This is a genomic window from Ktedonobacter sp. SOSP1-85, from assembly GCF_016587415.1.
GTDB lineage: Bacteria > Chloroflexota > Ktedonobacteria > Ktedonobacterales > Ktedonobacteraceae > Ktedonobacter.
Window position 1 is genome coordinate 1,902,446 of record NZ_BNJI01000002.1, and the last position, 57,671, is coordinate 1,960,116.

A 57,671-nucleotide genomic window follows, 5' to 3' on the forward strand; every position below is an offset into this window, starting at 1 on the left:
AGCGTGGCTTTGCCAGCATCTCTGGGAACATTATGCCTTTTCGGGCGATCGCTCGTTTCTCTCCCAACGCGCCTATCCGATTATGAAGAAAGCCGCCCAGTTTCTGCTCGATTTCCTGGTGGAAGACGAGCACGGGCACTTGACAACCTGTCCTTCGACTTCCCCAGAAAATCTCTTTCTGACTGCCAGTGGAGAGCAGGCCGGTGTCAGTGCTGGTTCAACCATGGATCTCGCCATCATTCACGATCTTTTTACACATTGTATTACAGCAAGCCAGGTATTAGACATTGATCAGGGATTTGCGCATGAACTGGCGCAAGCACTTGCCCGTTTGCCGCAGCCAGCGATTGGCAGGTATGGGCAATTGCAAGAGTGGAACGAGGATTTTGCTGAAGTGGAGCCTGGTCATCGTCATCTTTCCCACCTGTATGGTCTCTATCCTGGTGAGCAAATTACCTTTGAAAAGACGCCAGAGCTCTTCCAAGCAGCACGCAAGTCCCTAGAGCGCAGACTCGAACACGGAGGAGGGGCCACTGGTTGGAGTCGAGCCTGGGTAGTCGCGTTCTGGGCGCGATTGGGTGAAGGTAATGTGGCCCATGAGCATGCAATCCAGTTGCTCAAAGATTCGCTTGCTCCAAATCTCTTTGACCTGCATCCCCCCGTGATCTTCCAGATTGACGGCAACTTCGGAGCGACCGCCGCAATTGCCGAGATGCTGGTGCAGAGCCATGCTGGCGAGCTTGCTATTTTGCCCGCCCTTCCGCATACGTGGAACGATGGATATGTACGCGGCTTGCGTGCTCGTGGCGGTCTTGAAGTCGATGTGGAGTGGAATAATGGGCATGCCATATCCGTTGTTCTGCGCGCAGAACAAGATGGACGCCTTCTGCTACGCCTTCCTCAAGATCAACAGCCAGTAGCCATAAAAGATCAGAGTGGTCAACATGTTTCATGGAGCAGTGAGCGTGGTCGCATCGTCCTTGTGGTGCAATATGGAAAGAGCTATACAGTGAGCTTTCGCTAAATGGTGAAATCACAACATCTGTAGGGTCCATGCTGGCATGGACTGCCGAGGCCCGCAGGCTGATATCCCGCCCTTGCGGAGGTCGCTTCGCTCGCAGTCCATGCCAGCATGGACCCTACATCGACCAACTACGTGAATCTACCGCTAAAGTGCATGCCCGAGCATATTGATGAGGTTGTGGTGACAATATGACAAATACAAAAATTCAGAGCTATCAGGTATTCCAACGTGATGGCGATAATAAAGCACGTGTAGATCAAGAAGATGGGCAGGTGATTGTATTACCCGTTGGGGGCCCGTACACCGTAGGAAATGCGCAGAATATCCTGGTAGGGGATCTGTGGGTGCTCGCGGGACAGAGTAATATGGAAGGGGTTGGGAATTTAATTGATGTTGAGAAACCTTCGCCATTTGTGCATTCGTTGCAATCACGTGAGGAATGGGCGGTGGCCGAAGAACCGCTCCACTGGCCGAACGAGTCGCCACGCATTATCCATCATAAGCTGATGGGCGCTGATGTTGTGCCTCATCCTTTGCCTTCGCATGATCCCATGCGCAAAACAGGAGCGGGCCTGGGCTTAGCCTTCGCGAAAGAGCGCTATATCCGGACAGGGGTGCCGATTGGACTGATCCCTGCCGCTCATGGTGGAACTACTCTGGAACAGTGGGACCCGGAGTTACGCGAGCAGGGGGACGCATCGCTCTATGGTGCATTGCTCAAGCGAATTGAGGATGCTGGTGGCAGCGTGGCTGGCGTGCTCTGGTACCAGGGCGAGAGCGAGACGTCCTCCTTAGAAAATATTGAGCGCTATCATCGTCGTATGCATGCTCTGTTGAAGGCTCTACGTCGTGATCTGCAACAGCCTGATCTGCCATTTTACTGCGTGCAGATCGGCTGTACTGTGTCATATGACGCGGATGCCAAAAATTGGAATGGCATCCGGGAAGCGCAGCGCACATGGCCTCTCCTCCTGTCCCACACCGCGATGGTTTCAGCGATTGATCTTGAGTTGGATGATTCGATTCATATAGGTACTCAAGGACTGAAACGGCTTGGACGCCGCTTAGCGGATGTGGCTGACGGCCTGCCATCACCTCAATTGATAGGAGCGACGTTTGAGGCTGAGCAATCTCGTATCCGGGTCTCATATCGCCATGTTCGTGGTGGCCTCCATGCGAGTGGTCGTCCATCAGGTTTTTCTTTGCGTGATCGTAACGAGAGAGAATTACCCCTCGTGCATAAGGTGTCCTTGGACGAGAATGCCGCTGTTTTACATCTTATCGACCACCCTCTCCCACCTGATACGTTTTTATGGTATGGTTGGGGCTTGAATCCCTACTGCAATCTCACCGATGCTGCGGATGCCGCTCTTCCAGCTTTTGGCCCACTCCCGTTGTGACACTCCGCAGATATTGTAGATGAATTGAGGCACAGAAAGGCGTTTCGTTCTTCCAATGATAACAAGTGTTCAACTAAAGCATCCCGATGAAATACAGCGACTAAGGGATGACTACCTTCATACCCTTGTTGCTCCAATGGATGGAATGTGGGAAAGCGCGATTATTACGCAGGCAACTTTTTGGGAAGTACAAGTCCAAGAGCAACGGGCGGGATATTTTTGCATCGACTCCAACAACGATTTGCTGCGCTTTCACCTCATGGAAAGCTACCAGGCCCAGGCGCAGGAGATCTTTTGTTGGGTTATCTCGACCTACGGCATCCAAGGTGCTATTGCGAGCACCATAGAACCCCTGTATTTCTCTTTATGCCTTGATATTCAGAGAAGCATTGCGCTTCACAGTTATCTTTTTCGAGATAGTAGACCAGGCGAGCAACCGTTCAATCTCAGCAAGGGTATTTTCAGAAAGGCTGAAAAGAGCGAGTTGGGTGATATTGTGCGCTTTTATCAAGTAAATACAGAGGGGCCAGGAGAGTGGATTGAGGCATTTCTGAGAGCTCGTCTCGATCGTGAAGAATTGTTTGTCTTGTTGGATCAGCAAACACTGATAGCAACGGGGGAATGTAGGCCCAGTCAGAAACAGCCACCTTATGCAGATTTGGGGATGGTGGTGGCTCAATCGCATCGTGGAAGAGGTCTGGGTAGCTCTATGCTCATTCAATTAAAGAAACACTGTTATGAAGCTGGCTGGAAGCCTATCTGTTCATGTGAGGCTGCCAATCATGCTTCAAAGAAAGCCATAGAGAAAGCTGGTTTTATCAGTGAGCACAGAATGGCGAAGATACTGTTCTAAAAGTACTAATGCCATGCTTCTTGATAGGAGATGACTCCTTCAATGCGATACAGACCCGTGGAGCCACTCCAATGGAGGCTATGAAGTCAGCAAAGAGAGGATTCCACCGAGGTCTCTTGTCCTCCATTTCCAACAGGACGCTCTTCATCCGGTCAGTCAATAACATGCCCCTGGCCTGGAGAGGACGCAAGGGATGGACAACGGCTTTGTTTTGGCACTTTTCTGATCATTAGTGCTGAGTTAACAAGTGCGGCTGTAGTGATACCAAATCTAACGAAGGATAAGCTGATGGCTTACTTCCTCACCATTTTTCCCCTACTTTCCCCCTAATGGATGTAGAGCCAATAATCCAAACATAAATACTCCTTTTATATTGTGAGATTTGAATAATTCAAAGCGTAATCTTATATGGTTACTTGTTTCTTCCTTGCTTTAACTATATTTTTGTTCATTTCCGCCATAGTAACGTGAATAAAAATATAGATAGGCTTCTCTCGAATCAAAGAACTGGCCCATCCTTTAAAGCTTTGGTTCATTGTAGGCGTTTTTATTTTTCAAGGAGAAAAAAAGCTTGGAACCTGGAAAGAAACCGGTCTTGTTCCTGATGACCTGTCTATGCCTGCTCACGATGTTGTTAGCGGCATGCGGTGGTGGTTCCTCTGGACCCTCCTCAACAAAGGCTTCGGATGATAAGCAAGCATTGCGTTATCCAGTTGTAGGTGATCCCGATATTAACACCTTTGACCCGGCCCTCGTTCAGGATACTGACTCCAACTTCCCTATCCAGGCCGTCTTTACGGGCCTGGTCACCCTGGACGCCAATCTACAGGTAAAACCTCAACTGGCCGAGAGCTACCAGCAGTCCGATGGAGGACTGACCTGGACCTTCAAACTCAAGCCCAATCTGACCTTTAGCAATGGAGATAAGCTCACTTCAGAGGACGTCGTGTATAGCATCAATCGCACGATCGATCCTGCCACGAAGTCGAGTGTCTCTGGTTACCTTCAGCTTGTCAAGGGGTATAAGGACTTAAGCGGCGGCAAGGTGAAGACCCTGATTGGCACGAGTTTGCTGGCCCCCGATCCTCAAACAGTAGTCATTAAGATTAGCCAGCCGGCAGCTTACTTCTTGCAGACCCTTTCCTATCCAACCTCCTATGTGGTCAACAAGAAACTGGTCGAGAAATATGGCGCACAGTGGACCGACCATGTTGAAGAAGGTGGCGGCGCTGGCCCCTGGAAGGTAGAAAAGTACACCCACAATAAGGGTCTCGAACTGGTACGTAATGACGCGTACTATGGGGCGAAACCTCAGATGAAGAGACTCTCAGTGGTCTTCTATAAGGACCAGGACTCAATGTACCGCGCCTTCCAGGCTCAGCAGCTCGACTTCACGCCTGTTCCGTCAACAAACCTGGAGCAGGAGCGTAGCACGCCTGGATTTAAAGAGACACCTATCCTGACCATTCGTTATATTGCGATGAATTACCTGGTGAAGCCCTTCGATAATATCAAAATTCGCCAGGCTTTCGCGCTTGCCATTAACAAAGACCTGATCGTGCAGAGCGCCATGAAGAACGCCTTTACGCCTTCAAACCATGTTATTCCCAAGGGCATGCCTGGGTATAACGAGAATCTTACTGGGCCGCTTGGCACGGGCACCCAGGGCGATGCGAATAAAGCAAAGCAAGTCCTGGCTGAGGGACTCAAAGAGGCGGGCTATGCCAGTGTCTCCGCGCTCCCCCCTATTACGCTCACGTTCTACCCACGCAACCAGAACTTTAAGGATGCTCTCACCGCGATTGCGCAAATGTGGCAAACGACATTGGGTATCAAGGTGAACATCAACGTTGTCACGCGCCCTAAACTGCTCGATCTGACGACCGCCACCAAGAACAACGGTTCCCTTCAGATGTGGCAGGCTGGTTGGAACGCTGACTATCCCGATCCTCAGGACTGGCTGACGCTCTTCTTCGACAAGGGGCAGGACTACAACCAGTCCAACTATGGTCAGAATAAGGTGCAAGATACCAGCGCTCAGTTAGAAGTACAGAAGAAGTTGGAGCAGGCCGACCAGGAACAGGATGCTACCAAGCGTATGCAACTGTACAACGAGGCCGAACAGCAGGCGATAAACGATGTTGGTTGGCTTCCTCTCTGGCAGGAGAAGGTCCAGTATCTGGTCAGGACAAATGTGCAGAATCTTTCGCTCAATTCGCAGCAATTGATTCCACCAGATGACTGGAGCAAAATCTACATCACCCAGTAACGTTTACCAGGTCCGGTACCATTCGCGTTTCTATGCGTTGGGACTTTCCATAGAAAGCTCTCTCACATAGGATGCGTCACCAGGCGGTTGCTGTTTGCAGAAACACATTCCTTCGGCTATCTGCGAATGGCAACCGCGACCTATGCGCTTTTTACGCGCACTACTACTCTGCCGTCCTCCACGCGCGCGCGCCGGGGAGTGCCCATGGCACAGCGTACGAACAGACCCTGAAGAAGTATGGGGAGTGTTGTATGATTCGCTTTCTGCTAAAACGGCTCATTGGCCTGCTATTTGTCGTTGTTGGGGTCACACTTATCACCTTCTTTATGGGGCATTTCGCGCCCGGAGACCCCATTCGCGTCCTGCTTGGCGACCACCCGAACGCGGTGCTGGAGGCCCAGCTCAAACATCAGTATGGCCTGGACCTTCCCTTATATCAGCAGTATCTCAACTATATGGGACACCTGATCAGGCTTGATTTTGGGCTTTCATTTCGGAGCATCAATCGCCCCGTTTGGGATATTCTCAAAGATGGCATACCAGTTTCTCTTGAGTTAGGCTTATGGGGTCTCTTTCTGCAATTATTGCTTGGTATTCCCCTCGGCGTGGCCTCCGCGCTGCGAGCAAACACCTGGATAGATACGTTCAATATGGGCCTGGCGCTGGTCCTGTATGCCATACCAGTGTTTATCTTTGGTGTGCTCTTCCAATTGCTCATTATCTGGATGGACAAGCAGACTGGTTTGCGCTGGCCCGTTACGCAGTGGGGAACGCCATGGCAATACACCTGGCAGGATATACAGTATAAGCTCGCCCCTATTCTGGTCTATACGGCGGCAGGTATGGCCTACTATGCGCGTCTCGCTCGTACCAGCATGCTTGAGGTGTTACGCCAGGACTACATCCGTACGGCTCGCGCCAAAGGACTGCTGGAAAATGCTATTGTCTATCGCCACGCCTTTCGCAATGCGTTAATACCACTGGTGACAGTGATTGGCGTCTCGATTGGGTTCCTGGTAACCGGTGCCTTCTTTACCGAAAAAATCTTTAACCTTCCTGGCATCGCGAATCTAACCCTGGAGGCGATTGATTCGCTGGATTACCCCGTTCTCCAGGCAACAACGGTTATGCTGGCGTGTAGTGTGGTCCTTGGCAATCTGATCTCAGACATCCTCTACACGGTCGTCGATCCACGTATCAGAGCGGAATAGAAGCGCGAGGGAAAGTTATGGACATGGATACCAGGGATAATATGGAAGCCAGCGAGGAGCGTGAAGAACAGGTTGCACAACACCTGGAAGAAACACCATCTGTTGAAGCTGTGACTCCGCCTCCTGTCGATCTGCTGGAGGTTGAAGGTGACGGTACGCCAGAGAAGACAACGTTACCACCGCTTCAGAAGCCCCCTACACCTCTACAGGATTCACTCAGGCACTTACGCCGCGATAGACGAGCCATGATCTGTCTGGGGATCATCGTCTTCTTCGTGCTGCTTGCCATCGTAGGGCCTTCTATCTATCAGCACGTTGGTGGCGACTACAACAGTCCTATTAACGGGAGAGTTCCTTCCACGGTCTATCATAGCTTCTCGCACCAGGAGCTTAATCGCCTCGATGAGGGACCATCGCCGCAGTACTGGCTGGGAACTGATCGTATTGGGCAGGATCTCTTTGCCCGGATCTTGCAAGGTTTGTTGATATCAATCCTTGTCGCCGTGCTGGTCGAGGTCGTCAATGTGCTACTGGGCCTCATTGTGGGCGTCCTTGCTGGTTACTATGGGGGCTGGACTGATTTTCTCCTGGCCCGCTTTGCCGACCTGATATTTGCCTTTCCCGGCCTCCTCTTCGTCATCCTGCTGACTGGCATTTTTGGGACGCAGGCTGACGTAGCGTTGTCTCGCGTCCCCATCCTGGGACCAAACGGTAACGCGCGTCTGATCCTGGTTTCGATGGCGCTAGCCCTTACCTCCTGGCCCCTCATGGCGCGCTATGTACGTGGGCAAACCATGCAGATCAAGCAACAGCAATTTATTGAGGCAGCCAAAACAGCGGGTTCGAGTGACTTTAGCATTATCGTGCGACATATCATTCCCAACCTGCTCAGCGTGGTTATTATCGTCTCGACCTTGAATATATCCAATACCATTATTAGCGAAGCTGGTATTAGTCTGCTGGGGTTAGGGGTTCAGCCTCCCGGTGCGAGCATCGGTCTGATGATCTCAGATGGCGCGACCCTGTTGAGTACGCACCCCTGGGAAGCCTTGCTTCCTTCGGGAGTACTGGCAGCTATTGTGCTGGCCTTCTCATTTCTGGGGGACGGACTGCGCGATGCTTTCGATCCGCGCACAAAAGATTAAACATACGTGAGTTCTGGATAAGCCAACCCAATTAAGCAGCCAGAAGGAAGCGTTGATCGAGATGAAGGCTGGGCTTTTTGGCTTGATGGCTGTACGCAAGAAGCCCAGCAATCAAAGGAAGCTGATGCCCGTACAAACTCCATAGCGGCTCTGTAAGTAGGCAAGCAGAGGCACGAGCATCGTAGGAATGAGCGCGACAAAGCGTGTATAACTCATCGGAGGTGGATCTCCTTATCCCGAACTCACGTTTCTTACAACGTTTCGTCCGGCGTACCGTATTCTTTCATCACCACCGTGCTGACAGGCTCATTGCCACCATAAAACCGTCCAAATAGGCGCGCTGTTATCGTACCAAAGAGAAGTACGCCTAATCCTGCAGCAATGATCTGGTCTGTAGCGCGCAGATTAAAATTCCCAACGCGACAGAGCAGAACATACGCAATAACCAGATTGAGAAAGCCCCAAAGCACATTGACAGTCGAGGACGACAGTCCTTCCCCTGGCGGTTTCGCAAATGGACTCTGAAAAGGCCGACCCATCAAGCCACTGATGAAATGCGGAAGTGCATTGGTGAGAAATACACCTCCAAAGAAATAGGCAACGTCATATAACCATTGCATGATGCTAAAATCCTCCTATGAGCCTCATTTTCCAGGTTTCAACCTGCAACACTTCCGCCTGCCGTGGAAAGACTTTCGTTAACAGGACGCGCTGGACTTCTTCATCGTTATCGAAGCAGCAATCGGCTAAGACCGTTAACTGATAATCCTTGTCAGCCGCTTCCCGCAAGGTTGATAAGACCACTCCACTGGTTGATATACCACAGAGCACCAGATGCGAAATGTTCTGTGCTCTCAACACCACTTCTAGATCACTGCCGCTAAACGCACTCACGCGACGTTTCGTGACCACAATATCCGTTGGTTGTGGAGCAAGAGCAGAAGCGATCTCCATTGCTCTCCCTGTCAATAAGGAAGATTGTTGTTCTTTATGTGCAGAGAAAGATTTATTGTTTGGACTAATTTCGGGATATCCTGGGCGAAAGGTCACAGCTACATAGATGATGGGAATTGACGCGCCACGAGCAGCGTCGATAGCTGTGTGTACAAGGGTGAGAACATCACTCTGTTGTGCAAGCCTGGCGACAATTCCTTCTTGCATATCCATGACTAAAAGAGCTGCATGCGCATGTGTATCAGACATTATTTTTCCTTTTCTCTTGCAAAACGATACGTGCTTGTTTTTCTGTCAACTACTCACTCCTCGTCGCTGTCGTTGACTCTTCAAGGCTTTTCTCTGCTGGTTGACGCAGAAGCCAGGCAGTAATAGTGACGATGAGGCAGAGAGCTCCTCCAAGCAAGAATGTCGTTGAGACGCCAATGCGTGTCGTTAAGGCACCTGCTAAGAAGTTCCCTAAGGGCAAGGCACCTGCATAGACCAGGAGATACACACCTATGATCCTGCCACGGAGATGATTGGGAGCGATTGTTTGAACTGCGGTGCTTGCTGTGGCTGTCACAACGACCTGTGCAAACCCTATACTGATGAGCAAAGGGAACGCGAGGATGTACACGGGAGAAAGTGCAAACGCAATCTCAAGTATGCCGAACGCGAACGCTGCGATCAGCAGAAAGCGAATACTCGGTTGACGATTTCCCCAGGCGACCCATAGTGCTGAGAATAGAGCCCCAAGCCCATATGCTGCTGCAATGAAGCCATACCCCGTCGCCCCAGCATGGAAGACCTCGGTGGCAAACAGCGGCAGCATCACGTTGAACGTGATACCGAACAACCCGATTCCACCAATGAGTCCTATAATGAGAAGAACGGCTGGCATGTGCCAGGAATAGGAGAGGCCCTCACGCAAGCTCTGGAGCATGCTGCGTTTCTTCTCATCCGTCCTTTTGCCGGGCAAGGCGTATAACGTTCGTGTGTCGATCATGAATAGGCCGATAATCACAGCAATAAAACTCAGCGTGTTGAGGAGAAAAAGTGGTGCAACACCGAGCCATGCAATCAGCACACCACCAAGCCCTGGTCCCAGTACACGAGCCATATTGGCGAGCGAAGAATTCAGGGCGATGGCGTTTGGTAGGTCTTCGCGGCCCACCATTTCATTAATAAACGCGTTTCGGGTAGGACTATCAAGTGCATTGGTGATGCCTAGTAGTGCGACCAGAAGCAGAACATGCCAGACTTGGACCACTCCCGTTATCACCAGAAGCCACATGACGGCTGACTGAACAAGTGAAATAGATTGTGTCACGAGCAGCAGCCTGCGTTTGGGGACGCGATCAGCGAGTACCCCACCGTAGAGTGAGAAAATCATCACTGGCAAATACTGGAGCAAGCTCACTACTCCAAGCAGCAACGCGCTATGTGTCAGTTGCAAGACCAACCATGCCTGTGCGGTTGTTTGCATCCAGGTCCCGACCTGCGAAATCATTTGACCAAAAAAGAACAGTCGATAGTTACGATGGTGCAGGGCAATAAACGTTCGCCCTAAGCCCCTGGTATGTGTCCTGACTGGCGCACTCCGCTGCTCCTCTTCGAGAAGAGTATGTTCCTGAGTGCTGGAATGAATGGGTCGCATAGATGTTTTCTCCAAGGAATACCAAGGTGAGCAGAGAGAGACACACGTGAAGGGGGCTCTCCCAGGAGGGATGCGCTTCTTGCGACAAAGCCGATCAGAGCTCTTCCTCACTCAGATGGCGTAGGGCAGGCAGCGCTCCTTGTAAATGAGTCAGTTCTTCTTGACTGAGATGGCTGAGAAGACGGTGTAAGTGCGTGCGCCAGAACTCCTCATAGAGTGATACCACACGCTGACCGCGTTCAGTCAGTGATACCTGCACCACCCTCCAGTCCTGTTCATCGCGAATACGTGTGACGAATCCCTGGGCCAGCAGACGTTTCACCATGGCAGTGATGGCTGGCGGTGCAACATCTAGTTGCTCAGCTAATTCTTGCATGGTGCACTGTTGGCGCGTCATCAGCACACGCAAAAAATTGAATTGTCCTTTGGTGGCCCGGAGTTCTAAAATGTCGCGCCATTCCGGGGCGATATCATCTGAGTTGTGGGGAAGCTCCGCACGAACACGCTCCAACAAGCGGGGAATAATATCAAACAACGCATTGGCGATGTCCAAGGTCCTCTCAGAAGAAGGCTCACTCATACCGATCCTTTCTTTATTTTTATTCACGCACTTAATACTTCACGCACTTATTATTTAAACACATTAACAATATTATACAGAGCCCCGTTTCTCTTGTCAAGATCGCACGCTGGTGAATGGGCGACAACTGGAGCCATCTTTTTAACGCTATCAAGGGAGTTCTGACTAGAATGTTGCGTTAGCACTTGACAAAGGGGAAGCTGATTCTTATGCTTAATATCAGTGAATATATTCCCATCGTGCAAAAAAGCACTCCGGATGCAGGCACTTTTATTTTTTTCTTTTATGCACACGTGTGCATAAAGATTTCTTGTGAGGATCTCTCGTAAAGGGGGCAAGCGTTGCGCCGACAAGAGGTTTCTATTGCCGATATCGCTCGCGTAGCTGGCGTTTCACACACGACCGTCTCGCGTGCGCTCCGCCAGAATCCGCTCATTAGCGCGGATACACGCAAGCGCATCCGGAAGCTGGCCGATGAAATGGGTTATACACCCAATGCTATCGCGCAAAGCCTGCAAACACAGCAATCCAGCACTATCGGTCTGGTCGTAACCTCGATTGCTGATCCCTTCTTTGGCGATGTTGTCAAAGGCGTTGAGGAAGTGGCGCGTGCCGCGCATTTTAGTGTTTTGCTCAGTGCCTCTTATAACGACCCTCAAAAGGCTACAGATATCATCGAAACCTATCAACGTCGGCGCGTCGATGGTATCCTGGTCGCATCATCACGTATTGCTACCAATTACAGCCACCGCATTCCCCATATCCGCATTCCCACTGTCTTAATCAATAGTCAGGGCGAGTTACAGGCCAGTCAGTTGCATTGGATTGCAGTAGATGATCACCAGGGCGCGCAGCTTGCCGTCAACCACCTGCTGCAACTCGGACATCGCGCTATAGGTTATCTGGGCAGTAGGAGTCGCCCAGGTTCAAACCAACAACGGCTTCAGGGATACATAGACGCGCTTGATCAGGCTGGTATACAGAGGCAAGCAGCATGGGTGATTCAGCCTCCATGTGATGAGGCCTCGCAGGATGAAGATATAAGTGTGGGGCAGAACGCCCTGCTCGATTTGCTCGGCGCAGGTGTTACTGCTGTTTTCTGTTATAACGATATGATCGCTATTGGTATGCTGACAGCATGTCACGAAAAAGGGATCGCGGTGCCACAAGACCTGAGTATCATCGGCTTTGATGATATCCAGATCGCCAGTTGCATGGCGCCGCCATTGACTACTATTCATCAGCCCAGAGTAGAACTAGGACGCCTTGCGACTCAGGTAATGTTAGACCTATTGAGTGGTCATCCAGGTAAAAATCATAGCCTGCCCCCATCTCTTGTGTTACGTGGCAGCACCGCGCCATTGCGAGAGCAGTATCGTTAGTACCGCGATCATGCGATTCTATCAGACCGGCCTGCCTGTAGACCTGTAATGTGTATAAGCAGACAAGTGCATATGAGAAAGGAATTGATATGCGGCAATATGATGCAAGCAACCTGATTGTTCATTCTGGTAATGTACATGATGCCAATGTTATCGTCGAGGTAACAGCGGAGATGGCGGGCTGGGATTACCTCCATTTTCAGGTGCAGCACCTGTCCGCGCGGGGCACATGGACGTTTGCCACAGGCGAGCGTGAACTGGCATTGGTAGTCCTGGGTGGTCGTATTCAGGTTGAATCGAATCGCGGTCAATGGTCCCACATCGGGGAACGCGAGAGTGTCTTTACTGGTCTACCACACGCGCTCTACCTGCCACGCCAGACGACGCTGAATGTTCGAGCCGAAACGGAGTGCGAATATGCCGTTATTTCTGCTCCTGCAGACCAGGATTTCGCACCACGCCTGATCACGCCACACGATATCGCTACCGAGATTCGAGGTGGTGATAATGCCACGCGGCAGATTAACAATATCATCCCGCCCGGCTTCTCCTGTCAGCGGCTCGTCGTGGTAGAGGTGTATACGCCCGGCGGTAACTGGTCGAGTTATCCTCCGCATAAGCACGATATCCATAAGACGGACATACACGGTCAAGTTGTGGAGGCTGACCTCGAAGAGGTGTATTTTTATAAGCTGAGCCGACCTGAAGGGTATGCCTATCAACGTATCTATACCGATCCTGAGTCACCCTTGCACCAGGCTGGCTTTCCCATTGATGCCCTCTTGATGGCGCGTGATAACGATGCAGTGCTGGTGCCAGAAGGGTACCACCCCGTTGCGAGCCCGCCCGGCTACACGACGTACTACCTCAATGCCCTGGCTGGTAGCGCCCAATCTCTGGCGAATAGCGAAGATCCGCGCTACGTGTGGGTCAAGGAACACTACAAAGGGCTTGACGAACGTATACCGCTCTACGAGATCAAGCATAGGCTATAGCACAGGAGAAAGGCATGAATACGGGCAAAAAATATGATGTCGTGACAATGGGGCGCTCGTCGATTGACCTCTACTCGAATGATATCGGTGCCCCGTTTGTGGAGATTACGGGTTTTGCCGCTTACGTTGGCGGCTGTCCAACGAATATCAGCGTGGGCACACGCCGCCTGGGATTGAACGTCGCATTGCTCACGGCGGTAGGAGAAGACCAGGTAGGCGACTTTATTCTGCATTTTCTCATGCGCGAAGGGGTCGAGACGCGTTTCATTCCGCGTAAACCAGAGAGACGCTCTAGCGCGGTGGTACTGGGCATTGAGCCGCCCGACCGCTTCCCGCTGACCTATTATCGCGAAAATTGCGCCGATATCGCCTTGACTATCGACGATGTGCTGGCAACACCCATCGCCGACAGCCGCGCGTTATTGATCAGTGGCACGGGCCTGAGCCAGGAACCGAGCAGAAGCGCGACCTTGTTCGCGGCTGAGGTCGCACATCAGGCGGGCGTAACCGTACTGTTGGATATCGACTTTCGCCCTGATCAGTGGCACGACCAGCGAGCCTTTGGCGTGACGCTGCGTTCGGCGCTACGCCTGGTGGATGTCGTTTTAGGCACTGAAGATGAAATCAACGCGGTCATGCTGACCGATGTGAGTCAGATACGGCTCACCCATTCTCAGATTTCGGATGCGCGGGTGAGTGGTGATAGCCAGGCTGCTATCCAGGCCATGCTGGGGCTGGGGCCACAATGGGTCATCCAGAAACGGGGAGCTGAAAGTTCTCTCGTTCACTCCACCTCCAGTGATCGCCTTGCCGGGCCACTATCGGTGCCAGGTTTTCCAGTGGAGGTACAGAATATCCTGGGCGCGGGCGATGCCTTTGCCTCTGGTGTGCTGTATGGTCTGGTCAATGGATGGGATTGGTATAAGACGGTGCGCCTGGCGAATGCCTGCGGAGCTATTCTGGTGACCCGGCATGGGTGCGCGAACTTTATGCCTACTTACGATGAGGTGATGGCTTTTATTCAGGATCACGGCGGATTCTAATGCTCGCGGGAAGGATGCTGTCAACAACCCCTGGATAACATCACAGGGGTTTTCCAGAAGCGGAGGTTCAGTAAGTTGACGACGATGACAATGGCCCAGGCACTGATCGCCTTTCTCAAGAATCAGTATATCGCGCGTGATGGCGTAGAAAGTCCCTTTTTTGCTGGATGCTTCGGCATTTTCGGCCATGGGAATGTCGGCGGTATCGGTCAGGCGTTGCAACAAATGCCTGATTTTCGCTACTACCAATCACGAAACGAACAGGCAATGGTACACGCCGCTGTGGCGTATGCCAAAACGAAGAATCGGCTGCAAGCGTTTGCCTGCACGTCATCGATTGGCCCGGGCGCCACTAATATGCTCACGGGAGCGGCCACAGCCACGATCAATCGCTTGCCAGTGCTGCTCTTGCCCGGTGATATCTTCGCGCGTCGCAATGTCGCACCCGTTCTCCAGCAACTTGAGTTTGAGCATTCGCAGGATATATCGGTCAACGATTGCTTTAAGCCAGTGAGCCGCTACTGGGATCGCATCAGTCGCCCCGAGCAACTCTTGACAACACTACCCGAGGCTCTGCGCGTACTAACCAGTCCCGTAGAGACCGGCACGGTAACGCTGGCCCTCCCGCAGGATGTGCAGACCGAGGCATATGCATATCCTTCGGAGTTCTTCGAGCGCCGCACATGGCATATAGCGCGCAATCGGCCAGATCGCCGCGCACTAGAGCAAGCCGCCGCCTGGATTCGCGCCAGTGAACGGCCTCTGATTATCGCTGGAGGAGGCGTGATTTACGCGGGGGCGACGGAACTGCTGTGCGATTTCGTCGAGCGTTCGGGGATTCCCGTCGGCGAAACGATGGCTGGCAAGGGTAGCCTGCGCTATGATCATCCGCTTAATCTTGGCGCAATAGGCGTTACCGGCACCTTCGCCGCCAACCGTCTTGCGCGTGAAGCTGATCTGGTAATTGGTATCGGCACGCGTTACAGTGACTTCACGACGGCCTCGAAGACGGCTTTCCAGCATCCCAATGTACGCTTTATCAATATCAATTGCGCTGAATTCGATGCCTTCAAGCATCGGGCCTGCCCCCTGGTTGGGGATGCGCAAGCGACGCTAGAAGAGCTTCAGATGCTTCTGGGAGACTATGCGGTTGCGGTTGACTACCGGGAGCAAGCCGAGCGACTTCATAGTGCCTGGGATCGTGAAGTTGAGCGGATTTATGAACTGCGTAATGAGCCGTTACCATCTCAGGGTGAACTTATCGGTGCTGTCAACGAACTGAGTTCACCTGACGCTATTATGGTCTGTGCCGCGGGTAGTCTACCCGGCGACCTGCATAAGCTTTGGCAGGCGCGTCATCCCAAGAATTACCATCTCGAATATGGGTATAGCTGTATGGGCTACGAGGTCGCAGGTGGCCTCGGCATTAAGATGGCCGCGCCCGAGCGCGATGTGTATGTGATGGTAGGGGATGGTTCATATCTCATGATGAACAGCGAGATTGTTACCTCCATTCAGGAAAACTATAAATTGATCATTGTGTTACTGGATAATCATGGTTTCAAGAGCATTGGTAGCCTCAGCCGGTCATTGGGCCAGGAAGGCTTTGGTACACGCTATGCCTATCCGGAGAATGGTGTCTTGCCCGGAGACGTGCAGGACACAGAGGTTCGCCCTCTGCCCGTTGATCTGGCAACGAATGCGCGTAGCCTTGGAGCACATGTCATTGAGTGCAAAAGTCACGCGGATTTTGTCGCCGCCCTTGAAGCTGCCAAAGCAGTTGAGCGTACAACAGTTATCTACGTGCAGAATGATCGCTATCAAGAAGTCCCAGGCTACGAAAGTTGGTGGGATGTACCAGTTGCGGAAGTCAGTACAAAGCCGCAAGTAGAAGTCGCCCGCGCCCAGTGGGAAGAAAAGCGCCAGCAGGAGCGCTACTTCCTCTAACATGCCGCTATGGCCTCAATGACGTGGACAAGCGGTTAACCCGTCCCTGGCTAGCGAGAACCAATCACTACATTAGTGCCTTTGTAATAGTCACTGTAGTTCTTCAAGGAGGAGAATAATGAAGCGGTTCTGCCGTGTAGTAGCCCTGGTCGCGACCCTACTGTTTATCCTTACTGGTTGCAGTGGAGGAGCGAATAGCTCCCAGAATGCAGCGCCCTCTGGGAACACTGATCGCTCCAACCTACGCTTTGTTGTCATCACGCATGGACAGGCATCGGACCCATTCTGGTCGGTCGTCAAAAAAGGTGTTGATCAGGGAGCCAAAGATATGGGAGTGAAGGTCGAATACCAGGCTCCTGGAACCTTTGATATGGTTGCCATGGCGCACCTGATCGATGCCGCCGTCGCCTCTAAACCTGATGGCCTGGTCGTCTCCATCCCTGACGCGAACGCCCTTAGCCCTTCAATCCAGAAGGCCATAGCGGCTGGTATCCCGGTTATTTCCATCAATTCAGGAAGTGACGTAGCGAAAAAACTTGGTATTCTAGTCCACGTTGGACAGACCGAGTATGAAGCTGGCCTGGGTGGTGGTGAGCGTATGGCGAGTTCGGGTGTCAAGCACGCGCTGTGTATCAATCAGGAAGTCGGCAACGCTGGACTGGACGCACGTTGTAAAGGCTTCACCGACGCGATGGCGAAAGCCGGAGCCAAAGTTGAAGTGCTTGCTGTGAACCTGGCGAACCCCACGGAATCGCAGCAACGCATTGAGGCAGCCCTTAGAGCCAAGCCTGACGTAGATGGCTTGATGGCTCTCGGACCAACCGGAGCTACACCGGCCCTGAAGGCTCTACAGGCTCTCAATAAAGGCGATAAAGTCAAGCTTGCGACCTTTGACCTCTCACCGGACGTATTGCAGGCCATCAAGGGTGGCACTATGCTCTTCGCCATTGATCAGCAGCAGTATCTCCAGGGCTATCTTCCCATTGTTCTCCTGACCCTGTACCGGACCAACCTCAACACTATTGCGAATGATGTCTTGATGACCGGGCCGGGCTTTGTCACAAAGGATAACGCGGATAAGGTCACTCAGCTAGCGCAGCAAGGGACGCGTTAGTGGGACATGGTTGGAGCCAGGCGCATTGGCTCCAACCATACCATTTGGGAGGAAGCATATGCGTGTATCTCGAGGGGTCGCGAACAAGCGCGAGGTCAATACTGATGAACGCGTCATGCGCGTGAGTGTATGGCGTAAGTTACTAGTTCGCCCTGAAATGGGAGCCATTGGAGGCTCAATTGCTGTCTGGATCTTCTTCGCTATTATCGCTGGCGATAGCGGGTTTCTCACTCTGGCAGGCACGGCAAACTACCTGACTGTATCTGCTGAATTAGGCATTCTGGCTGTTCCCGTTGCGCTCCTTATGATAGGCGGAGAGTTTGACCTTTCAATCGGTTCCATTATCGGTGTTTCTGGCATGGTCGTCACGATCTTATCGGTGCAGTTGGGGTGGAATATCTGGTCCGCCATTCTGGTCGCTATGTTGCTCGCCTTAGTGGTGGGATTCCTCAATGGGTACCTGGTGCTACGTACCGGCCTGCCCTCGTTCATCGTGACCCTGGCAACTCAGTTTATCCTACGCGGGACAACGATAGGCGTCACACGTGCGTTGACAGGACTTACCCAGGTAGGTGGCTTGAACCAGACCGCGGGCTATCAACTGGCCAGGGCTGTCTTCGACAGCAGCATTACGATTGGCGATGCTCAGTTCCCAGTATCTATTCTCTGGTGGCTGGCAATTACGGCGATAGCAACATGGGTGCTGCTGGGTACTCCATTCGGCAACTGGATCTTCGGCGTTGGAGGCGACGCCCAGGCAGCGCGTAACGTAGGGGTACCAGTCAGGCGTGTAAAGATCCTCCTCTTTATAGGGACGGCACTTGCTGCCTGCTTGCTGGCAGTTATTCAAGCAGTTCATTCGACCGGAGCTGACGTCCTGCGCGGACAGAATCAAGAATTCCTCACAATTATTGCCGTGGTCGTTGGTGGCACACTCTTGACCGGCGGTTATGGCTCGGCAATCGGCTCCGCTTTTGGGGCGTTGATCTACGGTATTGTGGGCCAGGGCATTTTCTTCGCGGGTGTGGATGCCGACTGGAATAGCGTAGTGCTTGGTTTACTGCTCTTGCTGGCAGTGTTGCTCAACCGCTATGTGCGCAAATATGCAATGGAGGTGCGTCGATGAAGGCAAACGATACTCCTTTGCTCGAAGTGCAAAACGTCTCAAAGTACTTTAGCAGTGTCATCGCGCTAAAAGGCGTCTCCATGAGTGTACGTGCTGGCGAGGTCATGTGTCTGCTTGGCGATAATGGTGCAGGGAAATCGACACTGATCAAAATCCTCTCAGGTGTGTATCAACCAAGCGATGGGCATTATCTGGTAGGGGGCAAAGAGGTTCATTTCAATTCACCGCGAGATGCCCTCAACGCCGGTATCGCGACTGTCTTCCAGGACCTGGCGATGATCCCGATGATGAGTATTTCGCGCAACTTTTTCCTTGGCTCGGAGCCGACGCGAGGCTGGGGACCCTTCAAGCGCTTTGATGCGGCTCGCGCCGATGACCTGACACGCGACGAATTGGCGAAGATGGGTATCCATATACGCGATACGAGCCAGCCTGTAGGTTCGCTCTCTGGTGGAGAGCGCCAATCCATCGCTATTGCGCGTGCTGTTTACTTTGGAGCCAGGGTTTTGATTCTGGATGAGCCTACGGCGGCACTGGGTGTCAAGGAAGCTGGCGTGGTATTACGCTACATTGCCCAGGCGCGTGCGCGTAGACTGGGAGTGATCTTTATCACGCATAACCCTCACCACGCCTATCCGATCGGTGACCGTTTTACGCTGCTCAACCGTGGGCGCAGCCAGGGAACGTTCACAAAAGCCGAAATCAGCCGGAATGAGGTCGTTTCTATGATGGCGGGTGGTGAAGAACTGGAGGAACTGAGTCACGAACTGGCTGAGTTCGCGCGCATCGACGCCAGCGCTGGCGAAAAACTAGCGGAGGCCGCGCAAGAATTTGAGGCGGAGCTTGAAACGCTACATCATCAACACCCTACTCGGGATGGAGGACAGGTATGACACAGCATCGTCAACTTATGAACTATATTGGCGGCCAGTGGACACACTCGCGAGCCGCTGAATATCTCCCAGTACGCAATCCTGCGACAGATGAGCTCCTGGCGCACGTGCCCCTTTCACCTGCTGTCGAGGTAGATACGGCCGTACAGGCTGCCCAGGCCGCCTTTGACGGTTGGCGACGTACACCCCCAACCGAGCGTATCCAATACCTCTTTAAGTTCAAGCAGCTTCTAGAAGAGCATTCAGAAGAGATTGCCCATCTGACCACGCAGGAGTGTGGTAAAACGCTGGCGGAAGCTCAGGGTGAACTCTTGCGCGGCATTGAGAATGTTGAGGTCGCGACAGGCATTCCCTCTTTGATGATGGGCTATAACCTTGAGGATATCGCCTCTGGCATTGATGAGCATATGTTTCGTCAGCCAGTCGGGGTGGTGGCCGCCATAACGCCTTTCAATTTTCCCGGCATGATCCCGCTCTGGTTCCTACCCTATGCTATCGCCTGCGGTAACTGCTTTATCCTCAAACCATCGGAGAAAGTGCCTCTGACGATGGCGCGCGTCTTCGAACTGATTGACCAGCTTGGCCTGCCAACAGGGGTCGTGAGCCTGGTCAATGGCGGCAAAGAGACCGTTGACGCGCTGCTCGATCATCCGTTGGTACGCGCTATTTCGTTTGTGGGTTCCTCGCCTGTGGCAAAGTATGTCTATAGCCGGGCGGCAGCCAATGGGAAACGCGCTCAATGCCAGGGAGGCGCGAAGAACACCGTTATTGTGCTTCCCGATGCCGATATGGAGATGACTACACGTATCGTCGCTGACTCATCGTTTGGCTGCGCCGGGCAACGCTGCCTGGCTACCTCGGTCGCGATTACGGTGGGCGAAGCCCGGACAGAGTTTCGCGAGCGCCTAACAGACGCGGCAGTGCAACGCAAAGTAGGATCTGGCCTGGATTCAGAGGTTGAGATGGGGCCAGTCATTACCCCTGAGAGCAAGCAACGTATCGAGTCGCTTATCGCGAAGGGCGCTGGGGAGGGCGCGGAACTGCTTGTCGATGGGCGCAATACACAGGTCAAAGGCTATGAGCGCGGGTATTTCGTGCGCCCGACACTACTTGATAATCTCGCGCCGCAAAGTGAGCTTGCGCGTACCGAGATATTTGGGCCTGTCCTCAGCCTGATACATGTTCAGGATATCGATGCCGCCATCGAGCTGATCAATGCCTCTCCGTTTGGAAACATGGCTTGCCTGTTTACAAATAGCGGCGCCGCGGCCCGTAAGTTCCGCTATGAGGCGCGTGTGGGCAATATCGGTATCAATGTAGGCGTAGCGGCCCCGATGGCTTTCTTCCCCTTCACGGGTTGGAAGGATAGCTTTTTCGGCGATATGCACGCTCAGGGGCGCGATGCCATTGAGTTCTATACCGAGAAGAAGGTCGTAGTTGAGCGTTGGCCTCGCGAGTGGTCACGCAAGTTCTAGAGTTCTAGAAACGTGAGAGGGACGAAGATGCGTATTGCTAACGCCCCCTGTTCGTGGGGAGCACTCGAATTTGACGATGTGAAGGGCGAAGGTATCACCTACGGGCGAATGCTTGATGAACTGCGTGATACAGGCTACGTTGGGACCGAGCTTGGCGATTGGGGCTTTATGCCCACTGTTCCCGCACAATTGCAATTTGAGTTGAAGCGACGCAACCTGCGTATGGTGGGTGCGTTTGTACCGGTGGCGCTGAAAGATGTGAGTTTGCATACCATCGGGGAAGCCGAGGCGCTCAAGGTTGCCCGCCTGCTGTCCGCCGTGGCCGAGGAGGAAGATCAGTCGCCCTTCCTTATTCTCGCTGATGCCAATGGAACAGAGCCGGAGCGTACTCGCAATGCGGGGCATGTCACAAACGAGATGGGGCTGAGCGCGGCACAATGGACCACCTTCGCCCGTGGAGCTGAACGCATTGCGCGCAGGGTACGTGAGGAGACTGGCATGCCAACAGTCTTCCATCATCATTGTGCTGGCTACGTCGAGACGCCACAGGAGATTGAACGCTTGCTGGATATGACTGATCCCGAACTCTTAGGGTTAGTCTTTGATACCGGGCATTACCTCTATGGTTCAGGGGACATCGATGGTCAAAGGGTATTGGAAGGGCTTGAGCGCTTTGGGAAGCGTATTCAGCACGTCCACTTTAAAGATTGTCATCCTCTGGTTGCCCGGCAAGCGCGCTCCGAAGGTTGGGATTATTTTACGGCAGTGCGCAATGGGGTATTTTGCGAACTGGGGCAGGGCAGCGTCCCGTTTGAGGTGGTACGCGACTGGCTACACGGACGCGGCTATGATGGCTGGATTGTCGTTGAGCAGGACGTTCTGCCTGGTATGGGGAGCCCTAAAGAGAGCGCTCAGCGCAATCGGGCCTATCTGAAGGCAATCGGGCTGTAATAGAAGAAGAGGAGCCTTATGTCAATAGACACCTTGCCGGTCGGTCTGATTGGTGCCGGGCGTATCGGTTTATTACACGCTCAACATTTGGCCAGACACATTCCGATGGCCAGCCTGCTCATGGTTGCCGACGCGAACGAGGAGGCCGCCAGGGAATGCGCCCGGCGCTTTGCGATACCCTATGCCACACAGAATTACCAGGCGATACTGGAAAATCCAGATATTCAAGCCGTAGTGATCTGCTCGCCAACGGATACACATGCTCGTATGATTCAAGAGGCGGCGCAGGCTGGCAAACATGTTTTTTGTGAGAAGCCTATTGCTCTTGACCTTCCCTCGATAGATCAGGCTGTCGCGGTAGTGGCGTCTGCCGGAGTGAAATTGCAGATTGGCTTTAATCGACGCTTTGACGCGAACTATCGTCGGGTGCGCCAGGCCCTGGAGCGTCAGGAAATTGGTCGCCCTCAGATCCTCAACATTACCAGCCGCGATCCAGGGCCGCCGCCGCTGGCCTATATTCGGGTCTCAGGTGGTCTCTTTCTTGACATGATGATCCACGATTTTGACATGGCTCGCTTCCTGATTGATAGCGAGGTTGAGGAAGTTTTCACCATGGCGGGTGTCATGCACGATCCTGCGCTTGGAGAGGTTGGCGATGTGGATACGGCGGTGGTCATGTTGCGTTTTGCCAATGGCGCTATTGCCACAATTAACAATAGCCGCTACGCTTCCTACGGCTATGACCAGCGTGTAGAGTTGCTGGGAAGTAGCGGTGCAATTAGTATTGATAATAATTATGCCAATACGGCCATTATCAGCGATGGACAGAGCATTCGGCGCGACCTTCCATTACATTTCTTCCTCGAACGCTATAACGAGAGTTTCTTGTTGGAGATGACGGCCTTTGTCGATTCTGTATTGCACGATAGGCCTGTGCCTGTCAACGAGCAAGATGGGCGCGCCCCGGTGGTCCTGGCTCTGGCGGCACGCCGCTCGCTGGATGAACGACGACCCATTTATCTTGATGAAATGAGATAGAGGACGCACAATGACATTGAGAATGAGCAAAGGCAAATTCGAGGGACTCAACACCTGCGCTAATGAGCACGGTTGTATTGCCGCGCTGGCAGTTGACCACCGCCAGAATCTCTTGCAAGCCATTGCGACAGCGCGCGGAGCGGAGGCAACGGCACATGATATGCAAGCCTTCAAAGCAGTGGTAGCAAAGGTTTTATCCCCATATGCCAGCGCTATACTCTTAGATCCAGAGTATAGCCTGATGCATGATCCTCAGAAGAAGCAAGGGAAAGACCCGCAAGCCCAGCAGCCGCTCGTTACCCCCAGCCAACATTCGCAGAAAGGGTATAACAGCGGAAAACAGAATGCACCAGGTGTTTTTGCACTGGGAATGAGCGCACACATTGCGCCTGATAAGGCTATCATGCTGGCCTATGAAAAGTCGAGCTACGATAACGGTACAGGAGATCGGCTGCCTGATCTCCTGCCGGAGTGGAGCGTGCGTCGTCTCGTCGAGGCTGGAGCCAGGGCTATCAAAATTCTCCTTTACTACAACCCCTTCGACAAAGAGCGGATCAATGTCATCAAGCAGGCCTATGTTGAGCGCATTGGTGCCGAATGCATCGCGCTAGATATGCCCTTTTTTCTTGAGCCGCTAGTATACGATAACGCCATAGGGGACGAGAAGGGGCTGGAGTTCGCGAAGAAGAAGCCCCTCTATGTTGCGCGTACCATGGAGGAGTTTTCACAGCCTCGCTATGGTGTGGACGTGCTCAAGGTCGAATTGCCAATTAACCCTCTCTTTGTGGCGCAAACGCGCGCCTTTGCTGGTGGTCAGGCAGCCTACACACGCCAGGAAGCGTTAATGCACTTACGGAAGACCGCCGATGCAACGAAACTGCCATTCATCTACTTGAGCGCGGGTATCAATAACGAGGTGTTCTGCGAAATGCTGGAATTGGCCGCCGAAGCAGGGGCGAAGTTTGCAGGTGTGCTGTGTGGGCGAGCAACCTGGCAGCAGGGCATTCAGGTGTATGCGCGAGAAGGTGTGAAAGCGTTGGAGTACTGGTTAGCGGAGCATGGCGCTCAAAATATCCAGGCGCTCAATAGGGTGCTGACCACCCATGCTAGCGCCTGGTGGGACACGTATGGTGGGAAAGGCAACATCGAGATCACATAGCTTGGTGTTACGTGGACGAAAAAACAGACCAACGCGGCAACACACTTCTCTTCTGGAGACACCCAGGTCAGCTTACACATCGGGTTTGATACACCAGTGACCCTCGACCCTTGCCCACCGATCTCGTTCCTATTGTAGCCTATTTTCATTCACTTCTCTGTCCCCAGAGGTCATCGTGCTTCCTTCTTTGCAACTATAAGGATGTGCATTGACCAATCATGTGCTGCTCATCCAACGCGATCACTGTCAACTTGGATGCTTTCATAGTTTAATCACCTATTTATGTTGGCTAAATATAAGTGGGGAGACCCCCTGGATTATGCGCCTCTCGCTGCGCAGCCCTCTGTATAGCCATTGACAGCAGCGTGACATGTATTTATACTGTTACTGAACAGATTAGATAAAAACTCATCTATTTGTTCTTCTAGAAGAAGAACTCATCTATTTAAAATTCCAGAGGATAAAGATGACAATTTGTATCACGGATATTCATATCCGCCACTTTTCACTTCCCCTGGAACCACCCTTTCGAGCCTCCTGGGATCCTCAAGTACGAACACGCTTCTCAGCGACACTGGTCGAGGTACATACCGACGCCGGCATTGTGGGTTATGGATCGGGTGACTCAATGTATGGCTTTGATCAGTTTAAGCACCTGTTTATTGGACAGGATGTTAGCCAGACCGAACGACATAGTGATGTTCTTGCCATGCTTGCGTTTCACTATGCTCGCTACTGGCCGCTGGAGATTGCCATCTGGGATGTCCTGGGCAAGGCCGCAAACCTTCCGTTGTTTCGCCTTTGGGGTGGGCATTCTAACCGTGTTCCCGCTTATTGCTCAACGGGCGAGTTGCACGATCCTGTCCAGCGAAAGGAAGAGGTGCTCAGGTTTCGGGAACAGGGGTTCCGTGCGGTAAAGATTCGTATGCGACACGAGGAGGTTCGGCGTGACCTGGCTGTTGTAGCAGCTGTTCGTGAGGAGGTGGGAGAGACAATGGAGATCATGGTTGATGCCAATCAGGGTTGGCGTATGCCCGGCGATACGCGCCGACCGTGGGATGTCAAGCGGGCGTTACAGGTGGCGCGCGAGTTGGAGCACTATGGGGTCTACTGGCTAGAGGAGCCACTTGAACACGCGAATTTCGCGGGCCTGGCCGAGCTACGGCGTGCGACCTCGCTGCGCATCGCCGTTGGCGAGTTGAATCGCAGCCCTGCGGATTTCCGCGAGTTTGTATCTCAGGGTAGTGCCGATGTCTTACAACCCGACGTTGTCGTCTGCGGCGGTTTTAGCCTCGGGTTAAAGGTTGCGCATCTCTGCGAGCAGCATGGGCTGCGTTTCTGCCCGCATACGTGGGGGAACGGCCTTGGGCTCATGGCGAACCTGCATTTAGCGGCCGCGACGGGGATCTGTCCCTTCCTTGAGTATCCTTTTGACCCCCCTGGCTGGACCCCTGAGCGTAGAGATTTCATTCTGGCGGACCCGGTTCTTGTATCGAAGGATGGTGATCTGGTACTTCCGGAGCAGCCAGGGTTAGGTGTTACGCTGCGTGAGGATCTTGAACAATTTGAGGTTCAGTATCCTTAGATAACCCCAAGGAGGAGGATGTTTACTGTGGGAGTAAAGTTTGAGAACGTTACGAAGATGTACCAGAATGGTCGGCCAGCGGTGCAAGAACTCTCGCTTGAAGTGCAGAGTGGCGAGCTGTTGGTACTGATTGGCCCTTCAGGTTGTGGTAAGACAACGACACTCCGCATGATCAATCGTCTAGAAGAGCCGACAAGCGGAACTATTTATGTCGATGGGCACGATGTGCGCAGCTATAATCCTATTCAATTGCGGCGTGGCATTGGATACACCATTCAACAAACTGGCCTGTTACCACATATGACGGTTGAGCAAAATATCGAGCTTGTGCCTCGGCTGCTCAAGTGGGATAAGAAGCGGCGCCAGGAGCGGACCCGCGAGTTGCTGGATATGGTGGGCATGGATTATAAGGCCTTTGCTCATCGTTACCCTCGCCAGCTCTCTGGCGGTCAGCAGCAGCGCGTGGGCGTCTTGCGCTCCCTTGCGACCGATCCTCCGGTTATCCTGATGGACGAACCATTTGGCGCGCTTGACCCCATCAGTCGCGAGGTGCTCCAAACCGAACTCAAACGATTGCAGGCTAAATTGCATAAAACAATTATCTTTGTCACCCACGACATCGATGAAGCTATGCGCCTGGGCGACCGCGTCGCTATCTTGCGCGATGGTCAGCTACTCCAGGTGGGCACGCCTACAGAGCTACTTCACGCACCGCAAGATGAGTTCGTTGCCAAATTCCTGGGGCGCTTCCTCTCCCTTCCTCAATCGCCTGTAGATGCGGTGAGGCAACTGATACAAACAGGAGAGTCACTTATCCTTAAAGAGCTTTCGTCTGGCGAGCGCATTGTGCAAATGGGTAGCTTCCCCTGGTGTTTTTTGATCGATGACCAGGGAGTGCTTAAGGGAGCAACATGCAAGGTACCAGAAGACCTGGAGCAGTGGAAGAGCATTATCTGGCAGGAGGCTGTCTCCATAAAGGAGACAGATACACCCGATATCGCCCTGAAGCGGTTGATCGAGGGGGAGGCCGAGGCATTGCCCGTGGTTGATGAAGAGCGGCACCTGGTGGGGATTATCTCGCATCGATCGGCCATTAAAGCGCTCTCAAGTGGCGTTGGGAGGGTCGGCGTATGAACCAGAGTGACTTTTGGAGCATGTATGGGAACCGCATCCTGGAGGGTATCGGGCCTCATTTATTTCTGACAGGTGTCTCACTTGGACTTGGTATCCTGTTCGCTGTCCCGCTGGGGATACTCCTGACGCGCTTTCCGCGCTGGTCAGGGCCGATTATCGCCGTGGTATCAGTCCTACAGACGATTCCGAGCCTGGCATTCTTCGCGCTTGCCCTGCCGTACCTTGGCATTGGCATGCAACCGGCCCTGGTTGTACTCTTCCTCTACTCACTGTTACCCATCTTGCGTAACACCTATGTTGGGGTGCGTGCAGTTGATGCCACGCTCATCGACGCGGCGCGGGGACAGGGCATGACCAACTGGGAAATCCTTTATCTCGTCGAGTTGCCCCTGGCCGCACCCGTCATTGTCACGGGTATTCGTCTCGCGGCGGTATACCTGGTGAGTTGGGCCACGCTCGCGTCGCTCATCGGTGCGGGGGGACTGGGCGATCTGATTTTTGCAGGTCTTGATAGCTACGATGCTAACTTGCTGATGGCCGGGGCCATTCCGACTGCGATGTTGGCATTGCTGATTGGGTTTGTGTTCGGGCTTGTCCGTCGTCTGGTAACGCCACGTGGTATCAGGAAGGAGGTACGGGCGAGATGGATTTAGGCTTGCCATATATGGCTCAACTGACGCTTCAACATCTCTATCTATCGTTTCTCGGCACGCTAGCTGGTGGTCTGGTTGGTTTCTTACTGGCGACCTGGGTCCGACGACGGCCACGCTGGGCGAGCGTATTCATAGGCCTGGCCGAGGTTATTCAGACCATCCCCGGTATCGCGCTACTGGCCTTTCTGCTGCTCGCGTTTGGTCTAGGGGACACGACTTTAATTGTAGGATTGGCGCTCTACTCAATTTTGCCTGTGCTTCAGAACACCTATGAGGGGCTGGTAGGGGTCGACCCGGTCTATCTGGATATTGGTAAAGGCATGGGTATGACGCCTGGCGAGATCTTTCGACAGATTGAGCTGCCCCTGGCGTTTCCTGTTATCCTGGCTGGATTGCGGGTCGCGCTTGTTACCGCGATCGGTATTGCGACTATTGGTGTATTCATTGGCTCGGGAGGGCTGGGTGTCGTGATCTATCGTGGATTGCAGATCATCGATATGCCTACCATTGTGACGGGCGCTATTCCAGCTGCCTTGCTCGCGGTCCTGCTAGAGGTGGGATTGTCACTAGTGGAGCGCAGGTTATCAAAGACCACATCGCAGCGGTAGCATATTGTTTATCAAAGGAATAGGAGTGGTATGAAAAAGATATCTTTGTTGTGCATGATACTCGTTGTGTTCAGTGTCCTGCTGAGCGCTTGTGGATTTGGGCCTTCCAGCACTATCAGCGGTTCCAAGGATAGCGGAACCATTGTTGTCGGCTCCAAAAACTTTTCTGAGAATATCATAGTTGGCGATATGGAGTACTATCTCTTGAAGGCAAAGCTCAAAGGGGTAAATGTTGAGAACAAGGCCAATCTTGGCTCGACCGCGGTACTCTGGAATGCTCTGCAAAGCGGACAGCTCGACACATACGTCGATTATACTGGTACCGGTCTGGTAGATATCATGAAGATGCCAGTCACGCACAACCCTGACGAAGCATATCAGACCGTAAAGAAGGAGTATCCAACGCGCTACCACATCGATTGGTTGAACCCCATGGGCTTCAACGATACCTACGCGGTCGCTGTTCCGAAGACTATAGCTGAGAAGTACCACTTGAAGAAGATCTCCGACCTGGCCCCTATCGCATCGCAGCTTGTCTTTGGTGGTGAACCGGATTATTTCACGCGACCGGATGCCTATCCTGGCCTCTCGAATACGTATGGACTGCACTTTCAGTCATTGAAGCAGATTGATGTCGGTCTGAAATACCAGGCAGCGGCAAATAACCAGGTTCAAGTGCTCGATGTCTACTCGACAGATGGAAATTTGCTTAGATATGGCATGACTGTCCTTGAGGATGATAAGCATTTCTTCCCGCCGTACTACGCGGCCCCCATCGTGCGTGAGAGTACACTAAAGGCGCATCCAGAGATTCGCTCTATCCTCAACTCGCTACAGAACACACTTACCGACTCAAGCATGCTGCAGTTAAACTACCAGGTAGATGTGCAACATAAGTCTCCCGACGACGTTGCGCAGCAATTCCTCAAGTCAAAGGGCCTGCTCTAGCACAAATGGTTTGTACTCAGCTCTTTCCTTAGCGCGGGGAGTTCTCAGATCTCGACCAACACGCTTTGCGCGAAGATTGCGTAACATCTTCTGATATTATTTCTCGTACCCGCTGTGTTTGTTACTTGGAAAGCAGTGTGGAGGTTCGTGTATGCCGCAAGGCACACACGAACCTCCACACTGCTTTTCTCTATAGAATACACCATCCACTTCTGCGTCTCTTCCTGTTGTGCTATTGCCAGAGCCGAAACGTTCTCTTGTCATATTTGGTAAATAAGGTGAAGAGCGGTCAGATTTTAGGGCTCTTGTTCATTTTCGGTGGAAAAGCTCATCATCAATTGAAAAGAGAGAACTTGGGTGGCTTCTGCAGTGATCTTTTGCTGTGTTTTTCCACCGAAAGTGAGCAAGACCCGATTTTAGGGCGAAGAGTGATCAATCAGCGTGAAGAGTGATCAGACCAACCATTGCTGTTAGCAAGATGACTTTAGAAGCACGTTCACCTCGTTCGGCGCTGTAAATTCATGGGCAAAATTTGCTTGAATTGTGAGCAAAAACGCCTCCTCTCCGGCCCAATTTTGAAGCTGAAGGGAGCGAGTCTCGCCAGGTCAGCCTGAAACCGAAGCCCCATAGGGGTCCCGACATAATTTCCCTGAGAGATTCGCGCTTTGGGCAAGCTACCGGTAAAAAGGTCCTGAAGGATTCCGCTCAGTTTGTCAGAGCCATGAGGGTATGATAAGAAAGATGCATTCTTGCTGAGAGATGCGGGAGTGCGTCCCCATGACCCATAAAAAAGTCCCCACCTAGTCTCCCTGATGAGCAGCGTCAGATCATGATGGAAATCCCGACAGACCTTGACGCTCGGGATCTCGCTCGTTATTACACCCTGACCCCAGAAGAGTTAGAGCTGGTCAATCACCGTCGGCGTCCAGCCAATCGCTTTGGTTTTGCCGTTCAGCTTGCACTTCTGCATTTTCCAGGTCGCCTGCTTGCGGAATATCGCAATCAGAAGCAGGTGCCGCGAGCAATCTTGACGAGCATTGCGCAACAAATCAACCTGCCAGTCAGCGCATACGCCGAGTAGAATAGGCAAAATGGCGAGGATCGTTTTACCCTTGAGCGGCTTCGTCACTTTTGTATTCTACAATATTACCAGGTTGGCAATCTAAGGCCTTACAAATTGCTTCTAATGTCGAGAATCGTATCGCTCTAGCCTTTCCATTTTTCAAAATAGAGAGATTAGCCATAGTGATACCAACCTTCTCTGTAAGTTCCGTAACACTCATTTTTCGCTTTGCCAGCATGACATCGATGTTTATTATTATTGCCATAGTTGTGCCTCATACGGTTAAGTCATTTTCCGATATTGTTTGTCAATATATTATTATTGTTATTCATTAAAATAGGTGTCTTTAAATGATGTCTTGCTTATAATAACGAAGTTATCATTAGAGGTACTAAAATACGAATAAATCCATAGGAAACCGGAGAAATAACGTAACACGCGCTTTACTTATGTATGTGGTAAATGGCGCGAATGTTCGACAATTTTTGAGGTGAAATGTGGGATTTTGGCGCGAAATATGGAAATCGACCAGCAAGGCGCTGGAGAAACCGCCTCCCATCTGGTTTCCTTCTTCTAGAAAGTGTAAATGAGGCATTTGAGTAGATGGGCGCTGGCCGAAGAGCCATTCAGAAATTTTGTCCCGGGTCGATCTCATCTGTTTGTGTCGGTTGGATGCTCTTCCTTGCCTCAATAAAGAATTACTTCCTCTATCTATCGTTGATGAGCATATTTTGTGACTCTGTTTTTTTGCAATAACGTTGCTTGTGATCTGAAGCCTAAATCATGCGGGATCAAATGCAACTTTCTTGATATCAAATACGTTTTAAGCAATAACGACTATTATCGTTTATTTTGCCACTTGAAAGGCTTAAAAAGTGTTAGAAACAAATCCCCCTGAAATTTTGGAAGATCCCTCACCAGGTCCGCGACAGGCAAGATGGAGAAAAGTGCTTAAGGTAGGGGCTCCACTCCTTGTTGTGTGTCTGATTCTTGGCGGCTTCATTGTGCTCATCATACAGCGCCATGCTAACACAAGTGGTGTGAACAAGGCAACATTACACGCTAATGGGTCGCCCACTCCGAGCACTGACTCCGTTTCCTTCGCTCGCATCCAGACCATAAGCAGGGTAGATTCCACCCTCTACGAAGCCGATGGCCTTCACTACCTGTATGCAGTAAACATGCGCACCGGCGCGACGACGCGCTACTATTTTGATCAAGTCGCCTCTCCATTCGTCATAGATCATGATATCCTCTACACAACTAGTGAGAAGAAGGGTGGGGGAGCCAGCGTCCTGGCATGGAGATTGAACAATGGCAGGCCTACACTCCTCTGGCACCACCAGCAGAACTGCTGCTCACGGGGAAGCTTTACGGTTGCAAACGGAGCAGTATACATATTTTCGGGCGGCGGCATCGGCGCGATTACGGCACTGCGTGCCAGCGATGGGACACAATTGTGGAACTATCCAACCAACGGCCTCTTTGAAGCCTCTCTGACTGTTGCCAATGGCATCCTCTACGCGGGCACATCCGGCTCACCGGGTGGGGTCTTCGCCTTTAACGCCAGTACAGGCAAGCTCTTGTGGAAATCTCAGGGGATCGGGCAGGTGCTCTCAGCCCCTGTTGTCGCTAACGGCGTCCTCTACAGAGGGGCTACGGATCGCACCATCGCGGCCTTTAATGCCACGACCGGGGCCCTGCTCTGGAGCTATCCCACCGACTATGCCATTATCTGGCAGCCTGTGGTAAGGAACGGCGTGGTCTACGTCGGTACAGGCGCCAACTCCGTCTTTGCCCTCCGGGCAAACAATGGCTCCCTCCTGTGGCATCAACGCATCGATAAACTCTTCACCCCTGCTTCTATCTCTGCCAATCGCTTCTTTGGCGTCTTCGTGGGCTCAGCCAGTGACGATAATGTGTTTGTGGGCTCGGAGAGTGGCTACATGTGTGCGCTACGTGCCAGCGATGGTACTCTGCTCTGGCAGCGCCAGTTTAGTGGTCTGGTTGTTTCTCCCTTCGACACGGCGGAGAAACTGGTGTATGTCTCCTCGCAAGCCTTCAATGAAGGGCAGAACGCGGTTTATGCCCTCCAGGCTAGCAATGGCGTCCTGGCGTGGCGCTCACCAGAGAACGCGCCTCTCCCCATATCTTCCTCGGCGCAAAGCACGCCCGGCAAGGGCAATGGCATGATTCCGCTCACCAGAACGGGCATCCCCGCCTTCACGCTAGATGACGTTAAACAGTACTTTAAGGCCCATCCCTTGCTGACAACCGCTGGCAAACCGGGAACCATCGTCAAGCTAGCCTTTATGATGAGCAAAGAGGCGAGCTCGCTGATGAATGGAGAGTCTATCGGTATCCCTGACGACGCGCTGGTCTGCTATGTAGAACTGCAAGGGCCCTTTGATCGGCTTCCGATTTCCACTCCCGGCAATACGGGCAAGCTTTCATTCCAAAGAGTTCACTATGTGATTGATGCCCAGACAGGCAACCAACTCGTGTTTGGAGCCGGCTGATTGCCTGTCTGCGTAAGACTACTTCAATTCTCTTGGACTAGAAGTTCAAGCGCGGCCCCTCACGCCTCACCGCGGAGGGGCAACATCACATGCGTCAGCGCCCACCACTAATCTCCAGAATAGTCCCAGTGGTATAGGCATTTGAGTAGGAATGGGCCGGAATACGGCTCTTGCTTACTTTCGGTGTTTAGGCTCAGCAAGAGATTGCTCCAGAAGCCAAGAAAGCCTTTCACTCCCGCTTGTTGATGAGGTTTTCCACCGAAAGTGAGCAAGACCCTTAAAACCTGTTTACTCTTCGTGCTTTTTACCAATATTCCCGCACCAATCAACGCGAATGTAGCAACATAGGGCTATGCAGAAATCAGCATTATTAGCAACTCGTTTTCACAAGGCATTCATGCTTTTGAAACGATAAAATAGGGCTACAAGCGGTGTATCAGATCCAGACCTATTAGATGAGCTTAGTGAGATTATGGGCGATATCGCCCTGACCGTCTCCAGTGTTATGTGTGGCATTGTGGATCTGGGATCGTTTCTAGAAACCTCAGAGATGGTTGTAAAGGAGGGCCACTTAAAGGGTAATTTGCAGTGCTTTCCATGTTTTTTGACATGTTTGGATTGCTTTCTCAGATCGTAAGCACAAGTATTCGCATGGGCAACCTTATGACATGTCATCCTCTCTATAGCACAAAGAACAGGAGAATATATTTATGCGATCTGGCACGAAATTTGTGAAGGGTATTCTTCCAACGTTTTTCTGTCTGCTCACGCTCCTGCTCGTAGGCTGTGGTAGCGCGCAGCAAGGGACTATATCAACGACCAAGGCCGACGATAGTAAGCAAGTCTTCATCTGGCCTAGCAGTGGTAGTGATCTCAAGACGATTGACCCCGCGCTCTCGACTGATGGAGGCTCTATTGCCGCTATCGATCTGGTGTTCACTGGTCTGCTCCAGCTCGATAATAAGTTGCAGATACACGATCAGCTCGCGGCCTCACACTCCGTTTCGTCTGATGGCCTCACCTGGACTTTTAAGTTGCGCCCCAACCTCAAGTTTAGCGATGGCACTCCTTTGACCTCTGCCGATGTCGCGTATAGCATTGATCGCGCCCTCCAGCCCAGGGTAAAGTCTGCCGTGGCTCTGACCTATATGGGGCTGATTAAAGGCGCGCCAGAACTGGCTGCGGGCAAAGTGAAGACCATCATTGGTGATGGTATCCTCACGCCTGATCCTGATACGGTGGTAATTATTACGACCAAAAAGGCATCTTATTTCCTGGAAGAACTGACATATTCGTGCTCGTATGTGATTGAAAAGAGCATGATTGAGAAGTATGGCGACCTGAACTTTGTAGACCATCTCAGCCAAGGTATTGGCGGGGCCGGCCCGTTTATGGTTTCCAAGTACGAGCATGGAAAGGCTATCGAGTTTGTCCCTAATCCGCACTACTATGGTCCCAAGCCGCAGTTGAAGAAGATCGTCATTCCCTTTTATAAGCAGGCGGATACGATCTATAAGGCCTATCAGACTGGGCAGGTCGACCAGAGTAATGTTCCCTCTGCGCATATAGATGCCGCGAAAGCCTTGCCCGAGAGGCAATTCCATTCCATTCCCCAGTTGTGGATTACGTATTATGGGATGAACTATCTCGTCAAACCGTTTGACAACATTAAGATTCGCCAGGCGTTTGCTTTAGCTATCAACAAAGAAACGCTGGCGCATAATACGTATAAAGACAAGGTTATCGCGACAAATCATATTGTCCCACAGGGGATGCCGGGCTTCGATGCGGACCTTACGGGGCCAGCTGGCGTCAAGAGTCCCGCCGGTGACCCGAAACTCGCGAAACAGTTGCTTGAGGAGGGCATGAAGCAAGAGGGCTATACCGCCTCGACGTTCCCATCGGTGACTTTCACGGTCGCGACCAATGGTAGCTCCGATACACGCAATGAGCTCCAGGCCGTCCAGCAGATGTGGCAGAGTGTGCTGGGTATTTCGGTGAAGCTCAATGATATTGACTACGGAAAGTTGCTAAGCGATGTTCCGGCAGCGCTAAATAACCCCAATGGTGTACAGATGTTTGCCCTGGGCTGGGTTGCCGACTATCCTGATCCGCAGGACTGGCTGACACTGCAGTTCGATAAGGGGTCACCCAACAACGTAGTTAACTACGGACAGAATCATTCCGCTAACGCATCTCAGCAGCAAGAGACGCAGAAGTTAATGGAGCAGGCTGATAGCACTCAGGATCAAGTGCAGCGGATGAAACTGTACAATCAGGCGGAGCAGCAGCTTGTCAACGATGTCGTATGGCTGCCGACTGTCCAGGTAGGAAGTGTGATTGTGCGTAAACCATGTGTGGTTGGTATTGCGGATAACGCGCAGAGCATGATTCCACCCGACGATTGGACGAACATCTATATCTCGACAGCGACCCCATGCGCCGATACAAGGCAGTATTAAACGGTCGCTGTTAGAGATGAGCATAAACAAGGATGCCAACTCGCTGTTTTTAGCTTCGAGTCGGCATCCTTGTTTGCCTGGTTAGAGGCTTTGTTGTTGGAGCACTAAGACTGTTTGAGCAAGTGTTGTTTGAACCAGGCAAGCACACGTTGCTGGTAGTCGCGCTGGTGTTTCAATTCGCCCAGGCCATGCCCTTCACGTGGGTAGACCGCCAGCACGGCGTCAACGCCGTTCTCTTGCAGTGCGCGATAGAAGCCGTAAGCCTGGCTGACGGGTACACAGAGATCCTTCTCGCCGTGAACGACCATTGTTGGTGTGGTTACGCGGCGGGCGTAGGTGATTGGCGAGCGCTCGCGATAGGCTTCGGGATGAGTGAGCGGATCGATAGGATGGCCGTTTTGCCCGAGGAAGCGCATATCCCAGCCCTGCTCGTTAGACTGAGCATGATAGCTATGGAAGTCGCTGATGCCAGCTCCCATGATCGCGGCTTTGAAACGGTTGGTCTGGGTGACGGCCCAGGCAGAGAGGAAGCCGCCATAGCTCCAGCCCATAATACCAACGCGCTCTCCATCAACCAGGTTGCGCTCGACGAGATAATCGACGCCGCGCAGAGCATCCTGAAAATCCTTTCCACCCATATCACCCAGTACAGCGTCAGCGAAGGCGACTCCATGACCCATACTGCCGCGCACATTTGGACGCAGAACGGCAAAGCCAGCCGCCGCCAGGTATTGCGAATGGTAGTCGCCGTCGTCCAGCCACGCCCCTGAGGGACCGCCGTGGACATGTAAGATCAGGGGTGGGGGAGTGCTGCCTTCATGGTGGAGCGGCCATGTCACGAGAGCGTCAATGTGCCAGCCATCAACGCTCTCATAGCGAATGCGCTCAGTCTTCGCCAGCGTCAGCGTCTCTTCCTGCTGCGGGTTCATACGCGTGAGGCGCTTCCAGGTAAGATCCCTCACGCTAGCGTCTTCATAGTGTAGTTCGCCAAACCAGACATCGTAGGGATGCTTCTCGCTGTGCGTAGCGACGACATAGCGCCGGTCTGCCGTCATTGACAGGTGGGGCCAGTGACGGTCTCCCAGAGCGAAATTGCTGCTCAGGGGAGTCATCTTGCCAGTTGTGCTATCAAGCAAGCCTATCTGACAGGAGAGGCCTTCGAAGCCCGCGCAGATCAAGTGTCGCCCGTCAGGGAGCCAGCTACACCAGGTGGGACTCCAATCAAGTTCCGGTGTGAGATTGCGTGTCTGGCCATTCGTGAGCGAGATGGCATAGATGTCGCCGCCGTTGCGGTCGGGATCACTCCAGTTGCCCGATACATATGCGATCGTATTGCCGTCAAGCGACCAGGCGAGGGAGCATGCCTGGCGATCAAGCTGGCTGAGCTGGCGAACTGCTCCGCCGCTAGCCGCGACGATACCGACCTGCCCCCAGTACCAATCAGAGTATTCGGGGCCAGTGGCGAAATAGACCGCGAACTGGCTGCTATCAGGTGACCAGGCATATTGCCAGATAGAGACGCCATTGGGTGTGATAGACTCGGGAGTGCCATACGCAGGCCGCACCGTCCAGAGGCGGCGATAACGCTCCTCGCCAGGGCGCAATATGATAGGATCATCGCCTGGCTTGGGACCATCATGCGAGAGGAAGGCGATGCGGCTACCATCAGGCGACCAGTTGGCCTCACTGATGCCGTTAGGCATGGCGCAAATGGTCCGGCTTTCTCCACCTTGTGCGGGGACAATGCGGAGCAGGGCCTCGTCCTCATGCCCACTTTTAGAGATGAAGGCAAGCTGCTGGCTGTCAGGTGACCAGGAGGGGGCAGAATCATCGAGCACCCCTGTGCTTAGGGGATAGGGGTCGCCACCTGCTGTGTTTACACACCAGACACGTCCCCGCTGTCTGGGCTGATCTGGCACCCATTCGCGAACCACAAACGCGGCGCGCTTTCCATCAGGCGCAATAACCGCGCTGATGACGTTGCGTATACTAAAGAGCGTATCCAGGACCACAGGCATGTGCGGATGAGTTGTGTGAAAGGGGGCCGACTCCTGTTGAGAGACCGTAGAATGTAACTCGTTCATAGGAAACCCTCTATTTGTTTGCGATAATGGCTTCGATTTCTGCGAACGTCTTGGGTGCGTCGCTGGTGAGGTTCTCGTAGCCCTGCTCTGTTACAAGGATATCGTCCTCGATGCGAATACCGATGTTCCAGAACTCGGGGTTCACGTCTTTGGTGCCTTCGGGGATATAGATCCCCGGCTCAATGGTAAAGACCATGCCAGGTTCGAGCTTTGGATCTTCGTCCCATTGTCCCAGGCGCTTGTATGGGCCGAGATCATGAACATCAAGCCCCATCCAGTGGCTGGTGAAGTAGCCATAGAAAGGCTGATAGGCTTTATCCGCGATAAGCTGCTTCACATCGCCTTTGAGAATGCCATGCTCCACCATCCCTGTTGTCAGGACCTCGACAGTATGGTCATGGATATCGGTAAGCGTAATACCTGGCTTGACCATCGCTGTTGCGGTCTCAAGGGCTTTGAGTACCAACCCGTAAAGCGTGCGTTGGGCAGGTGTGAAGCGTCCGTTGATGGGATAGGTGCGAGTGATGTCGGAGCTATAGTACTGATATTCGCAGGCCGAGTCAATAAGAACCAGTTCACCATCTTGCATCTGACGGTTGTTCTTATCGTAATGCATAATGGTCGCGTTGGCACCGGAGCCAACAATAGGCGCGTAGCCGTTGCGAGGCGAACCGTGCTGTTGGTAGACATATGACAGAATCGCCTGGACCTCGTACTCGTACATACCCGGTTTGAGGGCTTTGAGCACCTCGCTATACGCTTTGGCGCTAATGCGAGAGGCTTCACGAATCAGCTCGATTTCTTCCGGCGATTTGCGTACGCGCATTTCACTCAGAATAAATAGGGGATCGGCGATCTGACGTGGGATGAAGACGCGGCGGTGGCGCGCGAGCAGTTCTAGCAATTGATCATCGAAGGATTGGGCCTTGCCGCTGCTATAGTAGAGGGTTTGACAGCCTTTGAGATATTCAGGTAGTTTCTCCGCGAACTGCTCAAGTGGGTAAGCAATATCAGCGCCATACTGGCTCATCGCGCCCTCTGGACCGGCGCGCCGTCCCGTCCAGGATTCAGCGAAGGGGTCGCGTGGCGCGACGAAGAGGATAAAGTGATGCTCTGGATGCTCCGGGGCCAGGACGCAGATCGCTTCTGGTTCCTCGAAGCCCGTCAAATAGTAGAAGTTGTTGTCCTGGCGATAGGTAAATTCCAGGGAATCGCCACTGCGCCGAAATTGTGGGCAGCTACGGAGGATTGCCACGCCCCCGCCCATGCGATCCATAAATGCTTTTCGTCGTGCTTCAAACATACGATGGAGTCCCTCTCTAGCAAAAAATAGTCTGAATCAGTCTCTGCCTATAGTATCCTATTTAGAATGAGTACTACATTATATGATGCACAGCCAGGCGGAAGCTTGTACAATTGAGTTATGGTTTATGCTGATTTATGCATAATGGCGCAGCCTTAAAGGAGATGCAGAAGCAAGACCCTCCTGCATCTCCTTTAAAACTATTCAGTAACAGGGAAGTAGACAGTATAACGCTCGTCGCGAATGTCGCACAGAGGGAGGAAGCGTGTGGTGTGCGGCTGGTTGCGCGTCTCATAGCTATCAGGCTGCCAGGCGGCATACTGGCGTTCATGATAAGGAGCCAGGAGCGTTTCGGGCTGATCTTTACTTCCATAGAGCATAGACGCGTCATCGCATAGTCCGGCTAAAACTATGGGACCATCCATAAAGGCCATCATGTCAGATGCACCTGGCAGGGGGACGATTTGCAAGGCTTTCGGGAGCAGGATGGTAAGCTTATCGTTATGCCAGGTTCGGCGAATGCGATAGTAGCTGGATGGAGTGTGAGGAACCCGTTGGCGCTCGCCATTGATCGTGATCGTTGGTTCGTCCGCGAGCCACCAGGGCAAGCGCAGCGTAAGTGTATACTCTGTGGGCTGCTCGCAGTTGACGCTAAGCGTATACTCGGGATGTGATGTCTGGCGCGGCTGCTCACGCGAAGCCTTCAGCGCGTAGACGTCGTGGGCCTTGCTCTCCAGAGTTACGCTAACTTCGGATCCATCGTGATGCCATTGCACGTGGGAAGGGATGTACTGGCTGACAACCAGCCCTTCATCATTCGTGAAATAGATGTCGCGCGTATGGCTTGCCTGTGCCTGCACAAGGGTTCCGTGACAGCACCAGAAATCATTCGTCGGAGTTCCCCATACTTTGGTTCCTCCCGTCTCCAGAGGCAGGTAGTACGCGATCATGCCTGTCTGCGCGTTCTGCTGCGCGAGGATACCATTATAGAAATTGCGCTCGTAGTAGTCCGCGTAGACGACATCGCCGGTCCAGCGGAAGAGATAGTTCGCCAGGCGCATCAAGTTATAGACAGTACAGTGTTCCTGGTTTTCGGGTCCGAGTTGCCCGCCAAGTTGATGCGGTGGACACCACATCTCATCGCTTGTCTGACCACCAGTGCAGAAATAGCCGCGATCCGTAACCGCGAGGCGCCAGTATGCTTCAACAATGTCGCGCCAGCGCTGTTCGCCGGTTACCTCCCAGGCACGCGCTGCGCCATGCACTTCGGGGATAGTGGTATTCGCGTGCATATATGTCAGCACATCTTCCCCAGCAAGCAGGCGATCAAAGAGGCGGCGGCGATCATAGCGCCGTATGAGATCCAGGTGTTCCTGTTTGTTGGTGACACCGTAGAGGTTTGCCCATACTTCAAGCATGCCGCCGGTTTCGACGTCGAGAATATCGTCCATCTGCTCGCGTGAGAACTGCCCTGTCCAGCGATGAAACCAGTTTGCCCAGTGGATGAGGATGTCAAGTGCTTGCTCATTCTGAGCAATTTCGTACATATCGTACAGGCCCATCAAGGTCTTGTGCAGAGTATACTGAGGTGCCCAGACACGCTTGCCACGCGCGATCCAGTCGAGATACTTTTCTGGAATAGAGCCGATCCACTCGCCTCCCATTTCTTGCTGACAACGCGCCAACTCGGCCACGATAAAGTCAGCCTTCCCTTTGATCTCTGTATCGCCCGTCGATGCGAACAGGCGTGCCGCAGCCGAGAGCCAGTGTCCGAGGAAATGCCCGCGCAATTGGCTGGTTGGCGATTCCCATCCCCCGTGGCAATCTGTTGGTTGCTGGGGCGGGTTCCAGAGTCCAGCTTCACCATAATGGTTCTGCAACAGATGAGAACTCTTGAGGCTGAGCATATAGGCGCGATTAAGCTCTGCCCTTTTCTTGAGTGATCCTGGCTGAAGCGTGACTGCGTTCCAGGGGAGCGAATGGTGAGTTTCAAACATTGAAGGACCTCCTCTATAGTTCCGTGTCTGGTATATACATGATAGGATAAAGGACGTAGGCACGAGGCGCAATGTAGATTCTCAACGCAAAGGTGGAAAATTTCAACATGTCCGGCTCGATTTATCAATTAGATGGGCAACCAGAAGTTCTGAGTATGGGTTTTGTGCAGGAGGAAACACTGCACGCTGACCGTGTGCTGGATTTCTGGGTGCTTGGTATGCTCACAAGAGGTGCGACGAGTTTACAGGTGGGTGGGGACCGAGTGAACGTATGCGCGAATAGCTATTATCTTCTGCCGCCATATGTGCGGCATTATGGGATACAGAGCGGGACAAGCTTCGATGTAATCTATTTCCACTTTCTAACGAGAGAGGGAGGCTACGCGTCTCAAACGTTGAGCTTGCCTGTCTTGGGACGCATACCACCCGATATCTCATATCTTAACCTGTATCGCTTTCTCAAGCGCGCTGTGGACTTTGCCGTGTTGTCCCCCGCGCAGATAAACGTGCAGGTTGCCGCGATCCTCGCACAACTGAGCGCCATGCAGGATTACACAGGGAGTGAACAGGATAGGCCGAAGCGACTGGCCTATCGCGTCATGGATTACCTCAGAGAGCATATCGAGCAGGATGTGAATAGTGAATTGATCGCGGAGGAGTTAGGATATAGTTATGGACACCTGGATCGTGTCTTCCGGCAGCACTTTGGCAGGAGCATTCATCAGAAGCTACAACACCTGCGCATCGACATCGCGGCGGAATTACTGGTGATGGGTAAACCAATCAAGGAAGTAGGAGCGCAAGTCGGTTTTCATGATTATCACTATTTCCTGAAAGTCTTTAAAAAGATCCGAGGTGTCTCACCAGGCGAACTGCAACGTCGCCCGTCTGCCAGATGGTAAGCTCTGGAGCGTGTTTCGCCTCTGAAGAAACTCTCGTGTACACTGCCACTCTTGACAGGGGTGGCATTTTTAGCGCAATATGCAGGTGAATAACAGAGCTATACATTGATGGCAAATATGTCTTGCCACATCGTATGCTCACGTAGGAGGGAGAGGCTTTGCTCTGGCCTGATTGTCGAAAAAGTTGTGAATAAGTCATCGAACAATATGAAAAACTCGCCCAAGATGTCGGATATCGCCAAGCGCGCGGGCGTTACCTTAAGCACCGTCTCGTATACGCTGAGTGGGAAGAGACCCATTTCCGATGCGGTGAAGCAAAAGGTCTACCAGGCGATGGAAGAGTTGGGGTATCAGCCGAACTCGCTGGCGCGCGCGCTGGTGACCAAGCGTACGCGTATCATCGCCTTGCTCTATCCCGCCTGGAGCTCCAAGTTAGGTCCCCAATCCGAGTTTATTACCAGTATCGCGGCCTCGGCTACCGATCACGGATATGCTCTCCTGCTGTGGACGTCCCCCCTGACCGATGATGAGAAGGTAATGGACATGACCCACCAGGGCTTTATCGATGGAGCGATTCTCATGGAAGTTGCCCTGCATGATCCACGTGTTGAGTTGCTCCAGAAGCAGCATGTGCCCTTCGTGATGATTGGCCGCTACGCGGAAAATGCCGATATGAGTTTTGTGGACCTGGATTTTGATTATGCGTTGGAGACAAGCGTTCGTTACCTGGTAGAGGAGGGGCATCGGCATATCGTGCTCATTAACCAGTCGGCAGAGCTTTTGGAGCGGGGCATTGGCTATGTCGTGCGCTCCAGGGACGCTTTTTATCGCGAGATGCAGAAGCATGGGTTACAGGGCATAGATTGCTGCTGCGAGGCAAATGATCAGGCGGGGTATGAGGCAACAACGAACCTGCTGAATGACCATCCAGCCATCAGTGCTTTCATTCTCATGACGCCCTGGCCGAGCGGTGGTATTATCCGCGCTCTTACTGACAAGGGCTTGCGCATTCCTGAAGATGTTTCCTTAGTCGCGATTTTCTCACCGCACCTGGCGCAGATGACGATGCCCGCCCTTACTTCGGTCGATTTCCCTTTTGAGGAGATGGGACGACTAGGAGCGCAAATTCTGGTGGATAAGTTGAATGGGATCGAGACCGCTGCGAGACAAGTCTTGCTGACTCCGCCTCTCACCATACGTTCTAGTTCAGGCCCTCATCGCTAAGACATCAATATTGACAGATATCACTCTTGACAGTTCCTGTTCTTGAACTTATACTTTCTCTATCGAAGCGCTTCGATAAAAGGGACAAAGCTGATTCCAGATCGAGAGGGAAACATGACTGGAGATCCCTGTGGAGCGGGAACGCATCTCCATTCACTGGAGAGTATGTTCGTGTTGTTCCACAGGGGAGGGGGCAGAAGGTGGGCTTTTACTCTCGTGTCGGGTGTGATGGTCAATCCAAAGGAGGATATACAATGAATCCACAGCCGTTTAAAGTGGCGGGTCAAGCATATATAACATCCCAAAAGCGCACCTCTAAGCGCTTTTTCAGCCTGATCTCAATGAGTTGCCTCATATTTCTCGCTCTGGGACTACTGTTGAGCGCCTGTGGTGGGTCCGCTCAAAGCTCTAACGGGAAGATTGAGCTTACCGAGATGGACTACCTGGGAACAGAGCCAGCAAACACTGAAATCAATAAACTCATCAAGCAATACGAGCAGGAGCACCCGGACGTGACGATCAAACGAACCGCGGTGCCGATTGGCTCATTCACCACCAAAGTATCCCAGCAGGTCGCGTCGCATACACTACCGGACATCCTGGTTATGGATAATCCGAACCTGCCGACGTTCGCATCAACCGGGGCGCTCACACAGCTCGACTCCTATCTGACGGGCGATCTCGCCTCCTCCAAATTCTACGGAGGCTCGCTCTCCACGATGCAGTACCAGGGCAAGACCTATGCTGTGTCAACGGGGAACAACGATCTCGCGCTCTACTACAACAAGAAGATGTTCAATGACGCCGGTCTCAAGCCTCCCACGACCTGGGCTGAGCTGCAGGCTGACGCGAAGGCGTTGACCAAGGGCAATACCTACGGCTTCGCTCTCTCGGCACCTGCTACCGAAGAAGGTTCCTGGCAGTTTGAGCCGTACCTGTGGTCGAATGGTGGTGATCTCGACAAGGTCGATGGCCCTGCAGGCGTCGGAGCATTGCAGTTCCTTACGGATATGCTGAAAGACGGCTCCCTCTCCAAGGCCTCGCTGAACTGGGGCCAGGCCGATGTCCTGACACAGTTTGAAGAGGGGCACGCGGCTATGATGGAGAATGGCCCCTGGGACCTGAGCCTGTTGAAGCAAGCCAAGGTGGATTACGGCGTTGTTGCTCTGCCAGCCCCGTCCGCTGGGAAAAAGACAGTCTCCCCGCTGGGCGGAGAGATCTGGACCATTCCGCAGACCGACGACACGCATCAGAAAGCTGCCTGGGATTTCCTGAACTGGCTGGAGCAGCCAAAGCAGATCACGGACTACGACCAGGTACAGGGCTACATTCCCCCTTTGAAGGCTGCTGCCCAGGATCTTCTGAAGCAGAATACCGAGTTGCAGGTCTTCGCCGATGAGTTGAACAACGCCCAGGCTCGCACCGCCAAAGTCGGCGAGAAGTATCCCAACATCTCGCAGCAGATCTGGACTGCCGAGCAATCCGCTCTCTCTGGCAGCCTCTCTCCACAGTCTGCGCTGACCCAGGCGCAACAGAAGATCGACGCGATTGTAAAGGGCTAATGTGGGAACTCTCCTCTCGCTTGGCTGGCCCACGCTTTCTAACGTGGGCCAGTGAGGCGGAGAGTTCTGGTGTGTGTATTCAGGGAGGCTTATCGTGGCTACGCATATTCAGGAGCAGCAATCGGTGGTCAGAGGGAATGTGCCGAAATCGATAGCGCGCAGAAGCAGTCGTTCGCGCCTGGTTCGCTTCTCATTCCTGGTGCCAGTGATTATCTACTTGCTCATCTTCTTTGGTTATCCGCTCTATTATAGTATCAGTGTGAGCCTGGAGAAATACACCCTTCAGACTGAATACACGGGCAACGCGCCCTTCATTGGCCTGAGTAACTATATCGCCGTGCTTCAGGACGCGACGACCGGCGGTGCGGCGCTTCACACGCTCATCTTCACGGTGGGGTCGATCGTGCCTCAGTTTGTGATCGGCCTGGCGCTGGCGGTGTTTTTCACCAAAAAGTTCCCGCTGAGCCGTTTTCTGCGCTCGTTGATGCTCCTGCCCTGGCTGTTGCCTCTGGTCGTGTCGGGAACGGTCTGGCGCTGGCTCTTTGATCAGACGAACGGCATTATTGACCAGACGTTGGCGGGCCTGCATCTCATCCCCGCGCACTTTGGCTGGCTGACCACTCCTGGATACGCCCTGGCAACAATTATCGTGACCAACATCTGGATTGGCATCCCCTTTAATATGGTGCTGCTATACAGTGGCCTGCAAGGCATTCCGGGCGAGCTCTACGAGGCGGCGTCAATTGACAGTGCGACCCAGTGGCAGCGTTTCTGGTATGTTACCCTTCCGTTGCTTAGACCGGTGATCGGCGTTGTCTTGATGCTTGGCCTCATCTACACGCTGAAAGTATTCGACATTGTGTATGTAATGACCGGTGGCGGCCCGGCGAACACGACGCAGATTTTCGCGACCTGGTCGTATAACCTCTCCTTCGCGCAGCAGCTCTTCGGGCAGGGATCGGCGTTAGGGAATGTTATTCTAGTCATTTCACTGGTAGTGGCGCTGTTCTATGTACGCGCCAACCGTCAGCAGGATGCCTGAGCATAGACAAAGGAGATTTCGCAATGCAGGCTCAATCTGTCAAGCGCAAAAGGAGCGTTTCGCTGCGCCCGCTTCTCTTCCTCATCCTGGGGCTGATCATTACCGTGATAATGCTCTTTCCCGTGTATTGGATGATTGTCAATTCGCTGGAAACAAACCAGGATATCTTCAAGATACCCGTCTCGCTGATCCCGACCCAGATCACGTTTGAAGCGTATACGGCGACGTTCGCCGATCAGTTCCCGCACCTGCTTACCAGCCTGATTGTCGCGCTGGGGGCGGTGGTGATCTCGCTCGCCATCGCGATTCCCGCTGCCTATGCCCTGGCGCATTTCCGCCTGCGCTTCTCGAACGTGTTGATTTTCGCGCTCTTGCTGGCGCAGATGATCCCGGCGGTCACCCTGGCGACGCCGATGTTTCTGATCTTTAACAAGCTGAACTTGTTGAATAGCTACCTGGGCTTGATTCTGGCAGATAGCACGTATGCTGTCCCCTTTGATGTAATTATTCTGGCCGCGTATATGCAATCGCTTCCCTATGAACTGGTCGAGGCGGCGTTTATCGATGGCACGGGTGAGTGGGGCGCGTTCCTCAGAATCATACTGCCGCTCGCGTTGCCGGGTATTGTGACGGCGGGGCTCTTCGCCTTCCTCTTCGCGTGGGGCGACTTCCTCTACGGCCTCACTATTATGACGGTGAATGATATTCAGCCCATTTCCCTGAGCATCTATGGCTACCTGGGGCAGTTTAACTCCCAGTGGAATAACCTGATGGCGGTCGCGACCCTCGGAGCGATACCAGCCGCGATCCTGCTGATTGTCTTCCAGCGCTATATCACGTCCGGCCTCTCGTCTGGTGCGTTGAAGGGCTAGGAACTGGTGAGTGGGGATGTCTCAGAACTTCGGACCAAGAAAGAAGGATTATCATGCAAGGTTTTCAACGATATGCAAATGCACTACTGTGGGAACGGAATCACGAGCAACTGCGCATAGAGCCGTGGGGGCGCGACAGCCTGCGCGTCCGTTCGACGCCTAATGCTGCAGTTCGTGACGACCTGTTGAGCGTCCTTTTGTCGCCGGAACCAACGGAAGTGCAGATCACGATTGACGCGCAGGGGGCCAGGATCAGCAATGGCGCGCTTACCGCGAGCGTTTCTCCGCAGGGGCATGTTCGCTTCTCCAAGACGGAGAGCGGAGAGGAACTGCTGGCGGAAACCCCTCTTAAGCATTCGACCCGCATTCCACCTCGCCATTTTAAAGCGCTTCACAGCGATCTCTATCATCTGGAGGCGCGTTTCAAGGCGTATGAAGGCGAGAGGCTCTACGGTCTGGGGCAGCACCAGCACGGGTTGCTCGATCAGAAGGGGGCGGTAGTCGAACTGGCCCAGCGCAATACTGAAGTGGCGATTCCCTTCCTGTTCTCAAGCCGGGGCTATGGCCTGCTATGGCACAACCCGGCCATCGGGCGCGTGGAGCTTGGCAAAACCGCGACGCGCTGGATCGCCGAGGCGACCGCTCAGCTTGATTACTGGATCACGACGGGCGATACGCCCGCCTCGATCATGGAGCACTATGCCGATGCGACCGGCCACGCGCCTGAGTTCCCCACATGGGCCTCTGGTTTCTGGCAGTGTAAATTACGCTATCGCACGCAGGATGAATTGCTCCAGGTCGCCCGCGAGTATAAGAAGCGCGGCCTGCCTCTTTCGGTTATTGTTATTGACTTCTTTAACTGGACCTTGCAAGGTGACTGGCGCTTTGATCCGCAAGCCTGGCCCGATCCCCAGGCGATGGTTGACGAGCTCAGAGCAATGGGCGTCGAATTGATGGTTTCCGTCTGGCCGACAGTCAACCCTATGAGTGAGAACTTCGCGGAGATGCAGGCGCGTGGCCTGTTGATGCGCACGGAGCGTGGTATCCCCGCTATGATGATCTTTCAGGATAACCGTCCGGAGGGCCCGGCCTTTGTGCAATACTATGACGCCACCAATCCCGAGGCACGCGCGTTTGTCTGGGAGCAAGTACGCGAGCACTACTATCAGTACGGTATCAAAACCTGGTGGCTGGATGCTTGCGAGCCGGAGATGCATCCGCTGGATGCGGATAACGTTCGTTTCCACCTGGGCAATGGCAGTGCAGTGGCGAACGCCTATCCGATGCTGCACGCCAAGGGGTTCTATGATCATCAGCACCGGGAGAGCGATGAGCCTATCCTCAATCTCTGCCGCTCGGCCTGGGCGGGGAGTCAGCGGTACGGGGCGGCTGTCTGGTCAGGTGATATTGATAGCACCTTTGAGGATTTGCAGATTCAGGTGCGCGCGGGCCTGAATATGGCCTTGAGCGGTATTCCCTGGTGGACAACCGACATCGGCGGCTTCTATGGTGGCGATATCGACTCGCCTTCTTTCCGCGAACTGCTGATTCGCTGGTTCCAGTACAGTACCTTCTGCCCGATGCTGCGCCTGCATGGCTACCGTAATCCCGAGCGCAACATTGACGCCATGATCGATACCGGCGCCGAGAACGAGGCGTGGTCGTTTGGCCCGGAGGCATACGCGATCATTAAGGAGCTCTTGTTCTTGCGCGAGCGCCTGCGCCCGTATGTCGAAGCTCAGATGAAGGTAGCGCACGAGAAGGGCACACCCCCCATGCGGCCCCTCTTCTTCGATTTCCCTGAGGATGAGGAGTGCACGCGTGTAGATGACCAGTTCCTCTTTGGCCCCGACCTGCTGGTGGCCCCAATCTTGACGGAAGGCGCGCGCAGTCGCGGCGTCTACCTGCCCGCGGGGACTACCTGGACCGATGCCTGGAGTGGCGAGACGTTTGAGGGCGGCCACTATATCACGGCAGAGGCCCCCCTAGAGCGGATTCCAGTATATCTTCGTGATGGAGCTGATGTGCCCATTCGAGAGGGCCGCTAAGCAGCGAACAAACAAGCAGTGAAAAACAAAGCAGGCGGGACTCAGCGAAGCAGGAAAGCCTCTCAGGGACGAGAGGAATCCTTTCCCCTGATGATGCGTTTTCTTTCTTGCCCGGTTTGTGGTATCGTCGCTTCGGTATGCGGGTAAATTTCTCCTACCTGCATACTATGCATCGCCACTGGCTGGTTATTGTAGACCTCGACTGTATTGACTGAGCTCCCGGCAGAGCCGCCTATAGCATAGATCCTCCCATCCTGTCCAAGCGCGCCTCCAAGACCATCCCGTGCGGTTGACATAGGTGCGATGTTTGTCCAGGCATTCGTTCTGGGATCATATGCCTCCACCGTTTTGAGAGGGCCACTTGTGTTTCGGCCCCCAATGGCGTAAATTCGCCCATCGGGGCCAACCACCGCTGTCAATCCCGTGCGTGCGGTTGGCATAGGTGCAAGGGGTGTCCAGGTGTTCGTTTTGGGGTCATATGCTTCTACCGTCTTGAGGATGCCGCTTGCGTTTATTCCCCCCATGACGTAGATCCGCCCATCAGGGCCAAGCGCCGACGCGAGCCCATAGCGTGCGGTTGGCATAGGCGCGAGGGTTGTCCAGGTCTGTGTCCTGACATTATACGCCTCCACCACGTTTAGCTCGCCACTATCTAATTTACCGCCTATTACGTAGATGCGCCCGTCAGCTCCCACAGTAGCAGTAAGGTTGGAACGAGGGGTGGGCAGAGTGGAGGCAAGAGTTGTCCAGGTATCTGTCAAGGGATCGTAGGTATCCACTGTACTGAGCTGGTTATTGCCGGAGTCTGCGACACGATTGGTGCCGCCAATAGCATAAATAAGGCCATCGGGCCCCAGTACCGCTGCTAGATACCCTCGGTGGGTGGGCATCTGCGTACCGGTAGTCCAGGTATTCTTCGCGGCGTCGTAGATCTCCACGCGGGTAAGGTAATAGCTGCCATTGGGATTGGTGCCATGGCCACCGATGGCATAGAGCCGCCCGTCGGACCCCCGTACCACCACCAATCCCTCACGTGCGGTTGGCATAGGAGCAGCGCCCTTCCATTGCCCAGCCACGACAGTGGGGGTAACGGTGGGTTGCATGGCGATGGGTGCAGGAGCTTTCCGGGTGATCTGACTGAGTCCATAGGCTGCGCCACCTAGCAAAATCAGCGCCCCCAGCGCGGCGGCCACGATCCACCAGGGGAAGGGCTTTTTCACAGGCGCCGCGGCGGGCACCGTAAATTTGACCGTTGGCCCCTCGCTAGTGTCATCATCGGGATTGGCCAGGTCCACCATATCCAGTCGGAAGGTGTAGTCGCCAGTTGGGGCGCCTGGTGGAACGGTAATTTGCACGGTATATTGCTGGCTTCCGGTACTGGCGAATTCGCGCTCAGATTCTCCCAGCAGCGTCAACCAGGAACTGGCAGCCGATGAGAGGGCGACCACGCGGGCGCGACCGCTAATGACTCGTGTCGTTGTGTTAGAAACGGTAAACGAGGTCTGCACCTGGCGACTGCTATCCAGAGGTACGCTGCTGGTCGCCGCGGTGATCGCAAATGAGCTTGACATGGTTTTATCCTCCTGGGGATCCTGCTCAACTTATTTGAGTGCGAGGAGACACGCAGGCGCCCCCTCCATACGAAGGCACGTGATACTGAGTGCCCCATGCGCTTTGCCCGGGTAAACTTTGAAATTGGTATCCGTTGTGGTCCCTACTCCCATCAGGGTCTTTTGCACGGGTAGCGTCTCTTCCTGAGTGAGCGTTACCGTCGCCGACGCCCCTTGTATGAGTTGTAGTGAGACCAGGCGCAGCGTGAAGGGGAACTCTCCAATGCCAAATGTGCAGATGCTGCCCAGGGGCACGACAAGCGTATCTCTCTGAAGGCAACTCGCGGGTGCAGGCCTCAGATCACCAACCTTTAACGGCTGCTGAATGACGAGAGTTCTACCCAGTCCCGTCACCCACCCAGGAGGCTGGAATGCCTGATCGTCGGAGTGTATGGCCCCAAGGTTGAGACCGACGACGAAGAGGACACCTATCACGAACAATAGGGCGAGAAAGACTTTGGGGCTGCGCATACGAATGTACCCCTTTCTAAGAGGAAGGTGGTCTGCCTTCTGGATTCTCCACCATTTCAAGTTCATAGGTAACATAGGCAGGCTTTTCCGACTCGATGATCTGCTCGATCATGGCGCGGTATGACGCCGCTTCGTGTGGGGCCCGAACGCGGAGGTGGAATGGTCGGGGCAGGCCATCAGGTCCTGGCACCTGCTCCTCTATTGTGAAGCCTTGTACGCCAGTTGCCGTTTCCAGGAAGCGTAGCAGTCCCTTTGCCGTCCCTCGCCATTGTGCCAGGAACGGTGAGGCAGCTATCAGTTCGCGTAGCCGCCCCATTCCACTGGGCCAGGAAGGAGCAGTCTGCGTCGAGGATGTTGCGGGAACACCCTGTAAAAAACGTTCTAGATCGACACAGCTCGCCAGGAAAGGCACGAACGCATCGGGAGCGCGATAAGGATCAAAGAACGCATCAAGCTGGTCCAGCACTGCCTCGTCTGGAGCTGGCAGGGCTTCCATCACTTCGAGCAGAGCGAGCAAGGGTGAGCCTTCCTCTATGGCCCGCTGAAAAACCTCGGGGAGCAGACGCTCAATATCAGTCCGCTTCATCTTCACCTACTACCGCTATATCGTGTTCGCCCGAGACGAACAACCAGGTTGCTGGCAACGTCACTTTGTCGGGGAATTCTTTGTTCGAGGATGAAGAGTAGGCTCCCCCACCATCCTCGCTGCGGAAAATCCCCTTTGCTCCGCCCGCCAGTACCAACCCGGTTTCAGGGTTCGCTCCAAGCGCGAGGACCGGGTGGAAGCGGCCCGGGTCTCTCAGGGGCAGGCCACAGCCCACGTCGGATACCCGCCAGGCGGCATCACGTCCACGGAGGTCTAGTTGCAGCACACCCGCGCGATGAGAGCCCGCCAGAACCTTCGTGCCGATAAAAGTGATTGAGCGACACGTCCCCCCAGTCCAGTTTTTTCCGAACCTTTGCCATCCTTCTGGTGGGTCCTCTGAGCCGCGCAACTCCCAGGTAAAGCATCCCTTGCCGGGGTCATCTCCGCCGGAGACCGCCGCGCCCGCCCAGATAAATGAGCGGGGACCATCGTGCTCTATCACTAATTCCCGGATATCCTCGCCACGCAGCCCGGTATGCCGAAAGGTGTTAGTCGCGCCCCCACTGCTGGAAAGATAGACCCCACCAGTATTCTGCGCCGCCACAGCGACGTTTGTGCTCCCCCGCGCGTCCATACTGGTTGTTACCGCGTAAAAGCCTAGCCCCTGATTCGCCTGGTCCACGAGCACCTGCACAGGGCTACTGCCCGGCTGCATGGTGAGTTCATACAACCCGACGTTTGTCGCCAGCAGCAGAACCGGCGCGCCGCCCCGTAATGTCCAGGCCAGGTCCTGGATCAGGAACGCCAGCGAGTAGATGGTAGTTTCCCATGTTTCTGCGCAGTCTCGCGAAATGTGCAGGCGCGATCCCTTATCGTTGGGCAGGCGCGTGGCAACGGCGACAAGCCCCGCTTGACGCGCATGAACCTGCACAACGGTGATTTCCTCTCCTTCGAAGCGGCCAGCCGGCTCCCAGCCTCCACCATCGTTTAGCGAGCGGAACAGCGTGCTCCCGCTCCCGACATACCAGGTTCGCGGCTGTGTGCTATCGGCGACAAGTGTTGTTACATTACTCTCGGGGACCTCATCCACCACGAGCCGTACTTGATCCACCCAGCGCACCCCTGGCTCTGCTAATGCCACATCGTAGACATGGGATGCGCGCAGGGCCTGCCCAAAGGGCCACCCAGTTGAACTGAATGGTGTCGGCAGTGGATTAATTGTCTGGTGCAGGCGTTCAATGACCCGCTGCCTGACCGCCTGAGGATCTTCTTCCCGCCTGACCACAATCCTCGCCTTCACACGTACCTCCTTATAATGGGCCCAATTTACCAGGCAGGTCGTCCCGAGCGGACGTCGCTCGTCTAGTGCCTGCTGGACATGTACGCGGGCTTCCGTGGTCTGGTGGTCCTGGAGCACGGACACCGTCACCTGTCCTCCATCCCGCTTCTCTTCGGGGAGAAAGGGAACCAGCAACACCTCTACGGTTCCAGGTGTGGCATATGCCCATAACGCGGCCCGCGTCAGCGCTTTCGCCCGTGCCACTACCCGTGAATTGTAGAGCGCGACCAGTTCGAAATCGCGGGCAGTTACCGCCCGTTGCAATGAGTGCAATTGCTGTGGCCCGCGCACCAACGCATTCTCCAGCGTTTCTGCCGCGCGTCCTCCCACTGCCGGACCGGGGTTTGTGACCTGGACGCCGATGATCGGGTCCTTCAGTTTGATCAGGGTGTTGGCCTCAACATTTCCCTCTGGCCCACCCCCACGCCGGTACCAGACCCGTATCTCTCGCCCAGCACCCGGAATAGCCGATAGTGCATGTGCAACATCTTCCAGCGCACCCCCCCGCTGCTCAAGCCGCGCCGCTGGGGCGAACATGATCATTCCCGACATCCTATCGGCAAGGTAAACATACGGGTCATCTCCAATGTTGGTAAAGCTATCAACCTCGCGCCATACACGATAGGTCTTGCCTTGATATTCGATTGCCGGGATACGTTCGCCCAGTTCGCCTGGCCCCGCTTCAACGCCGACGACCAGGTCCAAATCGTCTCCCGTTCTCGCTACGAGTGGTGACCGCTGTACCCTGATAACCAGATTGGGCAAACCGGTACCCGTTCCGGCAAGCTCACCCTCCACCAGATCGCAGTGGTGTGCCAATACTTCTACCTGCGTTCTACCAGCAGGGATAGTCGCGTTCTCCGCCGTCGTAAAGATAAGCGCGTCGCTTGAACTCCCCGAGCGACTGAGCGCCACCCGCGTTCCCCGGGGGATCTGGATCGGTTGATCCTCGGCTCGTGCCCGGCTAAATAACAGGCTCACGCTGGCCGCCGCCGGGGGTTGCAGGCGCAGGCCGATCAACCGCAAGAACTCGATATACATCTTCTCTGGCACACGGTTTAAGCGGTAGATCATCGTCTCGGTGAGGTGCGCGAACAGTTCCAGCAGCACCATTCCGGGATCGCCCGGCGAAAGGTCTGTCCACTCCGGAGACGATTGCATGATACGACGACGCGCTTCCTCCATAAGCTGCCGGAAGTCACGATCGTCCAGGTTGGGCGAGGGAAGTGGCATTAGCGTCTCCCTCCCGCAAGGTTAAAGGAAAACGTCGTGATATCGGTCTGCTGGGTGGCCCGTACACGGTATTCAAGGCTGATCGTGAGTTGTTCTGGATTCACTGCGTCACGCTGCGCATCTAGCCGCAGCACTTCAATGCGCGGCTCCCACCGATCGAGCGCCTGCCGCACATAGTGAATGGCTAAACCGGCAGTCGTCTCATCATTGGGAGAGAACACCAGGCGATGCAGATGACAACCATACTCAGGGCGCATGATTCTCTCGCCTGGGACAGTGGACAGCAAGAGTAAGATTGCCTGGCGTACTGAATCACGATCGTCCACCATGGCAATACCTCCCCGTGGAGTGAGACCGAGGCCCGCGGGCCCCTCCGACGTGTCCAGGTCGGGATGGACGAATTTCCAGGCGCGATAGCGTGGCGTGCTCATAGTACCTCCGTCACGAGTTGTTGGCCGGGGTCGCGCACCGTATATTTGACCACGCCCGGTGGCGTCCCGTCGGTCAGGCCGGTTACCGTATCCAGGCAGATGCGCTGACCATGAATGCGCAGAAAATCGGAGTAGCCGACCTCTACGTTGAGGGTGCGAGTACAAGGTTTGATCGTCGCGCCAATATTCGGGCAGCCCGTGATCAACCTGCCTTCCGGATCGTTCTCCACCAGCACCTTTCGCCGCTCGATGGTCACCAGGTCCTGGGTCGTCGCGAGAGAGACGACTCCTAACTCGTGTTTGCAGGTAATAACCCCATCCTCAGTGAGCCACTTCATCGTTTATCCTCTCTCAAAATCGATGTTCTTGCCGCGGATGACTACCCGTTGCCCCGGTGCCTCGATCTCCAAATCCGCCGCCGCATGTACGCGCACCTTCTGCGGCGAGAGTTCGCAGTAGCTTCCACGACTGTTCTCCAGGCGGATCGTCTGCTGCCCATCGTCAAGCTGGATACGCTGCCCGCCCGGGGTCAGTAACGTATAGCGGCGCACCACGCCGCCATCAATGCCCACATCCGGTGGTTCCTCTACTCCGTAGAGTCCACCGAGCACCACTCCCTGACCTGGATCTTCGTGCGCGAAGAGGACCAGCACGTGGTCTCCAATGTCTGGTAAGGTTATAAATCCTTTTCCCGCGCCCGCCCCTGCGCTCAAAACCCCCATCCAGTCTGTCTCCACGTTGCCATACGTTGGCAGGGAAACGCGAATGCGCCCTAACTTCTCGGGATCATCTATCTGAGTTACCACTCCTGGCGTGGCGAGACTGCTGCGCGACCGCGGTCGCGTAGCAGGAGGAGAACTGGAGATTTCGGAAATAAAGCCCTTACGGGCATCGATGGTATGTGTGACAGCCGAGAGGACGTAGCGCCCCGCGACGGCGTCGGCTACTCCTGTGACCTCCACCGGCGTTCCTGGTTGTAGGCGTGGATCGCCCTCGGCTATCCCCCAGAGCGTCACTTCTCGCGCCACCCGCAAGTCTAACTCTGCCTGCGCGAGCCCGGTCGCGTGATCGCTGCCAGGTGCCGCTTCATCAACAAGCTCGTGCCTCTCGCTTCCACCGACACGTGCCGGAGTTATCCCGGCGGCAACAGCACGTCCTACTCGCGCCCGTGATGCCTGGCCTTCGTGGGTTTCTATTCGTGATGGATCCCATCCCGCCGCGGCCACTGATTGGCATACCGTGTCAGCATTGATCTCGATGCGCGCTTGAAGGAGGGACTCGCCCAGGGCAAGTGGCACGACCTCGCCAATGCCTTGCAAGGTCAACAGATGCAGGACATTTCCCCGTAGCGCCAGGTATAACCCACACCGTTCGGCCACTTCCTGCAGGAGTTCAAGATCTGATTGCCGATGCTGGATGAGCCGGGGCCACAATGGTCCAGGTTCCGCTGCCTTCACAACCAATCCCAGGTCGGCGGCTAGTTCTTGCGCCAGGTCTCGTGTCGTGACCTGTACGTGGGCGCGCACCGATTGACGCTTCCGTAGCCGATGCAGGAGATCGTACCCCCGAACGCGAATCGCGCGACCATAGGCTGGCTCGTAGCAATGCTCAACTGCCGTCACCTGACCCGCAAAAAGTGGTTCCGGCTGCCCTGCGATCATGACACGCAACGCCGTCCCTGGTGTTAGCCATACGGCGCTCGCCAGGGACGCTGGCGGATCGAAAAATGTCAATTCGCAGAGTGTCGGCAGCGAGAGACGCTTCTGAATCCGTACCTCTCCTAGCGACTGCGAAATATCAGGGGCGAGCGCCGCTCCCTCCGCTTCCACAAGCACCTCGGGCAGGGAATGTACATAGTTCATGCGCCTTCTCCTCCTAGGACCGAGAGTGGCGGGATGCGCAGCAAGAAACCCACCGGGAGGTGAAGCGGATTTTGCAGATTATTGAACGAGGCGAGCATCCGCCATAGGGAAGGCACCTCTGCTGCCGATTGTTCTGGGTAGTAACGGGCGGCAATCACATCGAGGCGCTCACCCTCGCTGACAACATGCACGCGTACGCGGTCCTCTGATACACTCTCCGGGGGCACTTGTAGCCCTTCCGGGGAGAGCGTTTGAGCCTGAAGCGGCTGCCTTCCCGGTAGCGTCGTTTTCAGCGGCTCGTTTACTCGCCAGAGTCTCATACGCAACCAGGAGCGCTGTGGGGCCCCCTCTGCTGTAAACTGCTCCAGGTGCTCAGCCACCGCGACCACGATCGCGGGTATGTTCCACGATTTGCCCCAGACAAAACGCACCAGCGGAGGCCGTCGATAGCTACTGACGCCACGAGTATTTTCAGCAAGATTCCATAGTGGCCCCGTGAGATCACGCACATCACTCGTCACGATGGAAGACCCTGCCAGAGAAATATCAAATAAGAGATTGAGTTCTAGCTCTGTCCTGCCACCTCCGGTGTAGAGCAGGGGATCATCCCGTAACTCCACTCCGTTCACCACCCCTCCCAGTGAACGCCGGGGCAGCACTCCCGCCAGCCGGCGCATCACCAGGCTATCGGGATTGAGTAAACATCCCAGACGCTCATTGGTTTCTTCCAGCAAAAAGGCTACGCGTTCCATGAGCGACCTCGCTGTTCCTCGTCCAATCGTTGCTCCCGTTCCCAGGCTCGTCGCGCTATGTCCCAATCCGTGCTCAGGTTGTGGGTTGTCTCTTCCAGAGGAAGAGATGGCCAGCGCATGCTTGCCTGTTCCAGCTCGATGAGTGATTGATGGCCGTGTGCTGGTCCTGGTATGCTCGCTTGAGACCAGAGGTTGTGCTCGTTCTTCTCGCTGTCTTGTAAGTGATTGCTTACCACTTGCGTGTTTGGCACATGCGAAGCACCCGGGCTCACCTGATGGTTGTGACCAACGCCTGCCTGGGGCAAGGCTTCTCCCGCTGGTTCTGCTGGCTCAGTCTTCTCTGTTCGCGCTGGTCTCCTCTCTTCTACACCTATTAGCGCTCCTCCTCCGCTGTTGCCAGTTGGAAACGTGTGCCAATCAGTGAAAGGGCGAGCGTCGTGACTGGCCTGCCGGGCGGAAGGTACACGTGGACTCTCCTCCCCTAACACAGACGCTTTCATGTTGACCTGACCTTCCCTGCGAGCTTCGTCAGGCTGTTTACCCGGCTCCGCTGACCTGCTAGCATCCTTCTCCACTCGTAGCGCCGCAGGCACATGCATTTCTTGTCCGTCGATCATTGTCCGTGTGCCGCTCTGTTCCTGTGCCGCCAGGGATACCTGAGATGGTATTGCCGTGCTCCGGCTGGCATGCCCTTTCTGCCACAGCAGTTCTGGTGCGCCTTGCTGCACCCGTGCCAGCCAGTGAGCAGGCGGACTGTCAATATCCCCACTTTCCACAAATTCTTCAAGGATCGGCGACTGCGCTACCGGCATAGGTGAAGATGCAAAACGGGAATCGACCGCTGAGCTTCTTAGATCGACGCGCTGCGCGCTCCCCTGGCCCCATAGCGCTCCGCGACGTTCGGCTCCCGCCTGCCTGGCCACGAAATCTGCCCAACGCTGTAACTGGCTTGCCAGTGCATGCAACATCAAGCCTTTGACGCTCCGTTTTTCCATCGTTTCTACGCCCGTTGCAATGTCTCGTAGACTAACGTCAAGGTCTCGATGGCGGCCTCGCGATTGAGCGCGTCCAGGGGAGCGCCACGCCACTCAGACGGCCAGGCATTGATGAGATCCCAACGCATCATTTCGCTCACGCCATCACTATCGAGCATCAGAATAGAGACATTCTTGCGTTCGACTCT

At 54.1% G+C, this 57,671-nt stretch carries 49 protein-coding genes (2 of these 49 running past the window's edge); 31 read left to right on the forward strand and 18 right to left on the reverse strand.

Annotated elements, in window-relative coordinates; translation table 11 throughout:
* The 6 genes from KTE_RS36605 to KTE_RS36630 form a co-directional block, all read left to right on the forward strand.
* Positions 1–1,024, forward strand: the final stretch of a protein-coding gene (locus tag KTE_RS36605) for a glycoside hydrolase N-terminal domain-containing protein (protein WP_201390532.1). It extends 1,391 nt beyond the left edge of the window; only the last 1,024 of its 2,415 coding nucleotides appear in the window; its start codon lies beyond the left edge, outside the window; its stop codon occupies positions 1,022–1,024.
* Positions 1,025–1,212: 188 nt separating this feature from the next.
* Positions 1,213–2,424: a sialate O-acetylesterase gene (locus KTE_RS36610; protein ID WP_201390534.1), complete on the forward strand. Its 1,212-nt coding sequence runs from the start codon at positions 1,213–1,215 to the stop codon at positions 2,422–2,424.
* Between the two features lie 55 nt (positions 2,425–2,479).
* On the forward strand, positions 2,480–3,277 hold the full coding sequence (locus KTE_RS36615) for a GNAT family N-acetyltransferase (RefSeq protein ID WP_201390536.1): 798 nt from the start codon (positions 2,480–2,482) through the stop codon (positions 3,275–3,277).
* Positions 3,278–3,848: 571 nt separating this feature from the next.
* Positions 3,849–5,546 (forward strand): ABC transporter substrate-binding protein, encoded by a 1,698-nt coding sequence (locus KTE_RS36620; protein WP_236600851.1) that lies wholly within the window; start codon positions 3,849–3,851, stop codon positions 5,544–5,546.
* Positions 5,547–5,797: 251 nt separating this feature from the next.
* Positions 5,798–6,757 (forward strand): ABC transporter permease, encoded by a 960-nt coding sequence (locus KTE_RS36625; protein ID WP_201390538.1) that lies wholly within the window; start codon positions 5,798–5,800, stop codon positions 6,755–6,757.
* 23 nt (positions 6,758–6,780) lie between these two features.
* The gene (locus tag KTE_RS36630; protein ID WP_201390540.1) at positions 6,781–7,902 is read left to right on the forward strand and encodes an ABC transporter permease; all 1,122 of its coding nucleotides are present in this window, start codon (positions 6,781–6,783) and stop codon (positions 7,900–7,902) included.
* 251 nt (positions 7,903–8,153) lie between these two features.
* On the opposite strand, the gene KTE_RS36635 is transcribed toward KTE_RS36630, so the two are convergent.
* The 4 genes from KTE_RS36635 to KTE_RS36650 form a co-directional block, all read right to left on the reverse strand.
* Positions 8,154–8,522 (reverse strand): hypothetical protein, encoded by a 369-nt coding sequence (locus tag KTE_RS36635; RefSeq protein WP_201390542.1) that lies wholly within the window; start codon positions 8,520–8,522, stop codon positions 8,154–8,156.
* Positions 8,523–8,526: 4 nt separating this feature from the next.
* Positions 8,527–9,105, reverse strand: a complete 579-nt coding sequence (locus tag KTE_RS36640; RefSeq protein ID WP_201390544.1) for a cysteine hydrolase family protein — start codon at positions 9,103–9,105, stop codon at positions 8,527–8,529.
* A gap of 49 nt (positions 9,106–9,154) precedes the next feature.
* The gene (locus tag KTE_RS36645) at positions 9,155–10,495 is read right to left on the reverse strand and encodes an MFS transporter (RefSeq protein WP_201390546.1); all 1,341 of its coding nucleotides are present in this window, start codon (positions 10,493–10,495) and stop codon (positions 9,155–9,157) included.
* 94 nt (positions 10,496–10,589) lie between these two features.
* Entirely contained in the window at positions 10,590–11,075 is a 486-nt protein-coding gene (locus tag KTE_RS36650; protein ID WP_201390548.1) for a MarR family winged helix-turn-helix transcriptional regulator, read from the reverse strand.
* Between the two features lie 341 nt (positions 11,076–11,416).
* Here KTE_RS36650 and KTE_RS36655 point away from each other — a divergent pair, with 341 nt between their 5' ends.
* The 17 genes from KTE_RS36655 (at position 11,417) to KTE_RS36735 (ending at position 30,207) form a co-directional block, all read left to right on the forward strand.
* Positions 11,417–12,457, forward strand: a complete 1,041-nt coding sequence (locus KTE_RS36655) for a LacI family DNA-binding transcriptional regulator (protein ID WP_201390550.1) — start codon at positions 11,417–11,419, stop codon at positions 12,455–12,457.
* Positions 12,458–12,546: 89 nt separating this feature from the next.
* Positions 12,547–13,452, forward strand: a complete 906-nt coding sequence (gene iolB, locus KTE_RS36660; protein ID WP_201390552.1) for a 5-deoxy-glucuronate isomerase — start codon at positions 12,547–12,549, stop codon at positions 13,450–13,452.
* A gap of 14 nt (positions 13,453–13,466) precedes the next feature.
* The gene (gene iolC / locus KTE_RS36665) at positions 13,467–14,495 is read left to right on the forward strand and encodes a 5-dehydro-2-deoxygluconokinase (RefSeq protein ID WP_201390554.1); all 1,029 of its coding nucleotides are present in this window, start codon (positions 13,467–13,469) and stop codon (positions 14,493–14,495) included.
* A gap of 84 nt (positions 14,496–14,579) precedes the next feature.
* A complete protein-coding gene (gene iolD, locus KTE_RS36670) occupies positions 14,580–16,442 on the forward strand; it encodes a 3D-(3,5/4)-trihydroxycyclohexane-1,2-dione acylhydrolase (decyclizing) (RefSeq protein ID WP_201391103.1) in 1,863 nt (620 codons plus the stop codon).
* 118 nt (positions 16,443–16,560) lie between these two features.
* A complete protein-coding gene (locus KTE_RS36675) occupies positions 16,561–17,556 on the forward strand; it encodes a sugar ABC transporter substrate-binding protein (RefSeq protein ID WP_201390556.1) in 996 nt (331 codons plus the stop codon).
* A 58-nt stretch (positions 17,557–17,614) separates the two neighbouring features.
* Complete coding sequence (locus tag KTE_RS36680; RefSeq protein WP_201390558.1) at positions 17,615–18,682, forward strand: ABC transporter permease; 1,068 nt, start codon at positions 17,615–17,617, stop codon at positions 18,680–18,682.
* On the forward strand, positions 18,679–19,575 hold the full coding sequence (locus tag KTE_RS36685) for an ATP-binding cassette domain-containing protein (RefSeq protein ID WP_201390560.1): 897 nt from the start codon (positions 18,679–18,681) through the stop codon (positions 19,573–19,575). Before KTE_RS36680 ends, KTE_RS36685 begins: the two co-directional genes overlap by 4 nt.
* Positions 19,572–21,050: a CoA-acylating methylmalonate-semialdehyde dehydrogenase gene (locus tag KTE_RS36690; protein ID WP_201390562.1), complete on the forward strand. Its 1,479-nt coding sequence runs from the start codon at positions 19,572–19,574 to the stop codon at positions 21,048–21,050. The genes KTE_RS36685 and KTE_RS36690 overlap by 4 nt, the downstream gene beginning before the upstream one ends.
* Positions 21,051–21,077: 27 nt before the next feature.
* Positions 21,078–22,001 (forward strand): TIM barrel protein, encoded by a 924-nt coding sequence (locus KTE_RS36695; protein WP_201390564.1) that lies wholly within the window; start codon positions 21,078–21,080, stop codon positions 21,999–22,001.
* An 18-nt stretch (positions 22,002–22,019) separates the two neighbouring features.
* Positions 22,020–23,039 (forward strand): inositol 2-dehydrogenase, encoded by a 1,020-nt coding sequence (gene iolG, locus KTE_RS36700; protein ID WP_201390565.1) that lies wholly within the window; start codon positions 22,020–22,022, stop codon positions 23,037–23,039.
* Positions 23,040–23,049: 10 nt separating this feature from the next.
* Complete coding sequence (locus tag KTE_RS36705; protein ID WP_201390568.1) at positions 23,050–24,198, forward strand: tagatose 1,6-diphosphate aldolase; 1,149 nt, start codon at positions 23,050–23,052, stop codon at positions 24,196–24,198.
* Between the two features lie 466 nt (positions 24,199–24,664).
* A complete protein-coding gene (locus KTE_RS36710) occupies positions 24,665–25,783 on the forward strand; it encodes a mandelate racemase/muconate lactonizing enzyme family protein (protein ID WP_201390570.1) in 1,119 nt (372 codons plus the stop codon).
* Between the two features lie 18 nt (positions 25,784–25,801).
* Positions 25,802–26,917: an ABC transporter ATP-binding protein gene (locus KTE_RS36715; protein ID WP_201390572.1), complete on the forward strand. Its 1,116-nt coding sequence runs from the start codon at positions 25,802–25,804 to the stop codon at positions 26,915–26,917.
* Positions 26,914–27,570, forward strand: a complete 657-nt coding sequence (locus KTE_RS36720; protein ID WP_201390574.1) for an ABC transporter permease — start codon at positions 26,914–26,916, stop codon at positions 27,568–27,570. Before KTE_RS36715 ends, KTE_RS36720 begins: the two co-directional genes overlap by 4 nt.
* Positions 27,561–28,178: an ABC transporter permease gene (locus KTE_RS36725; RefSeq protein ID WP_201390576.1), complete on the forward strand. Its 618-nt coding sequence runs from the start codon at positions 27,561–27,563 to the stop codon at positions 28,176–28,178. Before KTE_RS36720 ends, KTE_RS36725 begins: the two co-directional genes overlap by 10 nt.
* A 30-nt stretch (positions 28,179–28,208) precedes the next feature.
* Positions 28,209–29,126: a glycine betaine ABC transporter substrate-binding protein gene (locus KTE_RS36730; RefSeq protein WP_201390578.1), complete on the forward strand. Its 918-nt coding sequence runs from the start codon at positions 28,209–28,211 to the stop codon at positions 29,124–29,126.
* A gap of 784 nt (positions 29,127–29,910) precedes the next feature.
* Positions 29,911–30,207, forward strand: coding sequence for a DUF4158 domain-containing protein (locus tag KTE_RS36735; protein WP_255553052.1), 297 nt, complete (start codon positions 29,911–29,913; stop codon positions 30,205–30,207).
* A gap of 25 nt (positions 30,208–30,232) precedes the next feature.
* Here the strand turns inward: KTE_RS36735 and KTE_RS36740 are convergent, their stop codons facing one another.
* Positions 30,233–30,454: a helix-turn-helix transcriptional regulator gene (locus KTE_RS36740; protein WP_201390582.1), complete on the reverse strand. Its 222-nt coding sequence runs from the start codon at positions 30,452–30,454 to the stop codon at positions 30,233–30,235.
* 682 nt (positions 30,455–31,136) lie between these two features.
* On the opposite strand from KTE_RS36740, the gene KTE_RS36745 reads away from it, so the two are divergent.
* Both KTE_RS36745 and KTE_RS36750 read left to right on the forward strand, forming a co-directional pair.
* Complete coding sequence (locus tag KTE_RS36745; RefSeq protein ID WP_201390584.1) at positions 31,137–32,708, forward strand: PQQ-binding-like beta-propeller repeat protein; 1,572 nt, start codon at positions 31,137–31,139, stop codon at positions 32,706–32,708.
* A gap of 710 nt (positions 32,709–33,418) precedes the next feature.
* On the forward strand, positions 33,419–35,170 hold the full coding sequence (locus tag KTE_RS36750) for an ABC transporter substrate-binding protein (RefSeq protein ID WP_201390586.1): 1,752 nt from the start codon (positions 33,419–33,421) through the stop codon (positions 35,168–35,170).
* A 104-nt stretch (positions 35,171–35,274) separates the two neighbouring features.
* Here the strand turns inward: KTE_RS36750 and KTE_RS36755 are convergent, their stop codons facing one another.
* The 3 genes from KTE_RS36755 to KTE_RS36765 form a co-directional block, all read right to left on the reverse strand.
* Positions 35,275–37,254: a S9 family peptidase gene (locus KTE_RS36755; protein WP_201390588.1), complete on the reverse strand. Its 1,980-nt coding sequence runs from the start codon at positions 37,252–37,254 to the stop codon at positions 35,275–35,277.
* 10 nt (positions 37,255–37,264) lie between these two features.
* Positions 37,265–38,557 (reverse strand): aminopeptidase P N-terminal domain-containing protein, encoded by a 1,293-nt coding sequence (locus KTE_RS36760; RefSeq protein WP_201390590.1) that lies wholly within the window; start codon positions 38,555–38,557, stop codon positions 37,265–37,267.
* A gap of 200 nt (positions 38,558–38,757) precedes the next feature.
* Positions 38,758–40,554, reverse strand: coding sequence for a beta-L-arabinofuranosidase domain-containing protein (locus tag KTE_RS36765; RefSeq protein WP_201390592.1), 1,797 nt, complete (start codon positions 40,552–40,554; stop codon positions 38,758–38,760).
* A 107-nt stretch (positions 40,555–40,661) separates the two neighbouring features.
* Between KTE_RS36765 and KTE_RS36770 the strand changes: the two genes are divergently transcribed.
* The 6 genes from KTE_RS36770 (at position 40,662) to KTE_RS36795 (ending at position 48,204) form a co-directional block, all read left to right on the forward strand.
* On the forward strand, positions 40,662–41,456 hold the full coding sequence (locus KTE_RS36770; protein WP_201390594.1) for an AraC family transcriptional regulator: 795 nt from the start codon (positions 40,662–40,664) through the stop codon (positions 41,454–41,456).
* A gap of 207 nt (positions 41,457–41,663) precedes the next feature.
* A complete protein-coding gene (locus tag KTE_RS36775; protein ID WP_201374741.1) occupies positions 41,664–42,680 on the forward strand; it encodes a LacI family DNA-binding transcriptional regulator in 1,017 nt (338 codons plus the stop codon).
* Between the two features lie 254 nt (positions 42,681–42,934).
* A complete protein-coding gene (locus tag KTE_RS36780; protein WP_201390596.1) occupies positions 42,935–44,242 on the forward strand; it encodes an ABC transporter substrate-binding protein in 1,308 nt (435 codons plus the stop codon).
* A gap of 94 nt (positions 44,243–44,336) precedes the next feature.
* The gene (locus KTE_RS36785; protein ID WP_201390598.1) at positions 44,337–45,284 is read left to right on the forward strand and encodes a carbohydrate ABC transporter permease; all 948 of its coding nucleotides are present in this window, start codon (positions 44,337–44,339) and stop codon (positions 45,282–45,284) included.
* 23 nt (positions 45,285–45,307) lie between these two features.
* A complete protein-coding gene (locus KTE_RS36790) occupies positions 45,308–46,156 on the forward strand; it encodes a carbohydrate ABC transporter permease (protein ID WP_201374738.1) in 849 nt (282 codons plus the stop codon).
* Between the two features lie 53 nt (positions 46,157–46,209).
* Positions 46,210–48,204: a TIM-barrel domain-containing protein gene (locus tag KTE_RS36795; protein WP_201390600.1), complete on the forward strand. Its 1,995-nt coding sequence runs from the start codon at positions 46,210–46,212 to the stop codon at positions 48,202–48,204.
* 62 nt (positions 48,205–48,266) lie between these two features.
* Here KTE_RS36795 and KTE_RS36800 read toward each other — a convergent pair whose 3' ends face one another.
* The 10 genes in view from KTE_RS36800 to KTE_RS36845 are tightly spaced (at most 30 nt apart) and all read right to left on the reverse strand, a layout consistent with a single transcriptional unit that may run on beyond the window.
* On the reverse strand, positions 48,267–49,775 hold the full coding sequence (locus KTE_RS36800) for a kelch repeat-containing protein (RefSeq protein ID WP_201390602.1): 1,509 nt from the start codon (positions 49,773–49,775) through the stop codon (positions 48,267–48,269).
* 30 nt (positions 49,776–49,805) lie between these two features.
* Positions 49,806–50,285: a hypothetical protein gene (locus KTE_RS36805; protein WP_201390604.1), complete on the reverse strand. Its 480-nt coding sequence runs from the start codon at positions 50,283–50,285 to the stop codon at positions 49,806–49,808.
* 16 nt (positions 50,286–50,301) lie between these two features.
* Positions 50,302–50,871: a phage tail protein gene (locus KTE_RS36810; protein ID WP_201390606.1), complete on the reverse strand. Its 570-nt coding sequence runs from the start codon at positions 50,869–50,871 to the stop codon at positions 50,302–50,304.
* Positions 50,858–53,443 (reverse strand): baseplate J/gp47 family protein, encoded by a 2,586-nt coding sequence (locus KTE_RS36815; protein WP_201390607.1) that lies wholly within the window; start codon positions 53,441–53,443, stop codon positions 50,858–50,860. Before KTE_RS36815 ends, KTE_RS36810 begins: the two co-directional genes overlap by 14 nt.
* Positions 53,443–53,874 carry a GPW/gp25 family protein gene (locus tag KTE_RS36820; RefSeq protein ID WP_201390608.1) on the reverse strand — a complete coding sequence of 144 codons (432 nt, stop codon included), beginning with the start codon at positions 53,872–53,874 and terminating at the stop codon, positions 53,443–53,445. The genes KTE_RS36815 and KTE_RS36820 overlap by 1 nt, the downstream gene beginning before the upstream one ends.
* On the reverse strand, positions 53,871–54,212 hold the full coding sequence (locus KTE_RS36825; protein WP_201390611.1) for a hypothetical protein: 342 nt from the start codon (positions 54,210–54,212) through the stop codon (positions 53,871–53,873). Before KTE_RS36825 ends, KTE_RS36820 begins: the two co-directional genes overlap by 4 nt.
* Positions 54,213–54,215: 3 nt before the next feature.
* Positions 54,216–55,736, reverse strand: coding sequence for a phage baseplate assembly protein V (locus tag KTE_RS36830; RefSeq protein ID WP_201390613.1), 1,521 nt, complete (start codon positions 55,734–55,736; stop codon positions 54,216–54,218).
* Positions 55,733–56,488, reverse strand: a complete 756-nt coding sequence (locus KTE_RS36835; protein WP_201390615.1) for a LysM peptidoglycan-binding domain-containing protein — start codon at positions 56,486–56,488, stop codon at positions 55,733–55,735. Before KTE_RS36835 ends, KTE_RS36830 begins: the two co-directional genes overlap by 4 nt.
* Complete coding sequence (locus KTE_RS36840) at positions 56,476–57,483, reverse strand: hypothetical protein (protein WP_201390617.1); 1,008 nt, start codon at positions 57,481–57,483, stop codon at positions 56,476–56,478. The genes KTE_RS36835 and KTE_RS36840 overlap by 13 nt, the downstream gene beginning before the upstream one ends.
* 5 nt (positions 57,484–57,488) lie before the next feature.
* Positions 57,489–57,671, reverse strand: the 3' end of a protein-coding gene (locus tag KTE_RS36845) for a phage tail protein (RefSeq protein WP_201390619.1). Its footprint extends 300 nt past the window's final position; 183 of the gene's 483 nt are visible here — the last part of the coding sequence; its start codon lies beyond the right edge, outside the window; the stop codon is at positions 57,489–57,491.

Bases quoted from the DNA above. Each gene is read 5' to 3' on its own strand.
- KTE_RS36625 (WP_201390538.1), top strand. From the start codon at position 5,798: ATGATTCGCTTTCTGCTAAAACGGCTCATTGGCCTGCTATTTGTCGTT.
- KTE_RS36820 (WP_201390608.1), bottom strand. From the start codon at position 53,874: ATGAGCACGCCACGCTATCGCGCCTGGAAATTCGTCCATCCCGACCTG.
- KTE_RS36705 (WP_201390568.1), top strand. From the start codon at position 23,050: ATGACATTGAGAATGAGCAAAGGCAAATTCGAGGGACTCAACACCTGC.
- KTE_RS36690 (WP_201390562.1), top strand. From the start codon at position 19,572: ATGACACAGCATCGTCAACTTATGAACTATATTGGCGGCCAGTGGACA.
- KTE_RS36805 (WP_201390604.1), bottom strand. From the start codon at position 50,285: ATGCGCAGCCCCAAAGTCTTTCTCGCCCTATTGTTCGTGATAGGTGTC.
- KTE_RS36630 (WP_201390540.1), top strand. From the start codon at position 6,781: ATGGATACCAGGGATAATATGGAAGCCAGCGAGGAGCGTGAAGAACAG.
- KTE_RS36715 (WP_201390572.1), top strand. From the start codon at position 25,802: ATGTTTACTGTGGGAGTAAAGTTTGAGAACGTTACGAAGATGTACCAG.
- KTE_RS36815 (WP_201390607.1), bottom strand. From the start codon at position 53,443: ATGCCACTTCCCTCGCCCAACCTGGACGATCGTGACTTCCGGCAGCTT.
- KTE_RS36695 (WP_201390564.1), top strand. From the start codon at position 21,078: ATGCGTATTGCTAACGCCCCCTGTTCGTGGGGAGCACTCGAATTTGAC.
- KTE_RS36685 (WP_201390560.1), top strand. From the start codon at position 18,679: ATGAAGGCAAACGATACTCCTTTGCTCGAAGTGCAAAACGTCTCAAAG.
- KTE_RS36610 (WP_201390534.1), top strand. From the start codon at position 1,213: ATGACAAATACAAAAATTCAGAGCTATCAGGTATTCCAACGTGATGGC.
- KTE_RS36800 (WP_201390602.1), bottom strand. From the start codon at position 49,775: ATGTCAAGCTCATTTGCGATCACCGCGGCGACCAGCAGCGTACCTCTG.
- KTE_RS36675 (WP_201390556.1), top strand. From the start codon at position 16,561: ATGAAGCGGTTCTGCCGTGTAGTAGCCCTGGTCGCGACCCTACTGTTT.
- KTE_RS36840 (WP_201390617.1), bottom strand. From the start codon at position 57,483: ATGGAAAAACGGAGCGTCAAAGGCTTGATGTTGCATGCACTGGCAAGC.
- KTE_RS36765 (WP_201390592.1), bottom strand. From the start codon at position 40,554: ATGTTTGAAACTCACCATTCGCTCCCCTGGAACGCAGTCACGCTTCAG.
- KTE_RS36710 (WP_201390570.1), top strand. From the start codon at position 24,665: ATGACAATTTGTATCACGGATATTCATATCCGCCACTTTTCACTTCCC.
- KTE_RS36645 (WP_201390546.1), bottom strand. From the start codon at position 10,495: ATGCGACCCATTCATTCCAGCACTCAGGAACATACTCTTCTCGAAGAG.
- KTE_RS36730 (WP_201390578.1), top strand. From the start codon at position 28,209: ATGAAAAAGATATCTTTGTTGTGCATGATACTCGTTGTGTTCAGTGTC.
- iolB (WP_201390552.1), top strand. From the start codon at position 12,547: ATGCGGCAATATGATGCAAGCAACCTGATTGTTCATTCTGGTAATGTA.
- KTE_RS36635 (WP_201390542.1), bottom strand. From the start codon at position 8,522: ATGCAATGGTTATATGACGTTGCCTATTTCTTTGGAGGTGTATTTCTC.
- KTE_RS36680 (WP_201390558.1), top strand. From the start codon at position 17,615: ATGCGTGTATCTCGAGGGGTCGCGAACAAGCGCGAGGTCAATACTGAT.
- KTE_RS36770 (WP_201390594.1), top strand. From the start codon at position 40,662: ATGTCCGGCTCGATTTATCAATTAGATGGGCAACCAGAAGTTCTGAGT.
- KTE_RS36775 (WP_201374741.1), top strand. From the start codon at position 41,664: ATGAAAAACTCGCCCAAGATGTCGGATATCGCCAAGCGCGCGGGCGTT.
- KTE_RS36790 (WP_201374738.1), top strand. From the start codon at position 45,308: ATGCAGGCTCAATCTGTCAAGCGCAAAAGGAGCGTTTCGCTGCGCCCG.
- KTE_RS36650 (WP_201390548.1), bottom strand. From the start codon at position 11,075: ATGAGTGAGCCTTCTTCTGAGAGGACCTTGGACATCGCCAATGCGTTG.
- KTE_RS36755 (WP_201390588.1), bottom strand. From the start codon at position 37,254: ATGAACGAGTTACATTCTACGGTCTCTCAACAGGAGTCGGCCCCCTTT.
- KTE_RS36760 (WP_201390590.1), bottom strand. From the start codon at position 38,557: ATGTTTGAAGCACGACGAAAAGCATTTATGGATCGCATGGGCGGGGGC.
- iolC (WP_201390554.1), top strand. From the start codon at position 13,467: ATGAATACGGGCAAAAAATATGATGTCGTGACAATGGGGCGCTCGTCG.
- iolD (WP_201391103.1), top strand. From the start codon at position 14,580: ATGACAATGGCCCAGGCACTGATCGCCTTTCTCAAGAATCAGTATATC.
- KTE_RS36720 (WP_201390574.1), top strand. From the start codon at position 26,914: ATGAACCAGAGTGACTTTTGGAGCATGTATGGGAACCGCATCCTGGAG.
- KTE_RS36640 (WP_201390544.1), bottom strand. From the start codon at position 9,105: ATGTCTGATACACATGCGCATGCAGCTCTTTTAGTCATGGATATGCAA.
- KTE_RS36740 (WP_201390582.1), bottom strand. From the start codon at position 30,454: ATGGCAATAATAATAAACATCGATGTCATGCTGGCAAAGCGAAAAATG.
- KTE_RS36780 (WP_201390596.1), top strand. From the start codon at position 42,935: ATGAATCCACAGCCGTTTAAAGTGGCGGGTCAAGCATATATAACATCC.
- KTE_RS36830 (WP_201390613.1), bottom strand. From the start codon at position 55,736: ATGAACTATGTACATTCCCTGCCCGAGGTGCTTGTGGAAGCGGAGGGA.
- KTE_RS36825 (WP_201390611.1), bottom strand. From the start codon at position 54,212: ATGAAGTGGCTCACTGAGGATGGGGTTATTACCTGCAAACACGAGTTA.
- KTE_RS36750 (WP_201390586.1), top strand. From the start codon at position 33,419: ATGCGATCTGGCACGAAATTTGTGAAGGGTATTCTTCCAACGTTTTTC.
- KTE_RS36810 (WP_201390606.1), bottom strand. From the start codon at position 50,871: ATGAAGCGGACTGATATTGAGCGTCTGCTCCCCGAGGTTTTTCAGCGG.
- KTE_RS36835 (WP_201390615.1), bottom strand. From the start codon at position 56,488: ATGGAACGCGTAGCCTTTTTGCTGGAAGAAACCAATGAGCGTCTGGGA.
- KTE_RS36795 (WP_201390600.1), top strand. From the start codon at position 46,210: ATGCAAGGTTTTCAACGATATGCAAATGCACTACTGTGGGAACGGAAT.
- KTE_RS36615 (WP_201390536.1), top strand. From the start codon at position 2,480: ATGATAACAAGTGTTCAACTAAAGCATCCCGATGAAATACAGCGACTA.
- KTE_RS36725 (WP_201390576.1), top strand. From the start codon at position 27,561: ATGGATTTAGGCTTGCCATATATGGCTCAACTGACGCTTCAACATCTC.
- iolG (WP_201390565.1), top strand. From the start codon at position 22,020: ATGTCAATAGACACCTTGCCGGTCGGTCTGATTGGTGCCGGGCGTATC.